Annotated in this window: 58 protein-coding genes, 1 pseudogene and 1 riboswitch; of the genes and pseudogenes, 37 read left to right on the forward strand and 22 right to left on the reverse strand. The window is 62.1% G+C overall.

Going from position 1 to position 54,710, the window contains the following annotated elements:
* Positions 1–70: 70 nt before the first annotated feature.
* The 5 genes and pseudogenes from GA0061105_RS34045 to GA0061105_RS00610 form a co-directional block, all read right to left on the reverse strand.
* A complete protein-coding gene (locus tag GA0061105_RS34045) occupies positions 71–1,090 on the reverse strand; it encodes a GlxA family transcriptional regulator (protein ID WP_064691958.1) in 1,020 nt (339 codons plus the stop codon).
* Between the two features lie 283 nt (positions 1,091–1,373).
* Positions 1,374–1,574, reverse strand: coding sequence for a hypothetical protein (locus tag GA0061105_RS00600; protein WP_064691957.1), 201 nt, complete (start codon positions 1,572–1,574; stop codon positions 1,374–1,376).
* Between the two features lie 345 nt (positions 1,575–1,919).
* A complete protein-coding gene (locus GA0061105_RS00605) occupies positions 1,920–3,191 on the reverse strand; it encodes a DUF3422 domain-containing protein (RefSeq protein WP_092747345.1) in 1,272 nt (423 codons plus the stop codon).
* Between the two features lie 26 nt (positions 3,192–3,217).
* Positions 3,218–3,419: pseudogene (locus tag GA0061105_RS33190) on the reverse strand (aldo/keto reductase); the annotation flags it as partial.
* Between the two features lie 79 nt (positions 3,420–3,498).
* The gene (locus GA0061105_RS00610) at positions 3,499–4,218 is read right to left on the reverse strand and encodes an HAD-IA family hydrolase (RefSeq protein WP_208601605.1); all 720 of its coding nucleotides are present in this window, start codon (positions 4,216–4,218) and stop codon (positions 3,499–3,501) included.
* Positions 4,219–4,704: 486 nt separating this feature from the next.
* Here GA0061105_RS00610 and paoA point away from each other — a divergent pair, with 486 nt between their 5' ends.
* The 8 genes from paoA to GA0061105_RS00650 all read left to right on the forward strand — a co-directional run bounded on the left by paoA (position 4,705) and on the right by GA0061105_RS00650 (position 10,975).
* On the forward strand, positions 4,705–5,343 hold the full coding sequence (gene paoA, locus GA0061105_RS00615) for an aldehyde dehydrogenase iron-sulfur subunit PaoA (RefSeq protein WP_064691953.1): 639 nt from the start codon (positions 4,705–4,707) through the stop codon (positions 5,341–5,343).
* A complete protein-coding gene (locus GA0061105_RS00620; protein WP_092747349.1) occupies positions 5,340–6,290 on the forward strand; it encodes an FAD binding domain-containing protein in 951 nt (316 codons plus the stop codon). The genes paoA and GA0061105_RS00620 overlap by 4 nt, the downstream gene beginning before the upstream one ends.
* A gap of 3 nt (positions 6,291–6,293) precedes the next feature.
* A complete protein-coding gene (gene paoC / locus GA0061105_RS00625) occupies positions 6,294–8,492 on the forward strand; it encodes an aldehyde oxidoreductase molybdenum-binding subunit PaoC (RefSeq protein WP_092747351.1) in 2,199 nt (732 codons plus the stop codon).
* Positions 8,493–8,501: 9 nt separating this feature from the next.
* On the forward strand, positions 8,502–9,422 hold the full coding sequence (locus tag GA0061105_RS00630) for an XdhC family protein (RefSeq protein WP_092747353.1): 921 nt from the start codon (positions 8,502–8,504) through the stop codon (positions 9,420–9,422).
* On the forward strand, positions 9,422–10,051 hold the full coding sequence (locus GA0061105_RS00635; RefSeq protein ID WP_092747355.1) for a nucleotidyltransferase family protein: 630 nt from the start codon (positions 9,422–9,424) through the stop codon (positions 10,049–10,051). The genes GA0061105_RS00630 and GA0061105_RS00635 overlap by 1 nt, the downstream gene beginning before the upstream one ends.
* A gap of 206 nt (positions 10,052–10,257) precedes the next feature.
* A complete protein-coding gene (locus GA0061105_RS00640) occupies positions 10,258–10,491 on the forward strand; it encodes a DUF2171 domain-containing protein (RefSeq protein ID WP_064691948.1) in 234 nt (77 codons plus the stop codon).
* A 50-nt stretch (positions 10,492–10,541) separates the two neighbouring features.
* On the forward strand, positions 10,542–10,751 hold the full coding sequence (locus GA0061105_RS00645; RefSeq protein ID WP_092747357.1) for a hypervirulence associated TUDOR domain-containing protein: 210 nt from the start codon (positions 10,542–10,544) through the stop codon (positions 10,749–10,751).
* Positions 10,752–10,789: 38 nt separating this feature from the next.
* Entirely contained in the window at positions 10,790–10,975 is a 186-nt protein-coding gene (locus GA0061105_RS00650; RefSeq protein ID WP_064691946.1) for a DUF3008 family protein, read from the forward strand.
* Positions 10,976–11,013: 38 nt separating this feature from the next.
* Here GA0061105_RS00650 and GA0061105_RS00655 read toward each other — a convergent pair whose 3' ends face one another.
* Positions 11,014–11,733, reverse strand: a complete 720-nt coding sequence (locus tag GA0061105_RS00655) for an MgtC/SapB family protein (RefSeq protein WP_092747359.1) — start codon at positions 11,731–11,733, stop codon at positions 11,014–11,016.
* A gap of 238 nt (positions 11,734–11,971) precedes the next feature.
* Between GA0061105_RS00655 and greA the strand changes: the two genes are divergently transcribed.
* Complete coding sequence (gene greA / locus GA0061105_RS00660) at positions 11,972–12,454, forward strand: transcription elongation factor GreA (RefSeq protein ID WP_092747361.1); 483 nt, start codon at positions 11,972–11,974, stop codon at positions 12,452–12,454.
* A gap of 61 nt (positions 12,455–12,515) precedes the next feature.
* Here greA and GA0061105_RS00665 read toward each other — a convergent pair whose 3' ends face one another.
* The gene (locus tag GA0061105_RS00665) at positions 12,516–13,409 is read right to left on the reverse strand and encodes a LysR family transcriptional regulator ArgP (RefSeq protein ID WP_092747363.1); all 894 of its coding nucleotides are present in this window, start codon (positions 13,407–13,409) and stop codon (positions 12,516–12,518) included.
* A 101-nt stretch (positions 13,410–13,510) separates the two neighbouring features.
* Here GA0061105_RS00665 and GA0061105_RS00670 point away from each other — a divergent pair, with 101 nt between their 5' ends.
* Complete coding sequence (locus GA0061105_RS00670; protein WP_092747365.1) at positions 13,511–14,119, forward strand: LysE/ArgO family amino acid transporter; 609 nt, start codon at positions 13,511–13,513, stop codon at positions 14,117–14,119.
* Positions 14,120–14,171: 52 nt separating this feature from the next.
* Here GA0061105_RS00670 and GA0061105_RS33195 read toward each other — a convergent pair whose 3' ends face one another.
* Positions 14,172–14,384, reverse strand: coding sequence for a hypothetical protein (locus GA0061105_RS33195; RefSeq protein WP_092747367.1), 213 nt, complete (start codon positions 14,382–14,384; stop codon positions 14,172–14,174).
* Positions 14,385–14,498: 114 nt separating this feature from the next.
* Here GA0061105_RS33195 and GA0061105_RS00680 point away from each other — a divergent pair, with 114 nt between their 5' ends.
* Together GA0061105_RS00680 and GA0061105_RS00685 are read left to right on the forward strand one after the other, a co-directional pair.
* Positions 14,499–15,398, forward strand: a complete 900-nt coding sequence (locus GA0061105_RS00680; protein ID WP_064691940.1) for a LysR family transcriptional regulator — start codon at positions 14,499–14,501, stop codon at positions 15,396–15,398.
* Positions 15,399–15,496: 98 nt separating this feature from the next.
* Entirely contained in the window at positions 15,497–15,652 is a 156-nt protein-coding gene (locus GA0061105_RS00685; protein ID WP_010034675.1) for an entericidin domain-containing protein, read from the forward strand.
* A 43-nt stretch (positions 15,653–15,695) separates the two neighbouring features.
* Here GA0061105_RS00685 and GA0061105_RS00690 read toward each other — a convergent pair whose 3' ends face one another.
* Complete coding sequence (locus tag GA0061105_RS00690; protein WP_092747369.1) at positions 15,696–16,043, reverse strand: hypothetical protein; 348 nt, start codon at positions 16,041–16,043, stop codon at positions 15,696–15,698.
* A gap of 33 nt (positions 16,044–16,076) precedes the next feature.
* Positions 16,077–17,075 (reverse strand): glycine betaine ABC transporter substrate-binding protein, encoded by a 999-nt coding sequence (locus GA0061105_RS00695; protein WP_092747371.1) that lies wholly within the window; start codon positions 17,073–17,075, stop codon positions 16,077–16,079.
* A gap of 607 nt (positions 17,076–17,682) precedes the next feature.
* On the opposite strand from GA0061105_RS00695, the gene GA0061105_RS00700 reads away from it, so the two are divergent.
* Both GA0061105_RS00700 and GA0061105_RS00705 read left to right on the forward strand, forming a co-directional pair.
* A complete protein-coding gene (locus GA0061105_RS00700) occupies positions 17,683–19,137 on the forward strand; it encodes a cobyric acid synthase (protein ID WP_092747373.1) in 1,455 nt (484 codons plus the stop codon).
* A gap of 262 nt (positions 19,138–19,399) precedes the next feature.
* Positions 19,400–20,626: an adenylate/guanylate cyclase domain-containing protein gene (locus GA0061105_RS00705; RefSeq protein WP_245304208.1), complete on the forward strand. Its 1,227-nt coding sequence runs from the start codon at positions 19,400–19,402 to the stop codon at positions 20,624–20,626.
* Between the two features lie 4 nt (positions 20,627–20,630).
* Here GA0061105_RS00705 and GA0061105_RS00710 read toward each other — a convergent pair whose 3' ends face one another.
* The gene (locus GA0061105_RS00710; RefSeq protein WP_092747375.1) at positions 20,631–22,421 is read right to left on the reverse strand and encodes a chloride channel protein; all 1,791 of its coding nucleotides are present in this window, start codon (positions 22,419–22,421) and stop codon (positions 20,631–20,633) included.
* Between the two features lie 227 nt (positions 22,422–22,648).
* Positions 22,649–22,797: riboswitch (cobalamin riboswitch) on the forward strand.
* A gap of 582 nt (positions 22,798–23,379) precedes the next feature.
* Between GA0061105_RS00710 and cobU the strand changes: the two genes are divergently transcribed.
* The 4 genes from cobU to cobO are packed head-to-tail and all read left to right on the forward strand — an operon-like array spanning position 23,380 to position 29,421.
* Positions 23,380–23,886, forward strand: a complete 507-nt coding sequence (cobU, locus tag GA0061105_RS00715; protein WP_092748253.1) for a bifunctional adenosylcobinamide kinase/adenosylcobinamide-phosphate guanylyltransferase — start codon at positions 23,380–23,382, stop codon at positions 23,884–23,886.
* Positions 23,887–23,892: 6 nt separating this feature from the next.
* Positions 23,893–24,948 carry a cobalamin biosynthesis protein CobW gene (cobW, locus tag GA0061105_RS00720; protein WP_092747377.1) on the forward strand — a complete coding sequence of 352 codons (1,056 nt, stop codon included), beginning with the start codon at positions 23,893–23,895 and terminating at the stop codon, positions 24,946–24,948.
* 3 nt (positions 24,949–24,951) lie between these two features.
* On the forward strand, positions 24,952–28,773 hold the full coding sequence (cobN, locus tag GA0061105_RS00725; protein ID WP_092747379.1) for a cobaltochelatase subunit CobN: 3,822 nt from the start codon (positions 24,952–24,954) through the stop codon (positions 28,771–28,773).
* 9 nt (positions 28,774–28,782) lie between these two features.
* On the forward strand, positions 28,783–29,421 hold the full coding sequence (gene cobO, locus GA0061105_RS00730; RefSeq protein WP_092747381.1) for a cob(I)yrinic acid a,c-diamide adenosyltransferase: 639 nt from the start codon (positions 28,783–28,785) through the stop codon (positions 29,419–29,421).
* Positions 29,422–29,426: 5 nt separating this feature from the next.
* Here cobO and GA0061105_RS00735 read toward each other — a convergent pair whose 3' ends face one another.
* The 3 genes from GA0061105_RS00735 to GA0061105_RS00745 form a co-directional block, all read right to left on the reverse strand.
* The gene (locus GA0061105_RS00735) at positions 29,427–30,221 is read right to left on the reverse strand and encodes a helix-turn-helix domain-containing protein (RefSeq protein ID WP_092747383.1); all 795 of its coding nucleotides are present in this window, start codon (positions 30,219–30,221) and stop codon (positions 29,427–29,429) included.
* Complete coding sequence (locus GA0061105_RS00740) at positions 30,221–30,547, reverse strand: nuclear transport factor 2 family protein (protein ID WP_092747385.1); 327 nt, start codon at positions 30,545–30,547, stop codon at positions 30,221–30,223. The genes GA0061105_RS00735 and GA0061105_RS00740 overlap by 1 nt, the downstream gene beginning before the upstream one ends.
* A 131-nt stretch (positions 30,548–30,678) precedes the next feature.
* A complete protein-coding gene (locus GA0061105_RS00745) occupies positions 30,679–31,464 on the reverse strand; it encodes a TSUP family transporter (RefSeq protein ID WP_092747387.1) in 786 nt (261 codons plus the stop codon).
* 99 nt (positions 31,465–31,563) lie between these two features.
* On the opposite strand from GA0061105_RS00745, the gene GA0061105_RS00750 reads away from it, so the two are divergent.
* From GA0061105_RS00750 to GA0061105_RS00785, 8 genes are all read left to right on the forward strand, one after another.
* Positions 31,564–31,983 (forward strand): cobalamin biosynthesis protein, encoded by a 420-nt coding sequence (locus tag GA0061105_RS00750; RefSeq protein ID WP_092748255.1) that lies wholly within the window; start codon positions 31,564–31,566, stop codon positions 31,981–31,983.
* A gap of 70 nt (positions 31,984–32,053) precedes the next feature.
* On the forward strand, positions 32,054–33,004 hold the full coding sequence (locus tag GA0061105_RS00755; protein WP_092747389.1) for a nucleoside hydrolase: 951 nt from the start codon (positions 32,054–32,056) through the stop codon (positions 33,002–33,004).
* 333 nt (positions 33,005–33,337) lie between these two features.
* Complete coding sequence (gene cobA, locus GA0061105_RS00760) at positions 33,338–34,177, forward strand: uroporphyrinogen-III C-methyltransferase (RefSeq protein WP_064691927.1); 840 nt, start codon at positions 33,338–33,340, stop codon at positions 34,175–34,177.
* Entirely contained in the window at positions 34,174–35,481 is a 1,308-nt protein-coding gene (locus GA0061105_RS00765; RefSeq protein ID WP_092747391.1) for a cobyrinic acid a,c-diamide synthase CobB, read from the forward strand. The genes cobA and GA0061105_RS00765 overlap by 4 nt, the downstream gene beginning before the upstream one ends.
* Positions 35,478–36,518 carry a threonine-phosphate decarboxylase CobD gene (cobD, locus tag GA0061105_RS00770; protein WP_092747393.1) on the forward strand — a complete coding sequence of 347 codons (1,041 nt, stop codon included), beginning with the start codon at positions 35,478–35,480 and terminating at the stop codon, positions 36,516–36,518. Before GA0061105_RS00765 ends, cobD begins: the two co-directional genes overlap by 4 nt.
* Positions 36,515–37,495 (forward strand): adenosylcobinamide-phosphate synthase CbiB, encoded by a 981-nt coding sequence (cbiB, locus tag GA0061105_RS00775; protein WP_092747395.1) that lies wholly within the window; start codon positions 36,515–36,517, stop codon positions 37,493–37,495. Before cobD ends, cbiB begins: the two co-directional genes overlap by 4 nt.
* Positions 37,496–37,575: 80 nt before the next feature.
* A complete protein-coding gene (locus GA0061105_RS00780; RefSeq protein ID WP_028756576.1) occupies positions 37,576–37,776 on the forward strand; it encodes an ECs_2282 family putative zinc-binding protein in 201 nt (66 codons plus the stop codon).
* Between the two features lie 151 nt (positions 37,777–37,927).
* Positions 37,928–38,356, forward strand: a complete 429-nt coding sequence (locus GA0061105_RS00785; RefSeq protein ID WP_092747397.1) for a L,D-transpeptidase — start codon at positions 37,928–37,930, stop codon at positions 38,354–38,356.
* Here GA0061105_RS00785 and GA0061105_RS00790 read toward each other — a convergent pair.
* Positions 38,346–39,065, reverse strand: a complete 720-nt coding sequence (locus GA0061105_RS00790; protein ID WP_092747399.1) for a Crp/Fnr family transcriptional regulator — start codon at positions 39,063–39,065, stop codon at positions 38,346–38,348. The genes GA0061105_RS00785 and GA0061105_RS00790 overlap by 11 nt on opposite strands.
* A gap of 435 nt (positions 39,066–39,500) precedes the next feature.
* On the opposite strand from GA0061105_RS00790, the gene GA0061105_RS00795 reads away from it, so the two are divergent.
* From GA0061105_RS00795 to GA0061105_RS00825, 7 genes are all read left to right on the forward strand, one after another.
* Positions 39,501–39,779: an acyl carrier protein gene (locus tag GA0061105_RS00795; protein WP_003540486.1), complete on the forward strand. Its 279-nt coding sequence runs from the start codon at positions 39,501–39,503 to the stop codon at positions 39,777–39,779.
* A 198-nt stretch (positions 39,780–39,977) separates the two neighbouring features.
* On the forward strand, positions 39,978–40,460 hold the full coding sequence (locus GA0061105_RS00800) for a 3-hydroxyacyl-ACP dehydratase FabZ family protein (protein WP_092747401.1): 483 nt from the start codon (positions 39,978–39,980) through the stop codon (positions 40,458–40,460).
* Positions 40,457–41,662, forward strand: a complete 1,206-nt coding sequence (locus GA0061105_RS00805) for a beta-ketoacyl-ACP synthase (RefSeq protein WP_092747403.1) — start codon at positions 40,457–40,459, stop codon at positions 41,660–41,662. The genes GA0061105_RS00800 and GA0061105_RS00805 overlap by 4 nt, the downstream gene beginning before the upstream one ends.
* A 12-nt stretch (positions 41,663–41,674) precedes the next feature.
* The gene (locus GA0061105_RS00810) at positions 41,675–42,961 is read left to right on the forward strand and encodes a beta-ketoacyl-ACP synthase (protein WP_092747405.1); all 1,287 of its coding nucleotides are present in this window, start codon (positions 41,675–41,677) and stop codon (positions 42,959–42,961) included.
* A 57-nt stretch (positions 42,962–43,018) separates the two neighbouring features.
* Positions 43,019–44,047, forward strand: coding sequence for a zinc-binding dehydrogenase (locus tag GA0061105_RS00815; protein ID WP_064691918.1), 1,029 nt, complete (start codon positions 43,019–43,021; stop codon positions 44,045–44,047).
* Positions 44,048–44,053: 6 nt separating this feature from the next.
* Positions 44,054–44,989 carry a lipid A biosynthesis lauroyl acyltransferase gene (locus GA0061105_RS00820; protein ID WP_064691917.1) on the forward strand — a complete coding sequence of 312 codons (936 nt, stop codon included), beginning with the start codon at positions 44,054–44,056 and terminating at the stop codon, positions 44,987–44,989.
* 182 nt (positions 44,990–45,171) lie between these two features.
* The gene (locus GA0061105_RS00825; protein WP_208601606.1) at positions 45,172–45,864 is read left to right on the forward strand and encodes a PAS domain-containing protein; all 693 of its coding nucleotides are present in this window, start codon (positions 45,172–45,174) and stop codon (positions 45,862–45,864) included.
* A gap of 6 nt (positions 45,865–45,870) precedes the next feature.
* Here GA0061105_RS00825 and GA0061105_RS00830 read toward each other — a convergent pair whose 3' ends face one another.
* From GA0061105_RS00830 to GA0061105_RS00840, 3 genes are all read right to left on the reverse strand, one after another.
* Positions 45,871–46,230 (reverse strand): VOC family protein, encoded by a 360-nt coding sequence (locus tag GA0061105_RS00830; protein WP_064691915.1) that lies wholly within the window; start codon positions 46,228–46,230, stop codon positions 45,871–45,873.
* Positions 46,231–46,629 carry a polyketide cyclase gene (locus GA0061105_RS00835; RefSeq protein ID WP_092748257.1) on the reverse strand — a complete coding sequence of 133 codons (399 nt, stop codon included), beginning with the start codon at positions 46,627–46,629 and terminating at the stop codon, positions 46,231–46,233.
* A gap of 71 nt (positions 46,630–46,700) precedes the next feature.
* Positions 46,701–47,495 carry a helix-turn-helix domain-containing protein gene (locus GA0061105_RS00840; protein WP_245304196.1) on the reverse strand — a complete coding sequence of 265 codons (795 nt, stop codon included), beginning with the start codon at positions 47,493–47,495 and terminating at the stop codon, positions 46,701–46,703.
* 205 nt (positions 47,496–47,700) lie between these two features.
* Here GA0061105_RS00840 and gndA point away from each other — a divergent pair, with 205 nt between their 5' ends.
* From gndA to GA0061105_RS00860, 4 genes are all read left to right on the forward strand, one after another.
* Positions 47,701–49,152, forward strand: a complete 1,452-nt coding sequence (gene gndA / locus GA0061105_RS00845; protein ID WP_208601607.1) for an NADP-dependent phosphogluconate dehydrogenase — start codon at positions 47,701–47,703, stop codon at positions 49,150–49,152.
* Positions 49,153–49,319: 167 nt separating this feature from the next.
* Positions 49,320–49,814, forward strand: coding sequence for a GNAT family N-acetyltransferase (locus tag GA0061105_RS00850; RefSeq protein WP_092748259.1), 495 nt, complete (start codon positions 49,320–49,322; stop codon positions 49,812–49,814).
* A 15-nt stretch (positions 49,815–49,829) separates the two neighbouring features.
* Positions 49,830–50,339, forward strand: a complete 510-nt coding sequence (locus GA0061105_RS00855) for a GNAT family N-acetyltransferase (RefSeq protein ID WP_064691911.1) — start codon at positions 49,830–49,832, stop codon at positions 50,337–50,339.
* 99 nt (positions 50,340–50,438) lie between these two features.
* Entirely contained in the window at positions 50,439–51,056 is a 618-nt protein-coding gene (locus tag GA0061105_RS00860; RefSeq protein WP_092747411.1) for a class I SAM-dependent methyltransferase, read from the forward strand.
* A 24-nt stretch (positions 51,057–51,080) separates the two neighbouring features.
* Here GA0061105_RS00860 and GA0061105_RS00865 read toward each other — a convergent pair whose 3' ends face one another.
* The 4 genes from GA0061105_RS00865 to GA0061105_RS00880 form a co-directional block, all read right to left on the reverse strand.
* Complete coding sequence (locus GA0061105_RS00865; protein WP_092747413.1) at positions 51,081–51,614, reverse strand: AAA family ATPase; 534 nt, start codon at positions 51,612–51,614, stop codon at positions 51,081–51,083.
* Positions 51,615–51,617: 3 nt separating this feature from the next.
* Positions 51,618–52,694, reverse strand: coding sequence for a D-alanine--D-alanine ligase family protein (locus GA0061105_RS00870; RefSeq protein ID WP_092747415.1), 1,077 nt, complete (start codon positions 52,692–52,694; stop codon positions 51,618–51,620).
* A 30-nt stretch (positions 52,695–52,724) separates the two neighbouring features.
* On the reverse strand, positions 52,725–53,339 hold the full coding sequence (locus tag GA0061105_RS00875; protein WP_092747417.1) for a C39 family peptidase: 615 nt from the start codon (positions 53,337–53,339) through the stop codon (positions 52,725–52,727).
* A 173-nt stretch (positions 53,340–53,512) separates the two neighbouring features.
* The gene (locus tag GA0061105_RS00880; RefSeq protein WP_064691906.1) at positions 53,513–54,556 is read right to left on the reverse strand and encodes a LacI family transcriptional regulator; all 1,044 of its coding nucleotides are present in this window, start codon (positions 54,554–54,556) and stop codon (positions 53,513–53,515) included.
* Between the last annotated feature and the right edge of the window lie 154 nt (positions 54,557–54,710).

Raw genomic sequence — 54,710 nt, forward strand, 5'->3', positions numbered from 1 at the left:
CACGTCCTCTCGCCGGCGAGCGGTAGCATATGCTTTGCACAAGGCCGGGCATAGGATGCGATGCTGCGTCTCAAGCCGCGACCGGCTGTCTTGCCGTTGCCATGGTCATCTTGCGCTCGGCGCGCTCCTGCTGCGGCGAGCGGTGGTAGAGTTCGCGATAACACTTCGAGAAATGCGAGGCCGAGACGAAGCCGCAGGCGACGGCGACCTCCACGACAGGCATCGAGGACTGCACCAGCAGGTGCCTGGCGCGGTCGAGGCGGATTTCCAGATAGTAGCGGGCCGGAGAACGGCCCATCTCCTGGCGGAACAGCCGCTCGATCTGGCGACGGGAGAGGCCGGCGCCATCGGCAATCTCGATCAGCGACAGCGGCTCGGCGAGATTGCCTTCCATCAGTTCGATGATCGACAGAACCTTGGCGTTCTGAACGCCGAGGCGGGCGCGCAGCGGCAGGCGCTGGCGGTCATGCGGGTTGCGCACGCGGTCGGTCAGGTGCTGTTCGCAGATGCGGTTGACGAGGCTTTCGCCGAAATCCTCACCGATGAGGTTCAGCATCATGTCGAGCGAGGCGGTGCCGCCGGCGCAGGTATAGAGGTTGCCGTCTACCTCGTAGAGATCGGCATAGACCTCGGCCTGCGGAAAGGCTTCGGAAAAGCCAGGCAGGTTCTCCCAGTGGATGGCACAGCGCTTGCCGTTCAGGAGACCCGCCTGAGCCAGCACATGCGCGCCCGTACAGAGGCTGCCGACGGCGACGCCACGATTGTAGCATTCCCGCAGCCAGGCATTGACCGACTTGTTGTTGAATTCTTCGATGTCGATGCCGGAACAGACGAGCACCATGCCGGGCCGGTTCTCGCCGCCGAGATGGCGGCGCTCCTCAGCGAGCGAGGAATTCGCCTCGATACCGATGCCGCAGGAAGAATAGACCTTCTCTCCATCGACCGAAGCCAGCCGCCAGGTATAGGCCTGATAGCCGAGCATGCGGTTGGCGATGCGCAAGGTGTCCACGGCCGCCGAGAAGGGCAGCATGGTGAATTGCGGTACCATAAAGAAGACCAGTGAGCGCTTCTTGATCTGCATCCTGTTCATAGCGAAATCCATGCTCGAGGGACGATGACATATTGGTCGCGCGGAATGCGTCGCGCGGATGTCCTGAAAGCGACAGTGGCATGGATAAATGCGGCCGAGAAGAGCAAATATGCGACATTGACCGGGATTTGACCGGGCAAATCGCGGGTCGGTGAAGAAAACAGACTTATAGGCGACTGAGATTCACGGCTGAAGACGGGCGAGGACCGGAACAGCGGGCAGAAAAAAGGCGGCGTTGCGTGAGGCAGACGCCGCCCTCATCTCAGGAGGAATGTCGCATTCATTATATGGTCCGGTGTTTGCTGTCTTCAGTGCTCGGCCAGCCGATATCCTTGCGGACGTCAAAGGGCATGGCTTCGAGTTCGCGGGCGGTCCGCCAGCGCGTCCAGGCAAGCATCAGCTTATGGGCGTAGTGGCCCAGATCGAAGCGGCCTTCGCCGGAGGTGAGGGTCTTGCCACCACCCCGATAGGTGAGCGTGGTCATATCCAGTTCCTTTCCTGGGTCGGGGCATGGTCGTCGATGGGAGGTTCGTCCATGTCCACGCTGTTAATATGGGCGCCGGGAACCCATCATTCAAACGAATAGAGCTTATGGATAACATCAACGATATTGAATGATCTCAGCGCCTCCCTGGGAAATGAGGGCGCGAAGCGGCCGGCTGATGAACTTCAGTGGCAGGTCAGACAGCGTGGCTCAAGAATCGGGCACCTACGGGGCCGGCTTTTAACATCAACAATATGGAAACAGGCACTCGCGAGGTCAACATTGGCCTCAGGCTGAAAGGGGATCATTAAACGCCGCATTCTATAGGATTCTCGGCGTGAGCCATCAGGCGTCGCTCTTTAGGGCGTGCTTTACCCGCAAGACCGCCATGCAGACCGTCCCGATGACGATCGGGACTGATACCAGCATTACAAGAGGGCTCACGTGGACACCCGCGTGATCTAACGTTTCGAACGTCACCTTGAGCATCCCGAGCAGATAGTAGCTGATCGCGATGATGGAGAAGCCCTCCACAGCGCGCTGTATCTTGACCTGCGTCGCAGCTCGGTCTGCCATTGCCTGAATCTGAGTGGCGTTCTGGTACTCGATTTCGACCTGAATGCGGGTCTGCAGGAGGTCAATCAGGTGAACGGTCGCGCTGGACAGCTGCTCCAGACGCAATGCTGTCGCTTCACAGGTTCGGACCGCCGGACGAAAACGCCTGACAACAAAGGTGCCAAACCGCTGAAAGCCGGGGACATGGGTCTCCCGGAGCAGTGCGATACGTTCCTCGACAATCTTTGAATATGCCGACGTAGCGCCGAAGCGGTTTCGCGTCTCTGCTGTCGCCGAAATGATCTCCGAGGAGAGGGCCGTGATCTCGTCCAGGAGCTGCCTGTGTTCGGCAACCGGGGTTGCAAGGTTCCGGTTTGTCAGGCGGACGAGCTTGCCGTCGAACCCAGCGAGCATCGGTGCGAGTCTGCGCGCCTCCGGCAGCCCAAGAAGCGCCATCGCCCGGTAGGTCTCGATCTCCAGCAGACGGCGGACCATGCGTCCCAATCGATGTGCGTTGAGGTCCTTGTTGAAGAGGAGAATGCGGCTCGACCGATCGGACCTTACGCGGAAATCCGAACAAATCTGAGCTGAACCGCCACCGATAAACGAAGCGGCCGTGTCGCCAAACCCGTATGCAGCCAGGCTCGGTCCAAGTTCAACGGGAGCCTCGGAAGCCACCACGAGTCCGATCCGGCAAACGAGTGGGGCAGTGTCCAAGCCAGCAAGGCGAGCAAGGTCATGTTCGCTCAGATCGGAACTGGGCCAAACAGAGGGGGCGCTGTCCAGCTTCCTGAGCCGTGTTACCGTGACGAATTCGGTGTGACGTTCCACGCGAACGGAAACGTCGCCATTCGCCCAGACGCTGTCGTGGAAGCCCTCAATCGTTCGCCCATGGTCCTGCATTGGCATGAAGGCGGCGTGCTCAACGAAGGCAGGACCCGAAAAATAGATCGAGGGCCTCGCATGGAGTTCGGCGTTGAAGTCCGCTTCTGCCTTCGGGGTCTCGGACAAGGCGGTGGAAACTGGACGCGGCCCGCTGTCTGTGAGTTTGCTCTTCCCCATGCACTCCCTCCCTGAGGCTTCGACGGTTAAAAGGCCGTCGTCAACGGGTTCGGTCCGTTACGTCCTTCAGCTGAGTCCAGCTTTTCAAGGCGGGACATGTCGTCGGCATCCAGCGCAAAATCGAACACGTCGAAGTTCTCGGAGATACGGTTCTTCGTTCACCGATTTCGATATCACTATCAGACCGTTCTCAACGTGCCACCGAATAATAATCTGTGCGGCGCTCTTTCCGAGCGATGATCTCGATAGTTGGGTAAAGACGGGAAAAGTGAGTTCCGCTCATCGGATGGATGAAGGATGCATTGCTTCAGCAGCCTAGCTGGTCAGCCAGGTCCTTGAGGTCCTCGGCGACTAAATCCCAGTCCTTCTCGGGCATCAGATCGGTGATCTGGCCCTCACCATGCTCCTTGCGGCGGAAGACAAAGAGCGTCTTCATGCCACAGTTCGACGCCGCCTCCAGATCGTCGTTGTGGGCCGCGACCATGCCTGTCTCACTGATGCTCAAGCCAGCGACCTCCGCCGACCGGAAATACACTTCCGGACGCGGCTTGTAGTTTTGGGCGATTTCAGAGCCGAGGATGGCGTCCCACCTGAGGTCGGCGTATTTCGCCAGCCACATCATCCCGGCAATATTCCCGTTCGAAATTGTTGTAACCGCGTATTGCCGCTTGAGGCGGGCAATCGCGTCCACCGAGTCCGGCCACGGATCGAGACGTTCCCAGGCGCGATTGAATTCCTTGAGGCTCTCCGGAGTGAAGCGGTCAACGTCTAACCCGTGATAGGCAAGGGTGAGCTTGAGGTTCTCGAGGTTGAGAACGCTCAAGGGCACCCATGCCCGTGCGCCGGAACGGATTTTCTCCATCGACGGCTGATACAACGACCGCCAGTCGGTTGCGAACTGGAAGGGATCAACCGAAATGCCTTCCGCCCTGAAAAAACCCTGGGCATGCCGCGCGACGCTCCCTCTCCAATCAACGACGGTCCCGAACACGTCGAAACCGAGAAGCTTAACCTCGGCAATATCCATAATAGTGTCTCCCGAAGTTGATGCCGAGCCCTGAGCAGGCCCGACCGTTGGTCGTCAAACGAGCTTGGACTTAACGAGAAAAAACGCAACCAGAGCTGTGGCCGACCACACCGCGGCGACGAAGTAGATGCCAGCGTATCGCGGCGGAACAGCGTGGACGTCCTCAGTGACGGTTGCGCGCCAAGCCTGGCATCCCAGCGGCTGATGCCACGGCTGCAACAATTTGAAGAGCTTCATCCATCGATCGAAAACTCCTCCGGATTGATCTGATTAGACGTCCCCCAGCGGGGTGCGTGTATCGCTCCGAGTTCATAGTTCGACTGTTTCGGTGCGTCGGCGATGCGGCCGGCTTCACGGATTTATGAACCTGACAGATAGGTCTTAGCGACGAGCGGCACCTAATCTTCTCAAACAGATGCACTACGTCCTAACGGCGCTGAGCCTCCGGGCTTGCCCCTCACTCCCGATAAACTCAACGGAGCGGACATGCCGAACCATATCCAACTGGAACTTTCCCGGCGAGATTTGCTTATCTCGTCGGCCGCCACGGTCGCCATCACGGGTGCTGCGAGAGGGAGTGCGGCTGCCCAGCCGTCAGGAGATACGATGAAGTATTCAACGTCGGTCTTGCTCGCGGTCAATGGCGAGCGGCACGAGATCGAAGTGGACAACCGCACCACCTTGCTCGATGCCCTCCGCGAGCATCTGCACCTGACAGGCACCAAGAAAGGGTGCGACCACGGCCAGTGCGGTGCGTGCACTGTCATGGTCGACGGTCGCCGTATCAACTCCTGCCTGACGCTTGCCGTCATGCACGATGGAGACGAGATCACCACCATCGAGGGACTGGGGAAGCCAGGCGATCTTCATCCCATGCAGGCCGCCTTCGTGAAGCATGACGGCTTTCAATGCGGCTATTGTACGCCCGGCCAAATCTGCTCGTCGATTGCCGTCCTCGAGGAGATCAAGGCCAATATTCCAAGCCACGTCACGGGGGATCTTACCGCGCAGGCACAGCTCACCGCAGTCGAGGTCCGCGAGCGGATGAGTGGCAACATCTGTCGATGCGGCGCTTACTCGAACATCCTGGACGCCATCTCTGAAGTCGCGGGGATCAAAGCATGAGAGCCTTCACCTTCGAGCGACCCTCTACAATCGAAGCGGCGGTCAAAGCGGCGGCCGCCAATCCGGAAGCGAAGTTCATCGCAGGCGGGACGAACCTTCTTGACCTAATGAAGCTCGAAATCGAAACGCCGACGCACCTGATCGATGTCAACGGCCTCGGCATGGACAAGATCGAGCCGACGGCAGAAGGCGGCGTTCGTATCGGAGCTCTCGTGCGCAACACGGACCTTGCTGCGAACGAAACCATTCGTCGGGACTACGGCCTGCTATCTCGTGCACTTGTCGCAGGTGCATCGGGTCAGCTCCGCAACAAGGCGACGACCGCCGGGAACCTTCTGCAACGCACGCGCTGTCCGTATTTTTACGACACCAATCAGCCCTGCAACAAGCGGCAGCCGCGCAGCGGCTGCTCTGCCATCGGCGGTTTCAGCCGACAGCATGCCGTGGTCGGGACGAGCGAATCCTGCATCGCCACCCATCCGAGCGACATGGCAATCGCGATGCGCGTTCTCGACGCCGTGATCGAAACCGTCAAGGCCAACAGCGAGACGCGGTCGATTCCGATCGGCGAATTCTATCGCCTGCCGGGAGACACCCCGCATATCGAGAATGTCCTCGAGAAAGGCGAAATCATCACGGGTGTCGCGCTTCCACCGCCGGTCGGTGGAAAGCACATCTACCGCAAGGTCCGCGACCGGGCTTCCTACGCCTTCGCGCTTGTCTCTGTCGGGGCAATCATCCAGCCAGACGGTAAGGGAAGGGTTGCCGTCGGAGGCGTCGCCCACAAGCCGTGGCGGGTCGAGGACGCGGAGGCCGATCTTCCGAACGGAGCGAAGGCTGTCGCGAGCGGACTGATGGCCGGGTCTCGGCCCACCGAGCAGAACCGTTTCAAAGTCGAACTTGTCGAGCGCACTCTCGGCGCCGTCATCGCAGAAGCAAGGGGGTGAGCCATGGAGTTCAACACACCGGCGACCACAAATCCGATCGATCAGCTCAAGGTGGTCGGAAAACCAATCCACCGTATCGACGGTCAGCTCAAGACGACCGGACGGGCGATGTACGCCTACGAATGGCACGACGCCAATGTTCCCCATGCCTACGGATATCCCGTCGGCGCATCGATCGCCAAGGGCAAGATCAAATCCATCGATGTCACTGCCGCCAAGACGGCGCCCGGCGTCCTCGCGGTGGTGACGACGCTTGATGTCGGCGACCTCGGCAAGGGAAGGTTCAATACCGCGAAGCTGTTCGGCGGCGAGGAAATTCAGCACTATCATCAGGCGATCGCCGTGGTGGTGGCTCATTCTTTCGAACAGGCGCGGGCGGCCGCTGCCCTCGTCAAGGTGGACTACGAAAAGCAGGCTGGCGCCTTCGACCTCGCCGCCGCCATGGGCTCGGCAGTCAAGCCTGACGAGTCCCAGGAACCCGATACGGCTGTCGGAGATTTCGATGGCGCCTTCAAATCCGCGCCTGTCACTCTCGACGAAAGCTACACGACGCCGGACCAATCCCATTCGATGATGGAGCCCCACGCCTCCATCGCCGCCTGGGAAGGGGACGAGCTCACCGTGTGGACGTCGAGCCAGATGATCGACTGGTGGCGTAGCGATCTGGCGACGACGCTCGGCATCGACAAGGAAAAGGTCCACCTGATGTCGCCGTTCATCGGCGGCGGGTTTGGTGGGAAGCTTTTTCTTCGGGCCGATGCTGTTCTCGCCGCTTTCGGCGCCAAAGCCGTCGGCCGCCCGGTCAAGGTGGCCCTTCCGCGCCCGTTCATGGCGAACAACACAACTCACCGACCGGCGACGAGGCAGCGTATCCGCATCGGTGCTGACCGCGATGGCAGGATCACGGCGATCGCGCACGAAAGCTGGTCGGGAGACCTTCCGGGGGGCGGTCCCGAAACGGCGGTGAACCAGACTCGACTGCTCTATGCAGGAGCCAACCGCATGACGGCGATGCGGCTTGCGACGCTGGACCTCCCTGAAGGCAATGCGATGCGTGCGCCCGGCGAAGCGCCCGGACTGATGGCGCTGGAAATAGCGATCGACGAGATGGCCGAGAAGCTCGGCATGGATCCAATCCAGTTCCGGATCATCAACGACATACAGGTCGATCCGGAGAAGCCCGAGCGTCCGTTCTCACAGCGCAATCTGAACGGTTGCCTGACACTCGGAGCGGAACGGTTCGGGTGGAGCCAGCGACCAAAGACCGCATCGCGCCGGGAAGGAAACTGGCTGGTCGGCATGGGTGTCGCGGCCGCCTTCCGCAACAATCTCGTATTGCCATCCGGCGCACGCGTGAAGCTCGACCACGAGGGCGTCGTCACCGTCGAAACCGACATGACCGACATTGGGACCGGCAGCTATACGATTATCGCTCAGACTGCTGCGGAGATGATGGGAGTTGGCGTGGACAGAGTTGCCGTGCAGCTTGGTGACTCCCGCTTCCCCGTGTCAGCGGGGTCGGGCGGCCAGTTCGGCGCGAACTCGTCGACGTCAGGTGTCTACGCCGCATGCGTCAAGCTTCGCGAGGCAGTCGCCAGCAAGCTCGGCTTCAACTCCGATGGCATCGTGTTCGAGAATGGCCAGGTCCGCTCCGGTAACCGCACCGTGCCTCTGGCTGAGGCGGCCGGCGATGAAGGACTTGTCGGCGAAGATACGATGAAGTGGGGAGATCTGACGAAGACGCATCAGCAGTCAACCTTCGGCGCACACTTCGTCGAAGTCGGCGTTGACGTTGCAACAGGTGAGACAAGGATCCGCCGGATGCTCGCTGTCTGTGCCGCCGGCCGAATCCTTAATCCGATCACTGCTCGCAGCCAGGTCATCGGTGCGATGACGATGGGAGCGGGTGGGGCGCTTTCGGAAGAGCTTGCCGTAGACACTTGGCATGGGTTCTTCGTCAACCATGACCTTGCAGGATACGAAGTTCCGGTTCATGCGGACATCCCGCACCAGGAGGTGATCTTCATGGACGAGGCGGACCCGATGTCGTCCCCGATGAAGGCCAAGGGCGTCGGCGAACTTGGCCTCTGCGGCGTGTCCGCTGCGGTCGCCAATGCGATCTACAATGCCACGGGCATCAGGGTGCGGCACTATCCGATCACGCTCGACAAGCTGATCGGCGAACTGCCCGATGTCGCCTGAGGCGATAGCATGAAACAGACCGCGCTCGTTCTCCCAACACCGGTCCGGGCAGTCTCGACCGACGATCCTCGGGAGATTTTGTCCTTCCTCGCCACTGTCTCAAACGACGGCGGCGAGGCTGCGCTCGCGACGCTCGTTGAAATCCGGGGAGGGGCCGCCCGCGCGCTCGGATCACAGGTCGCAGTATCCGCGGACGGCAAGTACTGCGGATACGTTTCTGGCGGGTGCGTCGAGGCGGCAGTCGCATCCGAGGCAATCAACGCGATCGCCGAAGGTCGGGACCGCGTGATCAAGTATGGCGACGGGTCGCCATATTTTGATATTGTCCTGCCTTGCGGCGGAGGCGTCACCATAGCCATCCATGTCATCCGTGGCGTCGGGCAAATCAACGGTGTACTCGATAATCTCGAATCGCGACGGGCGGCCGCCCTCCGCTATTCACCAATCCGCCAGCGCATCGACGGAGCGGAACCTCCTGCACGTTCGGGCTGGTACGACGAGGATTTCGTTACCGTTTATCGCCCTCGGACGCGGGTGGTGGTTTCGGGAGATACCATCGAGGCGGAGGTCGTAGCCGCCGTGGCGAGAGCGTCCGGTTACGACGTCATCATGAGAAGCGGACTTCGGCGTGACCTCGCTGATGCGATCGACGAATTTACAGCAGTGGTCATGCTTCATCATGACCTTGAAGCCGAGGAACAGATCCTCGGCACCGCCATGGGTTCGGCCGCATTCTATATCGGCGCACTCGGCAGCACTCGCACGCACAAGCGGCGGCAAGATCGGCTTCGCGACCTCGGCTGGTCACAATTTGAGATCGACCGGATAAAGGCGCCCATCGGCTTTTTCGGGCCGACAAGGGACGCAAACTCGCTGGCCCTGTCGGTGCTTGCCGATGTCGCGGCCAGCCGCTTGTCGGCGTACGGCTGATGGCTGTAAGGATCGTTCCGGCCCTGCCTGTTGCCGTCGTTATCCTGGCGGCAGGGAGATCAAGTCGAATGGGAAATGGAGAGGATCACAAACTCCTTGCGACTTTCGACGGAGTCCCTCTGATCCGAAAGTCCGTCCTCAACGCGTTGGCCTGCCAGTGTTCCCGCGTGTACGTCGTCACCGGCTACAGGCATGACGATGTGTTCCAGGCGATCAGTGATCTGCCAGTCGAGGTGGTGCTCAACGAGGATTACGCATCCGGCATGGCGGCATCCCTGCGGCTCGGAGTAGCACGTGCGCAAAAGGATCGGCCTGAGGGCATCATGATAGCGCTGGCCGACATGCCTGCGATAACGGATACGCATCTCGATATGCTGATCGACGCTTTCCGCAGGAATGGCGGCGCTCATATGGTGCGCGCCGTCGCGAATGGAACGCCGGGAAATCCGGTGATCCTTCCCCATTTTTTGCAGGATGCCATTCAGGATCTCAACGGTGACGTCGGTGCGCGCCGCTTGATTGATGGCCATGAGATGCCTCGCGTCGACGTGGAAATTGGTGAGGCGGCTCTGATCGACGTTGACACTGTCGACGAGCTGCATGCCGCGGGAGGTGTACTCGCCGGGTGATGCAGACGGGTTGCTATCCCCGATGATACTGTCGCTCCTTCGGGCAAGGTCAGCTGAACGATGTCAATAGCATGGCGTTGGCACTCCTCGTTGTTTTCAGCCAGGTATCGATAGGCACGATCCGGCATGCGGTAAGATGGCTTGGAACCAACTCCGTTCCCCATCGTTGCCGCCAGGTAACTGCCAGTGATGCAAAGGAGGAAATCATGATTTCCGCAGACCAGATCCGTGAACATATGGAAGTGCGGGCTGCCGACGGCACTCACGTTGGAACGGTAGACCAGCTCGACGGTGCGACCCGCATCAAGCTGACGAAGACCGACTCGGAGGACGGCAAGCATCACCTCATTCCGCTCGATTGGGTCGATCACGTCGATGCCCATGTTCACCTATCGAAGAATGCCCGGGATGTCCGCAGCCAGTGGGCCACCATCAATTGAGGAGCGATAGGCTGCGGCTCAGGCTGCAGCCTCCTTCCGAAAGGAGCCCCATGAGGCGAGAATTTGAGCATGGCGATGCAGTCAGCTGGGACACCAGCCAGGGAAAGACCGAGGGCAGGGTGGTCAGGAAACAGACCAGCCAGACGAAGATCAAGGGTCATATAGTGAAGGCATCGGCGGAAAACCCGCAATATATCGTCGAAAGCGATAAATCGGGAAAGCGCGCGGCTCACAAGCCCGAGGAACTCAGGAAGGTTTGACGTCGGCAATCGCTCGTTCGGACGAGAGGAGATCCAATATGCCAGCCAAATCCAAGGCTCAGCAGAAGGCGGCAGGCGCCGCACTTTCAGCCAAGCGCGGAGAGACGCCCAAGAAAGAACTCAGGGGCGCTTCGAAGCAGATGGAAGAATCCATGAGCGAAAAACAGCTCGAGGAATTCGCGTCGACCAAGACCAAGGGCAAGCCCCAGCACGTCTCGAAATAATCGTGCAGAGGGACGATCCAAGGTGCCCTAACGAAACTCTAGCTCGCGGTCGATTGCATAGAAAACCCTGCGACATGATAGGTCTCGGAAAGGGCAAGGAAGATCCTACGGGCTGACGCGTCGCGGTCTTTGGCCATCCATCGCAGTTCGAAAGTCACGCCGGGCCGGCCCTCGCTGGTCTGCCCGACAGAAACGAACTGGGCCGTGCAACCCAATGGACCAAGCACTTCCGACAAATCAGGCAAACCGGTTTCGGAGTTGTGAATGACGAGTGTGGCCTTCTGTTCGGAGCGAAGCCACAAATCCAGCTGCTTCATCGGGGACAAGACGATGAAGGCGACCAAGGTCGCCGCCATGCCGGTGAGGATCTGGCCGCCGCCGAAGCAGAGACCGACGACCGTCATGAACCACATGGTTGCCGCCGTGGTGACGCCGGTCATCATGTCGCCGCGTCTCAGGATCGCTCCGCCGCCGATAAAGCCCACGCCTGTGAGAATGCCGAGCGGAAAGCGCAGCACGTCCATCTGCGTGAAAAAACTAAAGGTTTTTCCGTAGGTCGATAGAAGGAGATTTGCCTGGATCATCGCTAGGCAGGCAGCAAGTGCTACAAGGATCGTGGTCCTGAAGCCCGCCGCGTGACCGCCGCGCTCGCGATCGAGGCCGATGAGGCCGCCCGCAATCACCGTCAGTATGATCCGCAAGGCGATCTCCCACCAGCTTGGCGTCAGCGGCATCGCTTCCGTCAGGAACGAGGGCATGGTCTGATCCTGACTGTGTCGCCGCTCCTTCGCTGCCGGCCAGGCATTCGATCCTCCTGCGCTAGAATGCATCCGGATCAGATAACGCAATGTCGGCCAGGACGTTCCGGTAGCCCGGCCGCAGACGTCGGCAATACGGCAAGATTGGCGGTTTGCCGGTCGTGGGTGTATGTATGTTCCAGACTGGGGCGATCGCACCAACCATAAGAGCGCGTGGCATCTAAAACGGAGTTATTGATTGGCCGTTGCCTTCACTAAGGAAGAGAGTTTCGAAACCGCTTCGGAAACGCTGTTGCCGGACCGGCCAATTTCGCCGCATCCGAACCTCGTCACGGAAGCCGGGTTGAAGGCTCTTGAACTGCAGTTTCAGGAGGCGCGCGCGGCCTATGACGCTGCAAGCACCGTCGAAGACGTCAATGAACGGCGGCGCCAAGCTGCCAGTCCTTTACGTGATCTCCGATACTTATCGGCCAGACTTCGCACGGCGCAGCTCACGCCTGACCCTGCGTCGGCCGATGTGGTTGCCTTTGGCGTCACGGTCACCTTCAGCCGTGACGACGGACGCGTGCAGACTTATCGGATCGTCGGAGAGGACGAAGCAGACCCCAAGGCGGGATCGATTTCCTACGTCTCCCCCGTGGCGCGTCTTCTGATGGGCAAGGCTGTCGGCGATGTTGTGGAGGCAGGCGGCGGGGAGCTGGAGATTATCGCCATTTCCTAGACTCACGACGCATGTATAATTCTGTCGAGGCGCGACCTGGAGAAGCGGCGCGTGGCGGCAATCAAAGACGGCGCTTCGCTACGGCGACGACTTCGCTCGTCAACTCCGCCAGGCGGTCGGCGGCGAGGCGGTTTATCTGCCAGTAGAGTGGGACGTCCAGCGGCGTGTCGGCAACAAGCTCGACCAGCCGTCCCGATGCGAGATGGTCGCGAGTGAGCTGGGTCGGGTTCATTCCCCATCCCATGCCCGAAAGAGTGGCCTCGACGAAGCTTTGCGGCGAAGGCAGCCAGTGTGTGGGGTAGTCCAGATCCTGGCCGAAGGTCTGCCTTACCCAGCTGCTTTGCAGCCGGTCCTTCTGGTTGAAGGTCAGGGCCGGAGCGCTGCGGATCGTCTCCGACGTCACGCCGTCCGGGAAGTGGCGGGCGACGAAATCGGGTGTCGCGGTGGCGTTGTAACGGAGAGTTCCAAGCGCGAAACGCCGGCATCCCCGGATCGGTTTCTCCAGGCTGGTGACGGCTGCAATCACCCGTCCACGCTGCAGCCATTCGGCGGTGTGGTCCTGGTCGTCGACGGCGATATTCAAGAGATAGGAAGACGTCTTGGAGAAATTCGAAATGGCTTCTACGAACCAAGTGCCGAGGCTGTCGGCGTTGGTTGCGATCTGAAGCGTGACCCTTTGGCGTGGCTCGTCGGGATCGACGAGAGCCGGAAGCTGTCCAAAAAGCTCGGCCTCCAGCATGCCGACATTCTCGATGTGGCGACAGAGCCATTCTCCTTTTTCGGTCGCCGTACAGGGGGTGCCTCTGGCGATCAGGATGACGCCGAGGCGTTCTTCGAGCTGCTTCACCCGCTGCGAGACCGCCGAAGGTGTGACGTTCAATAGGGTCGCTGCCCTTTCGAAGCTGCCGGTCTGGACGACGGTTGCGACAGCGCGGAGGGCGGGATAATCGATCATCGATTAATTTCACTTAATTGAGGTAAGGCAGATTAACTAGCTTAACCTCAGCTTTGGCAGTACTGCAACTCCTATCGAAGCTGAGTGCGGTTGCCGAAACGATGGACTTTTCGATTTATACCACGGGCCTGATGATGGGCCTCAGCCTGATCGTTGCGATCGGCGCGCAGAACGCCTTCGTCCTTCGCCAGGGCCTGCGCAACGAACATGTCTTCGCCGTCTGCCTCGCATGCGCCTTGTCCGATGCGGCGCTCATCGTGCTCGGCGTAACCAGCCTCCGGCAGATCGCCGGATTGCTGCCTTGGCTCGATCCGGTCATGCGTTACGGCGGCGCCGTGTTTCTGACCTGGTACGGAGCTAAAAGCCTCTATTCCGCCTTGCGCTCGTCCGCTGTGCTCACGGCGGCGGAAGCGGAAACGGCAAGCTTTTCCCGGACGCTTGCGACCTGCCTCGCGCTCACATGGCTCAATCCGCACGTCTATCTCGACACGGTTGTGCTGCTTGGCACGATCTCGACACGTTACCCGGGGCAGCAAGCTTCATTTGCAGCAGGCGCGGTGACGGGCTCGTTTCTGTTCTTCTTTTCCCTCGGATATGGCGCGACCCGGCTCCGGCCGATCTTCGCCAAGCCTTCGTCCTGGCGGATGCTTGAGACACTCGTCGCTGCGACGATGTGGATTATAGCCTTCAAGCTGATAGGCGGGATGTGAGCCGATCGCAGCTGCGAGTCCGATCGGCCGGGCCGCGTGGCGAGTAGTGCCATCATGCATGCGATTCCACGATCCTCAGAACCCGCTTCGGTCGACCGGCGGCGCTGAGGGGCGGCAACTCCATTTCATGCTGGCAATCAGCAAGCAGGTGCGATGGAAATCGCATCAATTCTCGGAGTGCATGTTGGTGGTTCGCATCCCTGCGCCGGCGCGACTTGATTGCGGAAAAGGCCTGTAGGATATTCCAGGTGCTTGATTGCGCCATGTCGAGCCTCCTTTGTTGCGTTAGTTTCCGATACGCAGACTATGGGGAGCGATTGACATTCAATCAAACAAAATGATATGGGGTTAAGGATCAGAAAAATTGAAAGATGCGACGATGAGCCTTCCCTTTCGCCGTCCCATTCCTTTGCTTGACAACGATGTGCTGCGTACCTTCGTCGCCATCGCCGAGACAGGCAATTTTTCCACTGCCGCCGAAGCGGTGTTCCGCACGCCGTCAGCAGTGTCGATGCAAATCAAGAAGCTCGAGGAACAGCTCGGCGCGACGCTGTTTCTGCGCGACGCTCGCTCCGTGACGCTGACGCGCCACGGCGAGATGCTGCTCTCCTACGCCCGCAATATCCTGGCGCTCTCCAACGAGGCGGTGTCGCGCTTCATCATGCCGGAACTGACAGGTGTGGTCAGGCTCGGCGCGCCAGAGGATATCGGCGAGCGGCTGCTGCCGAGAATTCTGAAGAGCTTTGCAGAAAGTTATCCCGGCATCATGGTCGACGTGACGATCGACATGAGCGTCGGGCTGAAGAAGCGCATGGAGGAGCAGCGGCTCGATCTGGCGCTGATCAATTGCGCGACGCGGCCGTTTCCGACCGGTGGCGAAGTGGTGTTTCGCGAGCGGCTGGTCTGGGCGGGCGCAAGGTGCGGTTCGGCGCATCGGCGCGATCCCCTGCCGATCTCGATCTGGGAGGATGGCTGCATCTGGCGGCAGGAGGCGCTTGCCCAGCTCGAACGCAACAAGCGGCCCTATCGCGTTGCGTATCTCAGCGGCCACACGATGGCGCAACGCGCCGCCGTGCTCTCCGACCTCGCCATCGCGCCGCTGCCGCTCTCCTATGTCAGCGAGGACATGACCATCCTCGGTCTGCAGGAGGGGCTGCCGGAACTCGGCTCCTTCGATATCCGCCTGCTGACTGCCTCGCAGATGTCGGGACCGATCGAGACGGTGGCCGACAGCATCCGCAGTGCATTTGCCGAGAGAGCAAAGGCGGTCGCTGCCTGAGTATCGCTTCCAGCCGTGAACTTTTTCTTTCCTTGTGCGTTAGGGGCGCGGATGGCATGAGTGCCGTTCGGGGTTGATTTCAAACAAGGATATTCGAAATGACGACAACGGCCAAAATTGCCGCAGCATTCATGGTTCTTCTTGCTCTTTCCTCCTGCGGCAATACGATCCGCGGCATCGGAAAGGACACGGCGAGCGCCGTCAACGCCACCCAGGATGCCGGTCGCTCCGTCGACCGCGCTGCGAAGAAGTAACGGCGGCAGCTTTGCCGGACCGAACAGGTCATCCGGGGCCGGATCATGGCGCCGGGGGATATGCCTTTTCGAGGCCGCCGGATCGGCTGAGACCGGTCCGGAAGGCTTGGTAGGCGGGATGCTGGCTCGAGCGAGCGGCTTCCGTCAGCCGTATCTGTAGGCGATCCGGCGCTTGGGTCCCCAGCCACATTCCAAGCTTCTCGAGCTTCAGCGAGTTCAGGAAACGCGATTCCGTGGCAAGATCGAGATGGCGTCGCAGGCCGTCGAGCAGGTTGTCGTCCTGGGCGGCATTTTCCATGAGCAGGGCCAGATATGATTTGTCGGCTTCTGACAGCGCGGCGAGTTTGTCCGCGACGGTATCGCGGTCGGGGAAGGGAACGTTGCCTGTCATTCGAATCGTCCGGTCGTTGGAGCTTATCTGCCGTTATAAGCTCGCCTTGACTTTCTCGGCTACATCGACCGGTACCCATTTCATCCAGAGGCTTTCGTAATTGCGCAGGAAATAAATCGCGGCATCTTCGTTGCTTTGGCGATTTTCATCCTGCCAGGCGAGCACCTGGTTGATCGTCTCATTGTCCCATTTGCGAGTCTTGAGATAGGTCGTGACAGGGCCGGCACGGCTGGCAAAAGACCTGGTCATCAGTGTGAAGGCGCGAGAGACCGGATAGGAATTGAGCTCGGGCCTGGCACAGCCGGCAACCGCGGTGCAGCGGTCCCATTCAGTCTTATTGTGACTGACGCCGAAGCTCAGCCGCGTCATATCGTATTTGCCGAGGATGGCGGTCGGCGCCCAGTAATAACCGAGCCAGCCGATCTTGTTGTCGAAAGCCCGGGCGATCGAGGCGTCGAGGCGTTGGGGACTGCCGGTTTCGACAAGTTCGAAGCCTTTTTTATCAGCGGCAAGGGCCTTGAAGAGGTTGGTGGTCGATATCTGGCAGCTCCAGTCGGCGGGACAATTGTAAACCGCGCCTTTCGACGGATCGTCCTCGGCAGGGAAGAGCTCGGGATGTCTCAGTGCATCCTCGACCGAACGAATATTGGGGTGGGCGTCGGCGATGAATTTCGGGATAAACCAACCTTCGACCGCGCCATCGGCGAGGATTTCGGCGCCCTGCACCAGCCGGCCGGTGTTGATTGCCTGATCGAGTAAGGCCCTGACGGAATTGATCCAGTATTCCGACGCGATATCGGGGGTGCCTTTCTCATTCATCGAGGCAAAGGTCGGCAGCGTGTCGCCGTCGACGATCGTAACGGCGCAGCCATAACCTTTTTCCAGGATGATCTTATCAAAATTTGCCGCAATCCCTGCCGAGGCCCATTTCATCTCGGCGACGGAAACGCTGCCGCAGTCAGCAGCTTCGGCCGGCACGGTCGCGCTAAAAAGAGCCGCGGCAAAGACGGCCGAAATCAAAAGCGTCTTCATTGTCTTCCCCGAATTCTTCTTAGACAACTGCTGCCGGGACTTGCCGAAAATCTTCCGGCGCCCAAAGGAGAACGCCTGGCGGCGATGCCACGACAGGCGTTTCCGGTGCACGGCTCCGGGCCGAGCGGCTCCGGCAACTCGTCGCAGACCATATTTAGTAATGGCATATTCTGTGGAAGCCTACGCGTTCGCTCGCAGAAATCAACCGTCTTCTGCTCACGGTTGCGTTTACTAAATTACTGAATTCGAAGAACATAGTTCGCCGCGGCATTTGGCCTAGGCCAAAAACGGATGCTGCCTGCGAACACCGGCGCCGAGCATATCAAAAAAAGTCAAAATTAACATTTGCGTAAGGCTTCAATAACTCTCCGGTAAGAATGTGCCGCTATCAGTTGGGGCGTGGCGGCAACGACCGCTGCTTCTCCGGTTCAGGTAGTGCGTACCGGAGAAAGCGAGCTTCGCCGTGTAGGGGTGAGGACGCCTGAGTTTTCGGCAAACCGCGCAGAGCCTAGGCCATGCGCGGTTTTCGCGTTTTGCGAGAATACCCCCAGTCTTGACCCGGGATCGGCGGCCATTGTAGGCCTCGCCTCAACGAAAGGCGGCCGCCATGGCAAGAGCGATCATGCTGCAGGGAACCGGCTCGGATGTCGGCAAGACGGTGTTGGTGGCGGGTCTTTGCCGGCTGGCGGCCAATGCCGGGCTCACCGTGCGGCCGTTCAAGCCGCAGAACATGTCGAACAACGCTGCGGTCGCCGATGACGGTGGCGAGATCGGCCGGGCGCAATGGCTGCAGTCGCTCGCCGCCCGCACGCCGTCCTCGGTGCATATGAATCCGGTGCTGCTCAAACCGCAATCCGAAAGCGGCAGCCAGATCATTGTGCAGGGCAAGGTGTTCGGGCAGGCGAAAGGGCGGGATTATCAGCGGCTGAAGCCGCAACTGCTCGGCGCCGTGCTCGAAAGCTTCGAAAATGTGTCTGCCGGCGCCGACCTCATCGTCGTCGAGGGGGCCGGCTCGCCGGCAGAAATCAATCTCAGGGCCGGCGACATCGCTAATATGGGCTTTGCGACAAGGGTGGGCGTGCCCGTCGTGCTCGTCGGCGATATCGACCGCGGCGGCGTCATCGCCTCGCTGGTCGGAACGCATGCGATCCTCGGCGAGGCCGATCGGGCGATGATTTCGGGCTACATCATCAACAAGTTCCGCGGCGACGTTTCGCTGTTCGACGACGGCATCCGAGCCATCGAAGATTTCACCGGCTGGCCATGCTTCGGCGTCGTGCCGTGGCTTTCGGGCGCCGCGCGTCTGCCGGCCGAGGACTCCGTCGTGCTCGAACGGCTGGCAAGGGCCGGGACCGGGGCGCTGAAGGTCGCCGTGCCGGTGCTGCCGCGCATCGCGAATTTCGACGATCTCGACCCGCTGCGTGCGGAGGCGGATGTCGAGCTGGTTTTCGTGCGAGCGGGAGAGCGGCTGCCTGCCGATGCCGGTCTCGTGATCCTGCCAGGTTCGAAATCGACGATTTCGGATCTCGCCGATCTGAGGGCCCAGGGCTGGGACCGGGATCTCCAGATGCATGTAAGACGCGGCGGCCGGGTGATCGGCATTTGCGGCGGCTACCAGATGCTCGGCCGCACGGTGCACGACCCGCTTGGGCTCGAGGGAGGTGCGTTGGAGACGCTGGGGCTTGGGCTTCTCGATGTCGAAACGGAGATGGCGCCTGAGAAGACGGTGCGCAACAGCGAGGCCCGCTCGGCAGAATATGACGCGCCGCTTTCCGGCTACCAAATCCATCTCGGCATCACCCGCGGTCCGGACTGTATCAGGCCTTCGGCGATCATCGACGGCGCGCCCGACGGGGCGGTGTCGGCGGACGGCCGGATCGTGGGCACCTACCTGCATGGGCTCTTCGGCAGCGATGTCTACCGTGCCCGGCTGCTGGAGAGCTTTGGGCTTTTCGGCGGGCAGGGTAATTATCGCAAGAGCGTGGAGCAGGCGCTCGATGAGATCGCCGGGGAATTGAAGCGCTGCCTGGATGCACGGTGGTTGGATGAGTTGCTGGGCTAGTGCCGGAGGGTGGCAGCAGCAGGTAGCCGGGCCAGAAGCAGCGTGGTGGCACGGACCCTTCGGGGCTGCGCCTGCGGCTTAGCGCCTCAGGGTCAGGTGCGTTGAAGAATCCCACGGGGTGGGCCATCTCAGGGTGCCGGCGGAATTCCCTGTTTCACTGGCGTTGTGACGAGGCTGAAGCCTTGAAGGCAAGGCGGGTACTTGGCGCTCCTCCGCATCGGGCTATTCACGCGGGAGTAGAATCGAAACGCGAAGAGGGCTAATAGGTAGTAATGCGCGACAAGGCTCTTTTCGACCCCATCGATTCGGAGATTTGAAAATTAATAAGCATATCGAATGGCTTATAGACCAGGGAATCACCAGTGAACATATTGGCGATCTCGTCACCGGCCTGTGTGAGCGCCTGATCGCGGACGGGTTTCCGATCTGGCGGGCGAGTATCAGAATGCCGTCGCTGCATCCGATGTATCGCGGCATATCGGCCAATTTCTCGCGAGGCGGTGTCACGATCATCGAAACTGCCGAACATGGCAGCGAGACGGAGCGCAGCTTCGAGAAGACGCCGATATTCCATCTTTTGAACCGCGGCGAGAAAACCGGGCGGTGGAACCTGGCGGAGGGTGAGGGCCTCCATTATGCCGAGCTTGGCGAATTCGCGCTCGACGGTGGCACGGACCACGTGATCAGCATCTTCGAATTCCCGAAGGAGGTGGCATTGCGCGGGCTCGGTTTTTCGTTGACCAGCGACGCGCCGGGCGGATTTTCCGACGGACAGCTCGCGATCATCGAGGATCTTTTTCCGGCGCTGGGGCTGGCAGCTTACCGTGTCGCGGCCTCGAAGACCGCAAGCGAGATTCTCGCCGTCTATACCGGCGCCAGGACGAGCGCGCGCATTCTGGCCGGCGAAACCCGAAGGGGAACGGGCGGATCGATCAATGCTGCGATCCTGATTGCTGACCTTCGCAATTTCACGGCTTTGACCGAGGTCTATCAGCCAGGGGAGATCGTCGGGTTCCTGAACGATCATTTCGAACTGATCGGACAGCATGTCGAAGAAAATTCCGGCGAGATCCTCAAATTCATGGGCGACAGCGTGCTGGCAATCTTTCCGACCGACGCGGACGACCCCCAAAAGGCCTGCATGGCCGCTCTGGCCTGCGCCAACAATCTCCTGAAGGCGAATGAAGAGCTCAATCGCGAGCGGACGCGGACCGGCGGCCCCGATATCGGCGTCGACGTCGTGCTGCATCTCGGCGAGCTTTTCTATGGCAATGTCGGCGCCAAGGGCAGGCTCGATTTCACGGTGATCGGCAAAGCGGTTAATGAGGCTTCCCGGCTCGAAAAACTCTGCAGCACACTTGGTCAACATCTATTGATGTCGGAGAGCTTCGCGACGACCTGCGCCGTACCCTGCGACTATCTCGGATCGTTCGAGTTGCGCGGCGTTTCGAAGAGAGCCGACGTCTTCAGGCTCGCGGGTAAAACCTAGCGGTTCAGATTTCGCCCGACACCTCGCGGCGGCGGCGGTCGAGTTCTTCGCTGTAGCGGCGCAGCGTGTGGCTTTCGCTGAGCTGTCCGACCACCTTGCGCTCAATCAGATTGTTGACGACGGCGAGCGCTTCGCTTTCGCTCTTGTCGAAGATCGCCGCCGCTTGCCTGGCGTTCATCTGCGGCTGCAGGAAATCATTGCGATAGCGGACGAAATCGGCAAGCGTCTGGCCCTCGTCCTGAACGTCGGTCGGGTTGGCGTAGATCTCCGGGACCTGTACGAGCCCAGCATATTTGTCGTTCTCCTCGACGAGAATGACGCGCTGGGTCGAGCCGATCGGGAAGGCTCTCTTGAAGTCGTCCAGCGAGATATCAGCCCTTGCCGTTTTCACATCGGCGCGCATCAGCTTGTTTACCGTCAGATTGCGGATCCAGCCGACGTCGTGGGCGCTGCGGATGCTTTCGCCGCGCAGATGGAAGCGCCATGTGGCGAAGGAGTAGCCGAAGGTCGAGCGCACGACGAGCGAGGAAGTGATGACGGCAGCAAGAACCAGTGCCGTGATCGGGAAATCGCCGGTGATTTCGAGCGCCAGGAACGTCATCGTCAGCGGCCCGCCGATGACGGCTACAGCAAGCGAACTCATGCCGACCACTGCATAAATGACCGGCGTCAGCGTCGCATCGGCGAAATAGGGGCCGCAATAAGCAAAGAGTTTGCCGAGCAGGGCGCCCATGAACAGCGAGGCGAAGAACAGGCCGCCCCTGAAGCCGGAGCCGATCGAGATCGCCGAGGCAAGGGATTTAAGGAGGAAAAGACCGATCAGGGCCGGGATCGCCACGTCGCGGGAAAGGTTGAGATGCAGCGCGCCGTGGCCGGCCGAAAGCACCTGCGGCGAGATCATTGCCAAGAGTCCGACGATGATGCCGCCGAGCGCTGGGCGGAAGGGCGGGGCGATCGAGCTTTTGCGGGCAAGCTCCTCGACGAAGGCCACGCCCTGCATGAGGAGGATGCCAACGCCGGCGCAGAAGACGCCGAGCAGCAGTGCCGGGATATAATCGGCCGGCACGACCGAGCCGAAGCTGCCGATATCGATGGTGAAATCCCCCTCGGCGAGCAATCGCGCGACTAGGGTGGACACGAGGGCGGAGACGACGACCGGTGTCAGTGAGACGATCGTATAGGCGCCGATGATCAGTTCGAAGGCATAGAAGGCGCCGGTCAGCGGCGCGTTGAACGCGGCAGCGATAGCGCCGGCCGCGCCGCAGCCGACGAGGATGCGTAGGTCCGAGCGGCGGAGCTGCAGCTTCAGGCCGAATTTGGAGGCGATGCCTGCGGCGAGCTGGGTATAACCCGCCTCCAGGCCGACGGAGGCGCCGAAGCCATTCGAGATCAGATTCTGCACGGCCACGATGATGCTGTCGGTGAGCGACAGGCGGCCGCCATGCAGCGCATTGGCCTCGATCGGGTCGACCATCGGCTTCTTGCGCCGTTTGGCGAGCACCAGGAGCAGCAGGCCGAGCAGGACACCGCCGATGACCGGGGCAGTGAGCAGCAGCATCTTGTCCTCGATGACCGACGCGCTCAGCCTTTCGCTGTCGGCGATGCCGAAAACAAGCTGGTGCAGCTCGTTGGAGACATAGCTCATGCCGGTTACGGCAAGCCCCGAAGCGATGCCGACGATGGCCCCCGCTAGCGACAGGCCGACTTCGCTGCGGCGAGTGAGGGCGCGCAGCCGGCCCGGATCGAAGAAAACACGCAGCGCGCGCAGGCGGCGCCGATCCAATTTCATAAGCATGGCTAGACAACTAGGCGAGGAGAGGCCCGGTCAAGGGCGGCGGTGCAATCGCCTTGCATTCCAATTGCGGCGAAAAGCCGACGGGCGGGTCAAATATTTAAGAGGTAAGTCGCTGATAAAAGACGATATTTCCGGTAGAGTCAGTATTGTTGGCTCGCGCTTCGAAAAGGTCCAGCGCAATGCCGGTTACGAAGGTCGGTTGACTTCACCCCCCGGCGAGCCTAACGATCCCCGCAATAACGGATGGTTCCGGATCGGCGTTTCGCCTTCCGGATGAAAAGGGAATGTGACGGGGCGGACCCACATCGGGCGCTTTCATCACAGCCGACCCCGCGACTGTAGAGCGGTCAGGGTCTTCCATCCGGCATCGATCCCTCCTACCGGCAGCCCGCAATCGTGCAGGCGGGCGGGATGGGCGACATGCCGGAAAAGCCACTGGAAATGCATGGTGATCAACCGGGGTCGGACGCCTCTATCTCTACGAATCGTCCACCTTTTCACCGAGGCAGCCGGGAAGGCGAGGCAGATCCGCCGGCACGATCAGGGGCGACCGGACTTCCGGTTCGCCCCGATCGCCGCCGATAACCGCGAGCCAGGAGACCTGCCTTCCGTATCGGGCGAGAAGCCCAATCCTGGGCGAGAGACCCGCTGCCAACACGGAGGTTGTTTTGGCTGAACAATTGAATTCTGCGCCGCCTCTGGTGGTGCGATCGGGGTCCCCCTTTTCCCCAGCGGGGGTCCGAAGGACGAGTCCAAGCCAGTGGCTCGACCCAGGTCGGTGGCCCCAAGGGTCGGATGAGGGGCGCGCGCGGCGCCCCTATCCTTTTGCCCTTCGCTTGCGCTCTGTGCATTCGCGGCTTCGTCGCTCACCCCCTCAACCGCTTGCCAGCACCTTCTTCCCGCTGAGGAGAAGAGAGATGTGGCGCCGCCTGGCCCTCTCTCGGAGGGTCGCTTCGGCATGACCACCCTCGTCCTTGGCGGCGCCCGCTCCGGCAAATCCCGCTTCGCTGAAAACCTCGTCATGGCAAGCGCACTCGAGCGCCATTATATCGCGACCGGCCGTTCCTGGGATGAGGAGATGCAGGCGCGTATCGACCAGCACAAGGCCGATCGCGGCCCTTCCTGGACCACCCACGAGGAACCACTGGCGCTGGCGGAGCGGCTCGCGGCCATCGACGGCGAGGGCAGGGCGATCCTCGTCGATTGCCTGACGTTGTGGCTTACCAATCTGATGATGGAGGGGCGCGATATCGCGGTTCAGGCTGGTGCGCTTGCGGCCTGGCTGCCGCAGGCGAAGGCGCGGCTCGTCATCGTCTCCAACGAGGTCGGCCTTGGTATCGTGCCCGACAATCGCATGGCGCGCGATTTTCGCGACCATGCCGGGCGGCTCCACCAAATGATCGCGGCGAAGGCCGACGAAGTGTATTTCATCGCGGCAGGGCTGCCGCTGAAAATGAAGGGTTGAAGTTCCATGAACCAGCAGAAAATCCCGGCAACCGTGATCACCGGTTTCCTCGGCGCCGGCAAGACGACGATGATCCGCAACTTGCTCACCAATGCCGGGGGCAAAAAGATTGCGCTCATTATCAACGAGTTCGGTGATCTCGGCGTCGATGGCGAGGTGCTGAAAGGCTGTGGCGCGGAGAATTGCAGCGAGGACGACATTATCGAGCTCACCAATGGCTGCATCTGCTGCACCGTCGCCGAGGATTTCATTCCGACGATGACGAAGCTCCTGGAGCGCGAACAGCGGCCCGACCATATCGTCATCGAAACCTCGGGCCTTGCCCTGCCGCAGCCGCTGGTCGCTGCCTTCAACTGGCCTGATATTCGCACTCAGGTGACCGTCGACGGCGTCATCACGGTGGTCGACAGCGCGGCCGTTGCCGCCGGTCGATTCGCCGACGACCATGATGCCGTCGAGGCGGCGCGCGGCGAGGACGACTCGCTCGATCATGAGAGCCCGATCGAGGAGCTTTTCGAGGATCAGCTCACCTGCGCTGATCTGATCGTGCTCAACAAGACCGACCTGATCGATGGAGATGGCCTCGGCCGTGTGAAGAGTGAAGTCGCCTCCCGTATTGCCCGCAAGCCGGTCATGATCGAGGCCAGGAACGGCGAGGTGCCGGCGGGCGTGTTGCTCGGCCTCGGCATCGGTACGGAAGACGATATCGCCAACCGCAAGTCCCATCACGAGCTGGAGCATGAGGAGGGAGCGCCGCATGACCACGACGAATTCGACAGCTTCGTCGTCGAACTCGGCGCCGTTTCCGATACGACAGGCTTTGTCGAGAAGCTGAAGGCCATCATCGCCGAGCATGATGTGCTGCGCCTCAAGGGCTTCATCGACGTCTCGGGCAAGCCCATGCGCCTGCAGTTGCAGGCCGTCGGCAGCCGCATCGACCAGTATTTCGACCGCGCCTGGGTACCGGGTGAGGCGCGCCGCACGCGCCTCGTCGCCATCGGCCTGCACGAAATGGACCAGGACGCGGTCCGCAAGGCGATCGAAGCACTCGTACAGGGATAACAGATGCATCTGCTTCTCGCCCAGCAGGGAACGATCAGCGCCGGCGAGGAGGCGATCGACCTCGGACAAATGCCGGGCGATATCCTGTTCCTTTCGGCTGCCGACACCGAGCTTGCGGCGATTGCCGCCGCCTATCGCGAGCGTGGGGGGATGTCGCATTCGCTGAGGCTCGCGAACCTGATGAGCCTCAAGCATCCGATGTCGGTGGATACCTATGTCGAGCGAACGGCCCGGCATGCCAAGCTGATCGTCGTGCGGGCGCTGGGTGGCGCCAGCTATTTCCATTATGCGCTGGAGGCGCTGCATGCCATTGCTGCCCGCAATGGTGCACTGATTGCGGTATTGCCTGGCGATGCGAAGCCGGACGCCGGACTGACGCCGTTTTCGAATGTAGCGCTTGCGGATCTCAATGGCCTCTGGGCCTATCTGATCGAGGGCGGCGATACCAATACGCGGAGCTTCCTTGCTTATGCCTCGGCGATGCTGTCGGACGCGGAGAAGCCGGCGCCGGCAGTGCCTTTGATGAAGGCGGGGATCTGGTGGCCGGGGCGAGGGGCGATCGGGGTCGAGGAGTGGCGGCGGGTGACAGCACCGTCATCGACCAAGGCGGCCATACCCCGCTCGACAGAAGAGGTGGAATTCGAACCCACGCCCCCCATCGTCGCCATCAGCTTCTACCGTGCCCTCGTCCAGAGCGGCGAGACCGGGCCGGTCGAGGCGCTGGTCGAGGCCCTGGCCGCACTTGGCCTGCGGCCGCTGCCGGTCTTTGCCTACAGCCTGAAGGATCCCGTTTCGACAGGCATTCTCGAGAGCGTGTTTTCGGCGTTGAAACCCGATGTCGTCATCAACACAACGGGCTTTGCGGTCTCTGCACCGGGAACGGACCGGCAACCGACAGTGCTGGAGGTGGATGGCGCAGTCGTGCTTCAGGCGGTCCTGTCGGCCTCGTCGAGGGAAGCCTGGGAGGCTTCGTCGCAAGGCCTGTCGGCGCGCGATCTCGGCATGAATGTGGCGCTGCCTGAAGTCGACGGGCGCGTCTTGGCGCGGGCGGTCTCCTTCAAGACGGCGGCGCGCTACGATGCGGCGGTCGAAACCAACATCGTCGCCAGCGTGCCCGATGCCGGCCGGGTGCGCTATACGGCGGAACTCGCCGCCAACTGGGTGCGGCTGCGTCGCACGCCGGCCCATAGCCGGCGCATCGCCCTCGTGATGGCGAATTATCCGAACCGCGACGGCCGGCTCGGCAACGGCGTCGGCCTCGACACGCCGGCCGGCAGCATCGAGGTGTTGCGCGCGATGGCGGCGGCGGGCTATCCGGTCGCCGATGCTCCGGCCGACGGCGACGCGCTGATCCGGCATCTGATGGAGGGGCCGACCAATTCCGGGCAGGACGGCAAGGTTATCCGCGAGACGCTTTCGCTGAGTCACTACAAAGGTTTCCTGGAATCTCTTCCCAAGAAGATTCAGGATGAGGTGACGGACCGCTGGGGCGATCCCGAAGACGATCCCTATTTTTGCGGTAGCGGCTTCGCCCTGCCTTTTGCCCGCTTCGGCGGCGTCCTCGTCGGCATCCAGCCGGCGCGCGGATACAATATCGACCCCAAGGAAAGCTATCATTCGCCGGATCTCGTGCCGCCGCATGGCTATATTGCCTTCTACGCTTTCCTGCGGCGCGAATTTGGCGCCGACGCGGTCATCCACATGGGCAAACATGGCAATCTCGAATGGCTGCCGGGCAAGGCGCTGGCGCTGTCGGAGACGTGTTATCCGGAAGCAATCCTCGGGCCGCTGCCGCATCTCTATCCCTTCATCGTCAATGATCCGGGCGAGGGCACGCAGGCCAAGCGCCGCACCGCCGCCGTTATCATCGATCACCTGACGCCACCTTTGACGCGGGCCGAGAGTTACGGGCCGCTCAAGGACCTGGAGGCGCTTGTCGACGAATATTACGAAGCCTCCGGTGGCGACCCCCGCCGCATCCGATTGCTTAGCCGGCAGATTCTCGACCTCGTCACCGATATCGGGCTGGACCGGGATGCGGGTATTGCGAAAGGCGAGAGCGAAAGTGAGGCGCTGAAGAAGCTTGATGCCTATCTCTGCGATCTGAAAGAGATGCAGATCCGTGACGGGCTGCATGTGTTCGGCATGTCACCGGAGGGGCGGCTGCTGACGGACCTGACCGTGGCGCTGGCGCGGGTCCCGCGCGGGCTGGGCGAGGGCGGCGATGCGAGTTTGCAGCGGGCGATTGCTGCGGACGCGGGATTGAGCGTGGTGCCCGCGATACCCCCCTCTGGGGGCGCCTCGATCTTCGACCCTCTCGTTTGCAACATGGGCACCGCCTGGGCTCGCCCGAAACCGGCAATCCTCGCCGAAATTCTCGACGACCCCTGGCGAACCAACGGCGATACCGTCGAGCGCATCGAATTGCTCGCCGCGAAGTTGGTTTCCGGCGAGATGGAATGCCCGCCTCTCTGGTCCCAAACCAGATCGGTGCTCTCCGAGATTGAAAATCATCTCAAACCCTCCATCCTCGCCTGCGGCCGCGCCGAGATCGATGGGCTGCTCCGCGGCCTCGGCGGCCGATTCGTCGCGCCCGGCCCCTCCGGCGCGCCGACGCGAGGGCGGCCGGATGTGCTGCCGACGGGTCGCAACTTTTACTCCGTCGACAGCCGCGCCGTACCGACGCCGGCGGCCTATGAGCTTGGCAAGAAGTCGGCCGAGCTTTTGGTGCGCCGCTATGTTCAGGATCACGGCGAGTGGCCTGTCTCCTTCGGGCTGACCGCCTGGGGCACGTCGAATATGCGCACCGGCGGCGATGATATCGCCCAGGCGCTGGCGCTGATCGGCGTCAAGCCGCTCTGGGATATGAGCTCGCGCCGCGTCACCGGCTACGAGCTCATTCCGCAGGCAATGCTCGGGCGGCCGCGCGTCGATGTGACGCTCCGGATTTCCGGCTTCTTCCGCGACGCCTTTCCCGAGCAGATCGCCCTGTTCGACAAGGCGATCCGCGCCGTCGGCTCGCTCGAAGAGGAAGAGGCAGACAATCCGATCGCTGCGCGCATGCGCTGCGAGACGGCACGGCTTGAGGCAGCCGGTCTCGACGCAACGTCCGCGAAACGCCGCGCGGGCTACCGCGTCTTCGGCTCGAAACCCGGCGCCTACGGCGCGGGCCTGCAGGCACTAATCGATGAAAAGGGCTGGGAGCGGCGTGCCGACCTTGCCGAGGCCTATCTTGTCTGGGGCTCCTATGCCTATGGCGCCGGTGAGGAGGGCGGGGCCGAACGCGGTCTGTTCGAGGAACGGCTGCGCTCGCTGCAAGCCGTCATTCAGAACCAGGACAATCGCGAGCATGACCTGCTCGACAGCGACGACTATTACCAGTTCGAGGGTGGCATGGCGGCGGCGGCCGAACAACTCGCCGGCGCGCGTCCATCGATCTATCACAACGATCATTCCAGACCTGAGCGGCCGGTAATTCGTTCGCTGGAGGAGGAGATCGGCCGTGTCGTGCGCGGCCGCGTCGTCAATCCGAAATGGATATCGGGCGTCATGCGCCACGGCTATAAGGGAGCGGCCGAGATTGCTGCCACCGTCGATTATCTCTTCGCCTTCGCGGCGACGACGGGCACGGTCGGCGCGCACCATTTCGAGGCTGTTTACCAGGCCTTCGTCGCCGATCCGGCCGTGCGCAGCTTCATGATCGAGAAGAACCGGGCGGCATTCGACGAGATGAGGGAGCGGCTCAGCGAAGCGATCGACCGCGGTCTCTGGACGCCGCGCAGCAATTCGGCCCGGTTCGACCTGGCTGCCATGCAACGCAAATGAGGTGCACTGATGAGCGACGACACCACGGACAACGACGCAGGTGGCAAGGACGATGCGCGCCACGCCGAGAAGATGGCGAAGAAGAAGGCGGCGCGCGACAAGATCATGGCGACAAAGACCGATGGCAAGGGCCTGGTCATCGTCCATACCGGTAAGGGCAAGGGCAAATCGTCGGCTGCCTTCGGCATGATCTTCCGCCACATAGCCCACGGCAAGCCGTCGGCTGTCGTTCAGTTCATCAAGGGCGCGATGTGGACCGGCGAGCGCGACCTGATCGAAAAGCATTTTTCCGATCTCTGCCAGTTCCACACCATGGGCGAGGGCTTCACCTGGGAGACGCAGGACCGCGCCCGCGACGTCGCGGCCGCCTCGGCCGCCTGGGAAAGGGCCAAGGAGCTGATCCGCGACGAGCGCAATTCCATGGTGCTGCTCGATGAGATCAACATCGCGCTGCGCTACGACTATCTCGACATCAACGAGGTCGTCGCCTTCCTGAAGAGCGAGAAGCCTCACATGACGCATGTCGTGCTGACGGGGCGCAACGCCAAGGAGGAACTGATCGAGATCGCCGATCTCGTCACCGAGATGGAGCTCATCAAACATCCCTTCCGCTCCGGCATCAAGGGCCAGGCCGGCGTGGAGTTTTAAGGCCGTCAGTTGAGCGCAAGGCCGCGCAGGATCGCGGCCGTTTCCTCATCCGCGGGAAAGAAGGATTCGACCGCGAGCTCCGATAAGGTGATATCGACAGGCGTGCCGAAGACCGTCGTTGTGGAGATCAGCGACAGCAAGCCGGCTTTGGTTGCAAGCCGGAGGGGAACGGCGATACCGGCATAGTCGGCGTGGTTTTCGCCGGGCCGTTCCGACACCGGATAGGACCGAAGCTCCTTCAACAGCTTTTCCAGGACAGGATCGCCCGAGGCCGATATCTGCTGACGCAGCCTTTCGAGGAGGTGGCCACGCCATTCACTGTGATTGACGATATGCGGCGCCAATCCCTGCGGATGCAGGCTGAGGCGCAGCACGTTGACGGGCGGCGCGAGCAGCGACTGATCGACAACGCCTGAGAGCAAGGGAGCGATGGCGGCGTTGGCCGCGACCAACGTCCAGTGGCGGTCGACGGCCAGTGCCGGGAACGGCTCGTGCCCTTTCAGCACCATGTCGACGGCGCGTCGCGCCGCCTCGAGGGCAGGGTCATCAAGCTTGCGTTCGGCAAAGATGGGGGCAAAACCCGCCGCCAGCAGCAGCGGGTTTCTGTCGCGGAGAGGCACTTCCAGCCGTTCGGCAAGATGCAGCAGCATTTCGCGGCTGGGTGTCGCGCGCCCGCTCTCGATGAAGCTCAGATGCCGTTGCGAGATCTCCGCCTCCAGCGCCAGGTCGAGCTGACTCATGCGTCGGCGCTGGCGCCACTCGCGCAGGTGATCTCCGAGGGAGCGGGCGGCCGGCGTCATCAGGCGGCTGCCGGCAGTTGGTCGATGAAGCCGCGCACGGATTTCAGCTTGCCGCTGTCGAGTTCGGCGAAATCCGTGCCTTTGATCACCGCTTCGCCGTTTTCAGGCCCGAGCCCCCAGGAAAAGCGCAGATTATCGCCATAGCCGTCGGCCGCGCCGATCAGTTCGAAGCGGAAGCCGGGGAAGCGGCTTTGTACGGCCTCGACCAGCGCATTGATCTGCTCATGACCTTCGCCGCGCATCAGCGGATCGACATAGGTGGCCGCTTCCGCCCAGCTCTCCGCGATGAGAGCGCGGCGGCGAGCGCCATCCTTCTCGTTCCAGATGGCGAGGTAGCGCTCGGCTTTGCGTCGTTCATCAGGTCATCTCCTTTTGATCGCCCGTCAGTTCCAGGCAGCGCGATCATGCGGGAAGGCGGTGCGCCCTATCAATTACGCCTGAGGTAATGGGCGCTGGCTCAGATGCCGAGCCAGATACGCAGCGGATTTGCCGGATCGGAGAGCAGCTTGACCGCAAGGGCGACGCAGACGATGACGAGCAGCGGCTTGATCAGCTTTGCGCCGATGCGCATTGCGAGCCGTGAACCGAGCTGCGCGCCGAGGAACTGACAGATACCCATCAACAGCCCAATCTTCCAGAGGATCGCGCCGAAGCTCGCGAAGACGATCAGCGCGCCGAAATTCGAGCCCAAATTAAGAAGCTTTGTATGGGCAGTGGCCTTCAGCACGCCGAAGCCGGCGAGGGTGACGAAGGCGAGCATGAAGAAGGACCCTGTCCCGGGACCGAAGACGCCGTCATAGAAGCCGATGACCGGCACCAGCGTCAGACCGAAGGCGAAGGGCGTGATGAGACGGTGGGTGTCGAGGTCGTTGAGGTTCGGCTTGACGGCAAAGAAGATCGCGATCGCCAAAAGCAGCACCGGCATGATCGCTTGCAGCACCTGTCCGGGTACGATCGTCGCAAGAGCGGCTCCGAGGGCGCCGCCCATAACGGCCATCAGCGCCATCGGCAGCTGCTCGGCAAGCTCCACATGGCCCTTGCGGGCATAGGCGAGCGTGGCGGAAGCGGCGCCGAAGATCGACTGCACCTTGTTGGTTCCGAGCGTCTGCAGCGGCGGGATGCCGGCGATCAACATCGCGGGAACGGTAATCAGGCCGCCGCCGCCGGCAATGGCATCGACGAAACCGGCAAAGAAGGCAGCCGCGCAGAGCAGCAGAAGCAGATGAAGGGCGATGTCAGGCAAGATGCTATTCCAGAAGGGGCTTTCAGCGGGTCTTGTTGCATTTCCCCCTCCATGCTGCAATGGCTGCAAGGACACAGCAAGGGTACATTCGGCTGCTTCATGAGCGACATTTCTTTCAAGCCGGGACGGCGTTATGTGCTCGGGCTCGGCTGCGAGCACGGGACGCCGGTCGCGGAGGTGCAGGCGCTGGCCACCGCGGCGCTGGCGGCAGCCGGTATCGGTGGGGAGGAACTCGCCGCCATTGCTTCTATCGACAGCCGCCGTCAGGAGGCGGCAATCCTGGCAATCGCCCGGCATTTTTCCGTGCCGGCCGTATTCTTCGACGCGCCGCGGCTGGAGCGGGAAACGCCGCGGCTCAAAAATCCGTCGGCCATCGTTTTTGCTCGCGTCGGCTGCCATGGTGTTGCGGAATCCGCGGCGCTTGCGGCGATCGGCGATGATGCCGAGTTGGTGCTTGGCAAAATCAAATCGGCGCGGGCGACGGCGGCAGTCGCCCGCGGCGGGTTGCAGAAAGCCTGATGGTCGCTATGGTGGCGGCAATTCGCGGCGCCAACCGGCAGCCTCGCGATTCACATCTAGAGGAAAAATCATGCACAAGGTCATTTATGACACTGACCCGGGCGTTGACGACGCCATGGCGCTTCTCTTCCTGCATCGCCATCCCGAAATCGATCTGATCGGCATTACCACGGTCTTCGGCAATGCCTCGGTCGAGACGACGACGCGCAATGCACTCTTCCTCAAGCGCGAATGGGACATTCCGGCGCCCGTCGCCAAGGGCGCCAGCATCACCATCGACGCCGCGCGCGCCGAGCGGGAATGGCCTTCCATGGTGCATGGCGACAACGGTCTCGGTGATATCGAGGTTCCAAAGACGATCGATTTGCCGCTCGATCCGCGCCCGGCGCACCGCTTCATCATCGAAACCGTGCGCGCCCATCCAGGCGAGGTGCGCCTCGTCGCGGTCGGCCGGATGACCAATCTGGCGCGGGCGCTGAAGGAAGATCCAGAGATCGCGAACCTGGTCAAGGACGTCGTCATCATGGGCGGCAATTTCTATGTCCCCGGCAATGTCTCGCCGGTCGCCGAGGCCAACATTCACGGCGATCCCGAGGCTGCCGACATCGTCATGACCGCGCCGTGGAAGGTCGCCGTCATCGGTCTCGACGTTACCTCGATCACCACCATGAGCCGCAGCTATCTCGGCAAGATGGCGGCCGAGGGCGATGGGGCGGTGAAGCTGCTCGACGCACTCTCGCAGTCCTACATCGATTTCTACAAGCATGCGGTCGATGACGGCATGATGGTGCATGACAGCTGCGCTGCGGTCTATGTCGTGGCGCCGGAACTGTTCTCGTCGATATCGGGCGCGGTGCGCGTCGTCTGCGGCGGCATTGCCGACGGCCAGACGATCGTCAAGCCGGACGGTCGCCGGTTCCCGCCCGGCGATTGGGATGATCGGCCGAGCCAGATCGTCACCACAGGGATTGCGTCGGAAAAGGTCCTGAAGCTGATCCGCGATACGCTGCTTCGCAGCTGAGTGTCTTCAAAGCCGATTGCATTGTGCTTGGCCACAGCAGGCGTCGCTTGGAGTCATCCTCGGCACAAGGCCACAGCAATACGGCCGCTTGATCTCCGCAACGCCGGGATTGCTCGCGGCGGCCATTATTCGCCCAGCAAACTAATTGGGCGCGCCGGCGGAGCCGCGCAGTCGGTCGAGGGGTGATATTATAATGTATTCATATTGCTGCGGATCTTTCCTGCGATCTGGAATCCGCTTGTTCGCAAAGTGATTCATCCTCGTTTCAGCAACTTCAAGTGAGGTGGCGCGGGCGGCGTTGACCTTGGCCCTTGCTGGGCCTAGATCAACAAAATGTTGAATAGCGCATTTTCCCATTTGCCGGCGTTGGAGCCGGGCAGCGTCTGGCTGGTCGGGGCCGGTCCGGGTGATCCGGGCCTGCTGACTCTGCTGGCCGCCAAGGGGCTCGCCGAGGCAGATGTGATCGTCCATGACGCGCTGGTCAATGAGGACTGTCTGAGGCTCGCGCATCTCGGCGCCGAACTCGAATATGCCGGCAAACGCGGCGGCAAGCCCTCGGCGAAACAGCGCGACATTTCGCTGCGGCTGGTGGAGTTAGCGCGTGCCGGCAAGCGGGTGCTGCGGCTGAAGGGGGGCGATCCCTTCGTTTTCGGGCGCGGCGGCGAGGAGGCGCTGACGCTGGTCGAACACAATATCCCGTTCCGTATCGTGCCAGGCATCACCGCCGGTATCGGCGGACTTGCCTATGCCGGCATTCCGGTGACGCATCGCGAGATCAATCATGCGGTGACGTTTCTCACCGGCCATGATTCCTCCGGCATCGTGCCTGACAGGATCGACTGGGAAGCGATTGGCAAGGGTTCGCCCGTGATCGTCATGTACATGGCGATGAAGCACATCGCACAGATCAGCGCCAAACTCATTGCTTCGGGCCGCTCGCCGTCCGAGCCGGTGGCTTTCGTCTGCAATGCGGCGACCGGTGCACAGCAGGTGCTGGAGACGACGCTTGGGCAGGCGACCGAGGCTGTCACCGCCTCTGGGCTCGAGCCGCCGGCGGTGGTCGTCGTCGGCGAGGTGGTGCGGCTCCGAGCCTCGCTCGATTGGCTCGGCGCTCTCGCCGGACGACGGCTGCAGCCCGATCCGTTCCGCCAGTCTGGCCAGGTGCTGGCATGAGCGGCCTCCTGATCGCAGCTCCTTCTTCCGGTGCCGGCAAGACGACGGTGACGCTCGGCCTGCTCAGAGCTTTGCGTCGGCGCGGCATCGCGGTCGCGCCCGGCAAGGCCGGCCCCGATTATATCGATCCCGCCTTCCATGCGGCCGCAGGCGGCACGCTTTGTCTGAATTTCGATCCCTGGGCGATGCGGCCGGAGCTGATCTCAGCCAATGCCGCTCTTCATCGCTCCGGCGACCGTATCCTCGTCATCGAGGCGATGATGGGGCTGTTCGACGGGGCGGCCGACGGCAAGGGGACGGCGGCGGATCTGGCCGCCCAGCTCGGCCTTTCCGTGGTACTGGTCGTCGATGCCTCGCGGATGTCGCAATCGGTAGCGCCGCTGGTTGCCGGTTTTGCCGGCTTCCGCGCCGATGTCCGCGTTGCCGGCGTCATCCTCAACAAGGTCGGAAGCGACCGGCACGAGGCGATGCTGCGTCAGGCGCTCGAGGCGATCCGCATGCCGGTGATCGCCGTGATCGGCAGCGATAAGGCGCTTGCCTTGCCGGAGCGCCATCTCGGCCTTGTACAGGCGGGGGAACATGCGCGCCTTGAAAGCTTCATCGAGCAGGCGGCGGATGCCGTCTCCGAGGAATGCAATTTCGAATTTCTGCTGCGTATCGCCAGGCAGGGCCTCAACCGGCCATCGGCCGCCAATATCGATCGCCTGCCGCCGCTCGGCGCTACCATTGCGGTGGCCCGCGATATCGCTTTCGCCTTTTCTTATGAACATATGCTGCTTGGCTGGCGGCGGCGGGGTGCTGCGATTTCCTTCTTTTCGCCACTCGCCGACGAGGCGCCCGCTGCCGATGCGGATGCGATCTATCTGCCCGGCGGCTATCCCGAACTGCATGCCGGCAAGCTCTCCCAGGGGCCGAATTTCCGCGCCGGCCTGCTCGATGCGGCGGCGCGCGGCATCCGGATTTATGGCGAGTGCGGCGGCTACATGGTGCTCGGCGAAGGGCTGATCGACGCAGAGGGCAAGCGTCACGAAATGCTCGGCCTGCTGCCCGTCGTCACCAACTATGCCGCACGCAAACGCCATCTCGGTTATCGCCACGTCATGCCGGTCGATCATGCGATTTTTCATCGGGCGATGACGGCACATGAATTCCACTATTCCACCCTCGTCTCCGAAGGTGACGGCGAGCGGCTGTTTCACGTCCGGGATGCGATTGGAACCGATCTCGGCCCGGCAGGGCTCCGGCGCGGCCAGGTGGCGGGGTCGTATATGCATCTGATCGATCTCGCCGGGATCTCCGCGTGAGCGCGCCGATCGCCCATGGTGGCGGCATTACCGCCGCCGCTGCCGCTTTTGGCGGCAGGCCGGAGGATTGGCTCGACCTTTCCACCGGCATCAATCCGTGCCCGGTCGCTCTGCCGGAGATCCCGGCAAGGGCTTGGCACCGCCTGCCGGACAGCTATCTGGTCGATGAGGCAAGGCGGGCTGCGCGCGATTATTATGGGAGCGGCGAAATCCTGCCGCTGCCGGTGCCCGGCACGCAATCGGTGATCCAGCTTCTGCCACGGTTGCTAACAAAGGGTATGGGCGCCGGGACTGGCGACGGGGTCGCGATGGTGGACGGCAGGGTCGCCGTCGTGGCGCCGACCTATGGCGAATATGCGCGCGCCTTCATTTCGGCCGGCTATGAAGTCGATGCCGTCGATGATCTCGCTTCGATCGGCGCCGGGCATCGGCTTGCCGTCGTCGTCAATCCGAATAATCCCGACGGGCTGAGATGGCCAGTCGAAACGCTGATTAGCCTGCATGACAGAATGAAGGCGGCAAACGGACTTCTCGTTGTCGACGAGGCCTTCGGCGATGCCGATCCGGCGGTCAGTCTCGCCGGCAACGCTCGGAGGCTCTCAAACCTGGTCATTTTCCGCTCCTTCGGCAAATTTTTCGGGCTCGCCGGCCTGCGGCTGGGTTTTGCGATTGCGCGTGACGATATTCTCAAGCGTTTCGAGGAGTGGCTCGGCCCCTGGGCAGTCTCCGGGCCGGCGCTTTCGATAACAGGCTCGCTGCTGCGGTCGGATGTTGCTCCCATCCGCCGGCTTATCGATGAGCGCGCCGCCGGTCTTCATGCGGTTCTGACCGACGCCGGGTTGCGGATCGCAGGAGGCACAGCGTTGTTTACCCTCGTCGACGATGCCAGGGCGAGCGACATTTACACGCATCTCTGCCGGCATCATATTCTCGTCCGCAAGTTCGACTATGCGCCGGGATGGTTGCGTTTCGGGCTGACGCCCGATCCGGCGGCGGACCTGCGGCTTGGCGAAGTCCTTCAGAGATTTGAGCGATGACGATCGACCAAAACCTTCTTGTGCTGCTGCTGGCGCTGTTGCTCGACCGGATCGTCGGCGATCCGCAATGGCTCTGGTCGCGGGTGCCGCATCCCGTTGCGGTCTTCGGCGCGGCGATCTCCTATGCCGACCAGCAGCTCAACCCTTCAAGCCTCACCGGTCACCAACGCCGGATGAATGGCGTCGCCGCCATCCTCGCATTGCTGCTGCTTGCCCTGTCGGCGGGATTCGTGCTCGACCGGTTTTTCGCGCTGTTCGGCCTGGCCGGCCTCCTGCTTGAGACGGGACTGGTGGCAATCTTTCTCGCGCAGAAGAGCCTTGCCGATCATGTCACCGCCGTTGCCGTCGGCCTGCGCGACCACGGGCTGGCAGGGGGGCGGGCCGCCGTCTCCCGCATCGTCGGGCGCGATCCCGAGACTCTGGATGAGCCGGCCGTCTGCCGCGCAGCGATCGAAAGCCTTGCCGAAAATTTCTCCGATGGCGTCGTCGCACCGGCTCTTTGGTATGCCGTCTTTGGCCTGCCAGGGTTACTTGCCTACAAGATGCTGAACACGGCGGATTCGATGATCGGCCACAGATCGGAAAAATATATCGATTTCGGCTGGGCGGCTGCCCGGCTCGACGATGTCGCCAACTGGCCGGCCGCGCGCCTCTCGATCCTGCTGATTGCGGCCGGCGCCTGGATCCGGCGCGGCACCAGCGCCTGCCGCGAGGCGATCCGGGTGGCGATGCGCGACGGCGGCCTGCACCGTTCGCCGAATTCGGGACGGCCGGAAGCGGCGATGGCGGGTGCGCTGGATGTTCAGCTTGCCGGACCGCGCATCTATGGCGGCGTGCTCGTTACCGAGCCGATGATCAATAATCCCGGGCGGGATATCGCGACATTTGGTGATATCGAGGATGGTGTTTCGGTGTTTCACGCCAGCTGCATGGTGCTGACCGGTTTCACATTCGGGTTGTTTTTGTGTTTTCTGTAGGAATTGACGGTCCGGTGGACACGGCCAGTGCAAACGTTTATTCGAACCGCCTCGTATCCTATCAGATCGGAAGTAGAGCGATGACAGTTCAGGTTGAATTACCGTGCCCGAAGTGCAAGAGCACCAAGATGAAATTCGAGCGCCCAGAGATCCGCGAGACCGACATCATCACCTGCGCCGCCTGCGGCCATAATCTCGGCACGATGGCCTCGATCCGCGAGAAGATGAACAAGGCTTATCAGCAGTTGAAGCAGCCTTCGGCGGCGCGCAAGCTGCAGTAGGAGGGCGACGCGTCTCCTGCGGCGCCCAATCCCGGGCTTTCCCCGTTAGAATTGTGATTACCATTCGGGTTAAAGCTATATAATAAGTATCGTCGTAGTCTCTCTGTCGTGAGGGCGCAGTTAAAATGCGCGGGTGCGAAGAGGGGCTATCATGAAGAAGATCTTTGCGGCTGCGGCCGCAAGTTTATTGCTGCAGTTTTCTCTGGCTGCGGCTGAGGCAGCAACGCTGGTTGCCAAGATCAGCATCGACAAGCAGACGATGACCGTCACCAAGAACGGCTTTGTCAAGTATCGCTGGAAGGTGTCGACAGCACGCCGCGGCTATGTCACGCCGACCGGTACGTGGAGCGCCAAGTGGCTGTCGCGCGATCACCGGTCGCGCAAATACGACAACGCGCCGATGCCCTACGCCGTGTTCTTCAACGGCGGTTACGCGGTTCACGCCACCTTCGATCTGAAGCGCCTGGGAAGGCCGGCCTCTCACGGCTGCGTGCGTCTGCATCCCGACAATGCGGCGCAGTTCTTCTCGCTGGCGCGGCAGGCCGGGCTTGCCAATACCCGGGTGGTCATCACGCGCTAACCCTCTCCAACGCGTCCATATCGGGCACGAGGATGTGTCGGAAATTCTCGATGTGGATGACGCCGCTCTTGCGCAATCGTGTCATCTGCCGGCTGACGGTCTCGATCGTCAGCCCGAGAAAATCAGCGATCTCGGCGCGCGATAGCGGCAGGTCGAAAGCGGTGCTTGTCGCCGTTTGCGGTTCCGCGTGGGCGGCAATGAGGTAAAGCAGGCTTGCGACCTTCTCTTCCGCCGTGCGCCGGCCGAGCGTCAGCATCCATTCGCGCGCGGCGTCCAATTCCCTCAGCGCCTGATCGTGCAGGCTGCGCTGCAGCTCTGGCGTCTCCGCTATCATGCGGTCGAGCAGGCTGCGCGGGAAAACACATAATTCGGCATCGGTCGCAGCCTCGGCCGATAGCGTGCTTTCGCGCACGAAGGGCCTGCCGACGAAATCAGGGGCGAATTGCAGGCCGACGATCTGCTGGCGGCCGTCCGGCATCACCTTGCAGAGCTTCACCACGCCGCGCATGATATTGGAATAGAACGAGCTTTCCGATCCTTGCGCGACAATTTCGGAACCGGCTTCCACCTTCCGGCGCAGCGAGTGCCGGCCGAGCTCCTTCAACTGGCTGCTCGACAGGGCGCCGCAGACGACGCCGTGCCGCGCCTGGCAGGAACGGCAGGCGACTGGCGTGCCGGCGTCGGGAATCTCATAGCGTGCGATATCCATGTCCTGATCCCATCAAAACTCGCGGCATGTCCGGGGCATGGCTCGCGTACAATAACGATTACGCCGCGGTGGCGGTTTCGGCTATCCTGATTTCTTCCCGCCGGGCTTGATGAATATCAATTTCGAAGCGGCTGCGATTTGATCCAGATCAAACTTTTCCGGGTCTCAGCTGCTGTAGATGGCGTGCTTGCGCTTTGGTGCGTCGCGCCAGCCTCGAGGGATTTGATTCGGACGGCGCTTGGCATCCGGCGGACGGGGCGGCTTTTGCGCAATGGCATCGCCTCCTGCCTTTGGGGCCTGCATGGGCCGCCATTCCATTGCTGTTTAGGCAACACCCGACCGGCAAATTGCCGCAACGCCGGGACGAAAGCATTGGCTTTTGAAATGGATTTGCCTATGAGGGGGTTTAAATCGTCATTTCATGAGGTACAGCGCGTGACCGCTACATTCGATAAAGTTGCCGACATTATTGCAGAAACCAGCGAGATCGATCGCGCCACGATCACGCCGGAGAGCCATACGATCGACGACCTCGGTATCGACAGCCTCGATTTCCTCGATATCGTCTTTGCGATCGACAAGGAATTCGGCATCAAGATCCCGCTCGAAAAGTGGACGCAGGAAGTCAACGAAGGCAAGGTTTCCACCGAAGAATATTTCGTGCTGAAGAACCTCTGCGCCAAGATCGACGAGCTCAAAGCCGCCAAGGCCTGAGCGACACACCAGTCTTTTTTGAACGCCCTGCCGCCCTGACTATGGCGGCCGGGCGGTTTCGTTCCTAATTAGTGCACGCCGCCCAAAAGTGTGCAGCGGTCTTGGGACAACGGCAGGCACAAAAACAAAGACCTGAAGTGCGACGCGCTTCAGGCGTCACCGGCGGGCGGATACGGCCTGTCGGGCCGGAGGATCCGAATGCTGCTGGAATATTTCCAGATGATTGACCGCGTCGAAGCGGTGGACCTGAAGAAGGCTACGCTGACGGCGCGATCCGTCGTGCCGGCCAAGAGCCCCGTCTTCGAAGGCCATTTTCCCGGCATGCCGCTCGTTCCCGGCGTGCTTTTGATCGAGACGATGGCGCAAGCCTCCGGCATGCTGGTGCTTGCCGCCACCGATTTTGCTGCCATGCCCTTCCTGATGTCGGTCGACGGCGCCAAGATGCGCACCTTCGTCGAGCCGGAAGCCGTGCTCGACATCGAGGCGGTGCTGGAGCATGACGGATCGGGTTTCGCGGTCACCAAGGCCAAGATCACCAGCGGCGGCAAGAAGGTCTGCGATGCGCAGTTGAAACTGCGTACCATGCCATTCAGCGAGGTTCCGCTTGGCGATATCGTGAAAAAACGCGCCGGCGAGGTCGGGCTTCTCGAAGCGATCGCAGCGCAGGGAGTGATTGGATGAGCAAGGCTGCAAACGACGTCGTCATTTCAGGCGTCGGCATCGTCACCTGTCAAGGCGTCGGCAAGGATGCGCATATCGCGCTGCTTTCGGCCGAGGGCGCGCCGACGGCTATCGTCGAGACCGAGAAATTCAAACCCTATCCGGTGCATCCGCTGCCCGAGATCGACTGGTCGCAGCAGATCGCCAAGCGCGGCGACCAGCGCCAGATGGAGAACTGGCAGCGCATCGGCGTGTTTGCCGCCGGTCTCGCGCTTGACGACGCAGGGTTCAAGGACAATATCGAGGCCTGCGGCACGATGGACATGATCGTTGCGGCGGGCGGCGGCGAGCGCGATATCAACGTCGACACGCTGATCGTCGACGAGGGCCTGAAGCGCAACGACCGCGAACTGCTGCTCAACGAGAAGCTGACGACCGAGCTGAGGCCGACGCTGTTCCTGGCGCAGCTTTCCAACCTGCTTGCCGGCAACATCTCCATCGTTCACAAGGTCACCGGCTCCTCGCGTACCTTCATGGGCGAGGAAGCGTCGGGTGTTTCCGCCGTCGAGACCGCTTTCTGGCGCATCCGCTCCGGTGAATCCACCCACGCGCTGGTCGGTGGCGCCTTTGCCGCCGAGCGCCCCGATATGATCCTGCTCACCGAAGCAGTCGGCGCCCACACGCGCGGGCAATGGGCGCCGCTCTGGTCGCGCTCCGGCCTCGATGGTGGCGGCATGATCACCGGTTCCGCTGGCGCTTTCCTGGTGCTGGAATCGCGCAAGCATGCGGAAGAGCGCGGCGCGCACATCTATGCGACGATCAGCGCCGTCGAAGGCGATCGCGGCAATCGCGGCGCCGGTAATTTCGAAACGCGCATGGAACGGCTGTTGAAGCCCGCCGCCGAGCTGCCGGCAGAGACCACGGCGATCTTCTCCGGCTCGACCGGCATGCACGAGATCGCCGCCCGCGAGAAGGCGGTGCTGGAGCATCAGCTTCCGGGTGCTGCGATCCGCGGCTTCGGCGGCGTTTCCGGTCACACGATCGAAGCTCAGTTTCCGCTGGGGCTGGCGCTCGCAGCTCTTGCCATCGATGCTAAGGCCAAGGTTCCGCCCTTCGATACAGCCCACGAAGCGCCGATGAAGGCGGGCACGAAGGCAGCCGTCGTAACGACGGTAGGACATCAGCGCGGCGAGGGCGTCGCCGTTCTTTCCGCAGAGGCGTGAGGAGAGAGATATATGACAGCTTCCGCTTACAGGGATCACCTCGGTCGACCGATCGTCGCGGTGACCGGCATGGGCATCATCACCTCGCTCGGCCAGGGCCTCAAGGATAACTGGACCGCCCTTTCCTCCGGAATCTCGGGCATCCACGCGATCAACCGCTTTCCCACAGAGGGTCTCTCGACACGGATTGCCGGCACTGTCGATTTCATCGAAATCCCCGTGCCGAACGCCGTCGAGCGCTCCTATGCATTCGCGCGCGAGACGACCGTCGAGGCGTTGGCCGACGCCGGTCTGTCAGGCGATTTCAATGGCCCGCTGTTCCTTGCGGCGCCGCCGATCGAGCCGGAATGGAGTGCCCGTTTCGAGCTTGCAGACCGTTCGCCGGCCGCCGAGCATCCGGGCGATGCCTATGAGCGCTTCCTGACGGCGCTGCGCCAGCGGCCCGACCCGGCCTTCCACGAAGCGGCACTGTTCGGTGCGATTTCCGAGCGCCTTGCCGACCGGTTCGGCACGCGCGGCCTTCCCGTGACGTTGTCGACGGCCTGCGCCTCCGGCGTCACCGCTATCCAACTCGGTATCGAGGCGATCCGCCAGGGCCGCACCGATCGTGCACTGACGGTCGCCACCGACGGGTCGCTCAGCGCCGAAGCGCTGATACGCTTTTCGCTTCTGTCGGCGCTTTCGACGCAGAACGATCCGCCGACCAAGGCCTCCAAACCGTTCAGCAAGGATCGCGACGGCTTCGTCATTGCCGAGGGTGCGGCGACGCTGGTGCTGGAATCGCTGGAATCGGCAGTTGCCCGCGGCGCGAAGGTGCTCGGCATCATGAAGGGCGCCGGCGACAAGGCCGACAGCTTCCACCGCACCCGGTCGTCGCCGGACGGCGGTCCGGCGATTTCGACCATCCGGGCGGCGCTTGCCGATGCCGGCATCGACGAGAGCGGCATCGGCTACATCAATGCGCACGGCACCTCGACGCCTGAGAACGACAAGATGGAATATGGCGCAATGTCTGCCGTCTTCGGCGAACGGCTCGTCGGCATTCCGGTTTCGTCGAACAAGTCGATGATCGGCCATACGCTGACGGCGGCCGGCGCGGTCGAGGCGGTGTTCTCGCTGCAGACGATGCTGACGGGCACGCTCCCGCCGACGATCAACTACACCAATCCCGATCCGTCGATCGTGCTTGATGTCGTGCCGAACAAGAAGCGAGAGGCCCCGGTTTCGGCCGTGCTTTCCAACTCCTTCGGCTTCGGCGGGCAGAATGCCAGCCTTGTCATGGCGCTCGAACCGGCTTAAGCGGTTCCCGACAATTTTGATGACAAGAAAAACGCCTTCGAGGCGAGGGATTTTGCCATGCGCGCTTTGCAACTGATCGACGACCGCAAGCTTGAGATCACCGACCTGCCGGAACCGGACGCGCCTGCTGCGGGCGAGGTGACGCTGCGCGTCAAGGCGGTCGCGCTCAACCATATCGACGTCTGGGGCTGGCGCGGCATGGCCTTTGCCAAGCGCAAGATGCCGCTCGTCATCGGCGCGGAGGCCTCCGGCGTCGTCGAGGCGATCGGGCCAGGCGTCGCCAACGTGCTGCCTGGCCAGCTGGTCTCGATTTATGGCGCACGTACCTGCGGCCTCTGCCGCCCGTGCCGCGAAGGCCGCGACAATCTCTGCGAACACGTCTCCGGCGTGCACGGTTTCCATCTGGACGGTTTCGCGCAGGAAAAGGTCAATCTGCCGGCGCGTCTGCTGGTTCCCGCGCCTCCCGGCGTCGATGCCATTGGGGCGGCACTGGCGCCCGTCACCTTCGGTACGGTCGAACATATGCTGTTCGACAATGCCAAGCTCGAGCCCGGCGAGACGATCCTCGTCCATGCCGGCGGCTCGGGCATCGGTACGGCGGCGATCCAGCTTGCCAAGAAGATCGGCTGCACCGTGATCACCACGGTCGGCTCCGACGACAAGATCGAGAAGGCCAAGGCGCTCGGCGCCGATCACGTCATCAACTACCGGACCGATCGCTTCGAAGGCGTGGTGCGCAAGCTCACCAGGAAGAAGGGTGTCGACGTCGTCTTCGAACATGTGGGGAAGGACACTTGGGCAGGTTCGATGCTCTGCATGAAGCGCGGCGGGCGTCTCGTCACCTGCGGCTCGACATCGGGCGTTTCCACAGAGATGAACCTGATGATGCTGTTCCAGCAGCAATTGAAGCTGTTCGGCTCGTTTGGCTGCCGCATGGAGAACATGGCGGATGCGATGCAGAAGATGGGCCGTGGGCTCGTCCATCCCGTCATCGACACCGAAGTCGGCTTCGACGATATCGACCGGGCGCTGGAGCGGATGGAATCGCGCCAGATCTTCGGCAAGATCATTCTGAAGATGGATTGAGCCCACGTGAAGCTGATCATCACCCGGATCGTTCTGGCGCTCAGGAATTTCCAGCAATGGCTGGTCGCGCAGGCGATGTTCGGCTTCCTGAATATATTGAAGCTGTTTCCGGCCGATGGCGCGATCCGCTTTGCCGACAAGGTGATGCGCCGTCTCGGCCGGCGGACCCGCCGCCACAGACTGATGCTCGTCAATCTGCGCAACGCTTTCCCTGAGAAGAGCGACGCCGAGATCGAGGAGATTGCGCTCGCCAGCTGGGGAAACATGGGCCGGCTGGCGGCCGAATACGTCTTCCTCGACCAGCTCTTCGACTATGATCCCGAAAAATCGGAACCGGGCAGGGTGGAGGTGTCGGGCATCCCGATCTTTCTCGACCTCCGCGACAATCCGCGACCCTTCATCGTGTTCACCGGCCACACGGCCAATTTCGAGCTGCTGCCGGTGGCAGGTGCTGCCTTCGGGCTCACCGTCACCGTGCTCTTCCGGCCGCCGAACAATCCCTATGTCGCCAAGAAGGTGTTCGATTTCCGCAGCGCGCGCATGGGCAAGCTGGTGCCATCGCATGCCGGCTCCTCCTTCGCGCTCGCACGCCAGTTGGAAGCGGGCCAGGGGGTGGGCGTGCTCGTCGACCAGAAATTCGGCAAGGGCCTGAAGGGCACTTTCTTCGGACGCGAGGTGAAGACCAATCCGCTACTGCCGAAGCTGGTGCGTCAGTTCGACTGCGAGGTCTATCCGGCGCGCTGCATCCGCCTGCCGGGGAATCGCTACCGGCTCGAAATCGAGCCGCGGCTGGAGATGCCGCGTGACGTCAAAGGCAATCTCGACCTGCCGGCCGCTGCTCAGCTGCTCAACGACAAGGTGGAAAGCTGGGTTCGGGAATATCCGGAACAGTGGCTGTGGTATCACGACCGCTGGCAGATCAAGAAGACGCTCGCGCATTGAAAAAGCACACCCTGATTTATCAGCGGTGAAAAGCGGCAGGTGTTCTCGGATTGAAACCGAGTAAACTTCATGTTAGCCGTCACCACCAGGGCGCGAATAACGTCCACCTCAGGATGCATTTTAGGAAAATGTAGCCACGTCATTCGGACACGCCACTTGGGACAATGGGAGTGGGAGGCGTCTTGCTGGAGCTTTTTCGAGCCTTTTCCTTGCGTTGCGCGCAAATAGAGGAAGCCATACGTCTCGGCGACGACCGGCGCGTCATGTCGCTCGACCGGCACGTCGAGCCGCTGGTCGAGGCCATTCTGGCCTCCCGGGCAAGCAATCTGCTTGAAGTCCACATGCAACTGCAGTTCGTCAGCCATCTTCTCGCCCGTGACGCCGACGACAGCGCCAGCGTCAGAGAACATACGGCAGTGCTTTCCTTCCTGCTCGATCGCTATTTCGGCACGAATGCGCCGGACTGGCGGGCGCCTTCGCCGCAGGATGTGCGCATCGAGCCGCCGGCAGCCTACGTGCCGGAGACCGACAACGGCCAGTTCCTCAACGCGGCGATCCTAGAAAGCCTGCCGGATCGGGTGGCGGTGCTGACCAAGGACTACCGCTACCTCTATTCCAATGCTGCCAACAGCGCCCATCTCAACAGGAAGCCGATGGAGCTCATCGGGCGTCACCTATCCGAGTTCATCGGCGAGGAACGCTTTGCCGAATGCGCCAAGAACAAGCTGGACGCCTGTTTTGCCGGCGAGGAGATCGACTACGCCTATGAGCGCCCGCCTTGCGGCGGCGGATCGCGGCAGGTCCGCTGTCGCATGTCGCCGCTGCGCGATGCCGGCGGCACGGTGATCGGCGCTCTGATCGTGATGGATCGGTAATCCGATTTATGCGGTCGCCCAGACGGCGAGTTCGTATCCGTCGCGGTCGAGAAAATGGAAGCGGCGGCCGCCGGGAAAATCCGTGATCGGCCGGCAAATCGTGCCGCCGGCTCGTTCGACCGAGGTCAGCACTTCTTCCAGATCCCTTGCGTAGACGACGACCAGCGGGCCGCCCGGCCGCACCGGGCCGAAATCGGTAAAGCCGCCTTTCAGCCGGCCGTCGTCGAATTCGCAGTAGTTCGGGCCGTAATCGGTAAAACGCCAGCCAAAGGCCGAGCCGTAGAATTCCTTGGCGGCGGCGATGTCGGAGACGTTGAATTCGACATAATCGATGCGGCGGTCGTTGTTTTCGGAGCTTTGAGCCATCTATCTCTCCATCAGGGCTTTCAACATGACGAGATCCTTCTCGATATGCGCGGCATCGGCGGCAAACTGCGCGTCCGTCATGCCGGGCAGGCGCAGTAGCGTGAACATGACCTCGCAGCCATCGCTGTTCGGCACGATGCGCAGGGCATTATAAACCCTGAGCCCGGATTCGATCGTCACCGTATGGTCGATCACGCCGAATTCATTGGTCGGCACGAAGCTCACCTTGATGGTGCCGAGGGGACCATGGGCGATCCAGTCGGCGCCGTCGGGCTCGAAGCCGGTCGCAAGGCCGGAGGCCCAGAGCGGCATGTTCTCCGGCTTGCCGGCGAAATCGTAGACGTCGCGCCAGTCGCGCTCGATGGATCTATGGATGATTTTTGCAGGCATTGTCGCCATGGCTTGGAGGTCCTTGTATTTTGCTGTCCCTGAAATAATAGGGCCGGCCGGCAGCGTCTTGAACAAAACGGTCAGCCAGATACTTCTTCCCGCATGCCGAGTTGGTCGAGGATGAGCGCGGGCGTCAGCGTCGAGAGCGCGCCGACTTCGCGCGTCATGTGGGCCTGGTCGGCAAAGCCCGCTTCAAGTGCGATGCGCGCGAGTGACATCGTGTCCGACCTGCGGCAGAGGTCGAGGAAACGCTGGAACCGGCGGATGCGTTCCAGTGTCTTTGCGCCGTAGCCGAAATGGTGGTGGCAGCGGCGGCGCAGCTGCCGTTCGCTCATGCCCAGCCGGTCGGGCAGGCTGGAGGCCGGGCGGCCGCTGTCGGCAGCGGCGAAGATCAAGGCGGCGTCGCGGGCGGGCTCATCTTCATCGCACGCGGCTTCTTCAAGCAAACGGCCGAAAAGCGCTGCGGCGGTCTCGGGATCAGGGCAATCGCGGAGCCGCGCCTCGAATTCGCTCGTGTCTCTCCGGCCGATCTCGGCAAGCGGCACGGAGAGCCCGACCAGCGCCGAGAGCGGCGTCCTCAGCCAGGAGGCCGCGGCGCCCGGCGCAAAACGCGCGCCGATGATTGTCGAGCCCGGCCGGATGGCGGGAAAGGCAGCCGTCCTGTCGGGGCCGGCGACATCAAGCCGGCCGTCCATCCAAAGCAGATCGCAATAACCGTCCGGCACGATCGCCACAGCTGCAGGCGGTCCGTCGTGGAGCGTATTCGACCAGAGGCGGCTGAAATGGCGCCTCAGCGCCGGCGGCGGCGCATATTCGCGATAGCGACCGGCGCGGGCCGCAAGCAGCGCCGTATCTGGTGGTCTTTTCGATACCAAGCGATATCTCCCGAGGTCCGTTCGCATGATACACGAGATAGGGCTTGCGCGCAGGCCGGGTGAAGTTGCGGCTTTCGGCCAAGCTCCGATTGGAGGTTGTCGGACAAGTCGAATCATCAAGGTCGCAATTCATAGGTTTTGCGAACCGATTAGACCCTTGCCAGACTTGCCGTTTGAGCAAGAGAGTGCCACAACACCGGTCCAAATGACACATCGGAGGTTTGTCGTGGAAAAGGCAGAAATCGGACTGATCGGCCTTGCGGTCATGGGCTCCAACCTGGCGCTCAACATCGCGGAGAAAGGCAATAAAATTGCGGTCTTCAACCGCACGCCTGAGAAAACCGACGAATTCTACGAAAGCGCCGGTGATCTGAAGAAGCAGATCATTCCCTGCAAAACAATCGAGGAGTTCGTGGATGCGATCCGGCCGCCGCGTCCGATCATCATCATGATCAAGGCCGGTGACGCCGTCGACCAGCAGATGGAAGCGTTGCGCCCGCATCTCTCCAAGGGCGACATTATGATCGATGCCGGCAACGCCAATTTCCGCGACACCGTCGCCCGCTTCGACCGCCTCAAGAACACAGATCTCACCTTTATCGGCATGGGTGTTTCCGGTGGCGAAGAGGGTGCGCGCCACGGACCGTCGATCATGGTCGGCGGCACCGAGGAATCGTGGAAGCGCGTCGAGAAGGTGCTGACTTCGATTGCCGCCCGCTACAATGACGAGCCCTGCGTCGCCTGGCTCGGCAATGACGGCGCCGGCCATTTCGTCAAGACCATTCACAACGGCATCGAATATGCCGATATGCAGATGATCGCCGAAATCTATGGCATCCTGCGCGACGGCCTCGGCAAGAGCGCCTCCGAAATCTCGGGCATCTTCGGCGACTGGAACAAGGGCAGGCTGAACTCCTACCTGATCGAAATTTCCGAAAAGGTGCTCGCGGCAAGCGATCCCGTCTCCGGCGGACCGATGGTCGACATGATCCTCGACAAAGCCGGTCAGAAGGGTACCGGCAAATGGTCGGCGATCGAGGCGCAGAACATGGGTATCCCGGCAACGGCGATCGAAGCCGCAGTCGCCGCCCGCAGCCTCTCTTCAATGAAATCGCAGCGCGAAGCAGCCGAGAAGATCTTCGGCAATCTCGGCAACGCCTTTTCGACCGCCTACGGTCCCGAGCTCAACAAGGATCTGGAACTGGCTCTGTTTGCCGGTAAGATCGGGGCCTATGCGCAGGGCTTCGCCGTGATGGCGGAAGCTTCCAAGGAGTTCAACTGGTCGCTGCCGATGCCTGTTATTGCGAAGATCTGGCGCGCCGGCTGCATCATCCGCTCGCAGTTCCTCGACGAGATCACCAAGGCCTTCACCGATGCGCCTGACGCGGCGAATCTCATCGTCACGCCGGCTTTCTCGGCGATGGTCAAGGAATCGATCCCGGCGCTGCGCCGTGTCGTGACCGCCGCTCTCGCCGCCGGGCTGCCGGTGCCGGCGCTGACCTCGGCGCTCAGCTATTTCGACGCCTATCGCCAGGGCAGGGGAACAGCCAACCTCATCCAGGCCCAGCGCGATTTCTTCGGCGCCCACGGCTTCGATCGGCTGGATGGCAAGGATTTCCACCATGGCCCTTGGGGCAGCGGCGCTGCGACCTTCTGAGGTTCGCGGAGGACATGGAAAGGAAAGCCCGGCCGCCGCGCCGGGCTTTTTCGTGAAGTGCATTGCCTAGGCCGACACCTGTGTTGTTTCTGTTTGAGCCAGCTGTATTGTTGATTTTCGACTTCCCTTCATGGCATTTGCGGAAGATCGTTCCGGAGGACTACAGGGTGCATATCCGCTACGAGATGCCGGCAGATGTCGATGCGATCGAGGATCTGATTTCAGCTGCCTTCAAGCCGATGCCCTATAGCGAGGGCACGGAAGCGGAGATCATCCGGCGGCTTCGCCTGAGCGGCGATCTGGCGATATCGTTGGTTGCCGATGAGGAGGGGGAGATCCTGGGCCATGTCGCGTTTTCGCCGGTGACGATCGATGGTGTGCATGATGGCTGGTTCGGGCTGGGCCCGATTTCGGTCGCGCCGCAGAGACAGAGGCAGGGCATCGGCAGGGCGCTGATCGCCAGGGGAATCGAGTCGCTGAAGGCGATGGGCGCGAGCGGATGCGCGCTGATCGGCAATCCCGAGGTCTACGGTGGTGCCGGCTTCAGCAGCGACGGGCAATTAACATATCACGATCTCGACACACGGTTCGTGCAGCGGATCGTTTTTCGAGGGGCGGCGCCGAGCGGGGTGCTTCGGTTCGCTCCGGCGTTCGAAGAGTAGCGGAAAGGCGACGACATGTCCGAAACGGGCGCTGTTACAATCCGGACCGAGCGTTTGACGCTCCGCCTGCCCGACATCAGCGACTTCGATGCTTATGCGCGGCTGATGGCTTCGCCACGCTCTGCCGGAATGGGCGGCCCGTTCGATGCGCGGGCAGCGTGGGGAATGTTCTGTCATGACGTCGCTCTCTGGCAGCTTTTCGGCCATGGGGCGCTGATGATTGACCTTGTCGAAACCGGCGAATGCGTCGGCCAGGTCGGGATCAATCATGGTCCGCTGTTCCCGGAAAAGGAGCTGGGGTGGTTCGTTTACGAGGGGCATGAGGGGCGCGGCTATGCGACGGAAGCAGCCTTCGCACTGCGCGGCTGGGCCTTCGCGACACTCAAGCCGTCGTCACTTGTCAGTTATATCGCACCCGGCAACGCAGCCTCGATCGCCGTTGCGGAACGGCTGGGGGCGCGCCTCGATCCCGGAGCGCCCCGCACCGATCCTGCCGATCTGGTCTATCGTCACCTTGCTTCCTGAAACCATGCGCCCAGGCCGCAAGGCTGTTTGTATTAGACGTCCCAATGATTACATGACTGATTAGCTAGGATCGGACGCTGCAGGAGACGGGGATAGCGGATGACGGCGACGAAACAGGAACATTGGGACGAGGTCTACCGCACGAAAGCCGCCGACAGCGTCAGCTGGTATCAGCCGACGCCGGAGCCTTCGCTCAGGGCGCTTGACGGGCTGCATCTGCCGGCCACGGCCGCGCTGATCGATGTCGGCGGCGGCACGTCGAGCCTTGTCGACCGTCTCGTCGAGCGCGGCTGGTCCGACCTCACCGTTCTTGATATTGCTGAGCCGGCGCTTGATATCGCCAAGGCGCGCTTGCGGGGCGATGCCACCCGTGTCACCTGGCTGGTAACCGATGTCACCGCATGGCGACCCGAGCGCCGCTACGATGTTTGGCACGACCGCGCCGTTTTTCATTTCCTCACCCAGCCGGAGCAGCGGCTCGCCTATCGTCGGGCACTGGAAAACGGCACGGCGCCGGGCAGCGCCGTGATCATCGCCACCTTCGCAACAGACGGGCCGGAAAGGTGCAGCGGTTTGCCGGTCCAGCGTTACGATGCAGCCGCCCTCGCGGCGGAATTCGGCGCCGGCTTTTCGTTGGAACGGGAGTGGCGAGAGGAGCACATGACGCCCGGCGGCCGCCGGCAATCATTTCAGTGGTGCGTCTTTCGCCGGCCATGATATCGGCCCGCTCCAAAGGCGCGGCTAGTTCGCGTCGAGGCGATCCAGGATGAAGTCGGCCCGCTCGGCGATCGAGGTTTTCGGCAGCACGACAAGATCATAACCAAGTGCCGGATAGATGGCGCTGAGCCGCTCATACTCGGCAACGGCCTCTTCGAAGCCATGGCGGCGTTCTCGGTCGGTGGTGTAGATCTCAGGCCATGGCGGCGTGAGAAAGACACTTCTGTAATAGCGATGGGCGGTGCTCAATCTTTCCAGGACCGGTTCGCCGGTCAGGTGCTGAAGCGCCGAGGCGGCATCGATCAGGCCGCGGTCGAAAAATATGCAGCCGGCCTTTCCGCGCGCTGCCGCGTGGTCGGCGACCGCCGTCCCGATCGCACGGCGGGCGAAAGCAACCGTGTCGACCCAGGGCAGGGCTGCGCCATCGCTCGCCAGCTCCTGTTTGACGATCCGCCGGCCGGGCTCTTCGACAATCGTGTGGCCACGGCGGCCAAGCTCCGCAAGCAGTGTTGATTTGCCGCCGCCGGAACATCCCGAAATGAGAACCAACCTGTTCATGCCCTAGCCTCCCCGGCGGGAGCGCGCCATTCCGTGTTCCACCAGTCGGTCGATAATTTGGGGATAGCTGACTCCGCTTGCCGCCATTGCCTTGGAATACATGCTGATATCGGTGAAGCCGGGAATGGTGTTGAGCTCGTTGATGACGAAGCGCATGTCCGACGTCAGGAAGAAGTCGACACGCGCCATGGCGTCGCAGCCGACGGCCCGGAATGCTTTGGCGGCCGTCTCGCGCATGGCCGCCTCGACTTCCGCCGGCAGGTCGGCCGGCACTTTCAGCGCTGCCCCTTTCTCATCGACATATTTAGCGTCGTAATTGTAGAAGCCGTGGCTTTCCGCCGGGACGATCTCACCCGGCCGGGAGACGAAAAGAGCTCCCGCCGGATCCTCCAGCACGCTGAACTCAATCTCGCGACCGGCAACGAATTCCTCGGCAAGCAATGTGCGATCGTGACGAAAGGCCTCGGCAAGGGCGGGCGCGAACTCCTGGGTTGCGTGGACCTTGGCAACGCCAACCGACGATCCTTGGCGTGCCGGCTTGATGAAGAGCGGCAGTCCAAGTTCGCTTTCAAGGGCGGTCAGCGAAGGCACGCCACCTTCGCGGATCGCCACCGCTCGCGCCACTGGCAGGCCCGCCGCCCGCAGCAGACGCTTGGCTATATCCTTGTCCAGCGCGGTGGCCGAGCCGAGGATGCCGCAGCCGGCAAGTGGCACGCGGGCAACTTCCGCCACCCCCTGCACCGATCCGTCTTCGCCGTGCGGACCGTGCAGTACAGGGAACAGGATGTCGATCCTCACCAGTTCATATGGCGTGCCATGGACAGGGATGGCCATCGCTCGGCCTTGGCCGCCCGGCACAAGGCAGACTTCCGTGCCAGATGAAGGTGTCGCCAGGACGCCGTCCACGAAACTGCTCAGCAGCCACTGCCCCTCGCGGGTGACGAAAACGGGGATGGCGTCATATTTCTCTGGCGTAAGCGCGCTCATGACATTGGTTGCCGAGAGCACGGAAACTTCGTGTTCGGCCGAGCGGCCGCCGAAGAGGACGGCGATGCGCAGCTTGGTTTGGGAAGGGGTCATGCGAGCCTCCGGAGCGATCGGTTTTGAAGGTCAGGCATCGACCGATATGCCGCGATTGGCAAAGAAGCGGTCGAAGACGGCGAGCGGCAAATCGACATCGGCCTGGCTTGCCTGGTCATGGCCGGATGGGTTGTGGAAGCGGATCGTCCCGTTGCTTGCTGCCGTCACCAGCACCAGATGCCCGCCCTTCGACGGCGGCGTGCGCTCCGGCCAGCGAATGGCTGAATGCACCGAGGCGATGAAGAAGCGCCGCTTCGACAGAAGCTCGGGAATGGAAGCTGTCTGAACGGTGGTAATCGTCTCGGCCTCAAGCCCGAAACGGTCGCCCACGAAGCGGACGAAGGGCGCATAGATGAGCCCCTTGATCGAGGCGTCAATCTCGTTGACGACATAGCCGCCATAGGCTGTGCAGGCGCGGGCAAGTTCGAGCGTCGGATGGATTTCGCCGCGGGCGGCAAGGATCATCTTCAGGCAGGCCATGCCGCAGACATTCACCGCCCAGCGCGCATATTCCTCAATCGTTGCGGCTCCCGAATGGCGCCAGCGCGGATCGTTGAGCAGAGCCTTCGATCCCTCGGCCAGCACCGGCAAAGTCATGCCGGGAGTTTCCCATTGGCTGAAATAGGGCACGCCGCTCTGCTGCATCCTGTCGATATCCCCCAGTTCGTTTCGTCAGATGGCCGGCAATCTTGGCTTTTTTTGTGCCGGTGCCCGATTGCCAATCCGAGGGCAGGGCTTCTGCCCCGCGAGCCAAATTCCATGCCAACACGCGGCGCGGGGGGGGGCGCCACGGCAGAATAGGCATGAAACGTGCCGTGCTACCTGCCGTTCTCCGGCCAGATTGGCTGGCTGATGCTCTGCAGCAGTTCCGGTTCGACGCCGTCGATGCGAGCGATCACGGCCTTGGCCATTTCGCGGCCGGCTTGGCGCACGTCTTCTTGGGCGGTGATGATCTCTGGTCGGATCCAGTTCAGGATAGGCACCGATTGTTTGGAGACCATGTCGAGATCGCGGCCGAGCGCCTTGCCGGCGGCTTCGATGCCGGCATTGACGGCGATCGCCGCGCTGCCGGCCGAGCAGACGATTCCATCGGGCGCATTGGCCGAGCGCATCATCACTTCGACGACGTCACGGATGTCGGCGAGCGGTGCGTCGGTGTTGATGCGCAACGGCACTTCCTCGGCGCCGTGATCGTGCAGGCCGGTCTGGAAACCGATGCGTATATGGGCGTAATAGGTGAGCTTGCTCGGCGGCTGCAGCAGGGCGATGCGGCGCCGGCCGCGCCTGACGAGCCGCTCCACCGCCTGATGGGCGAAAGCCTCGTTGTCGAAATCGTGGAAGGGATGTGTAAGGCCGGCATCGGTGCGGCCATGTGTAGCAAAGGGCATGCCGCGCTCGGTCAGGAGCCGCACGCGCGGGTCGTCCGGCTCAATGCGCGAGATGATGACGCCATCCGCCGAGCCGGTCTCAAGGATATAGCGGACCGGCAGCATCGGGTCCTTGCTGTGCGAATGCGGTGTCACGACGATATGATAGGGCGTGCCCGACAGCACTTCCGATATGCCGAAGACCATCTGGCTCGAGAAGCCCATGATCTCCTCGTCGATGCTGAGGACGAGGGCGATGACGTTGGTTTTGCCGGTCCGCAGGCGCACGCCCGCCCTGTTCGGCTGGTAACCGAGCTGGCGGGCGACCATGCGGACCCGCTCCTTGGTTTCGGCACCGATATCGGGCGCATCCTTCAGCGCACGCGACACCGTCGTCACGCCGAGGCCGGTCATGAAGGCAATCGTCTTCAATGTCGGGCGCTCGCGCGTCACTGCGGTCGATGCCGCCTGTCCGAAATTTCCCTTGTTTTCCATCCCTGTAGGCCTGCCTGACGCGAACTGGTCTCGCTTATAGAGGCTTTTCCCGGCGCCGTAAGCCCGCCGCCTGCCAAAATCGCGCCTCCCTGAAGAAGTCAATCTGTAACGATACAGTAGAAATGTCGAGTGGTTTTTCTTGCGTGCATCGCAG

Origin of the sequence: Rhizobium aethiopicum (assembly GCF_900094625.1) — a bacterium.
Lineage (GTDB): Bacteria > Pseudomonadota > Alphaproteobacteria > Rhizobiales > Rhizobiaceae > Rhizobium > Rhizobium aethiopicum.

Excerpts from the sequence above, each read along its gene's own strand:
- GA0061105_RS34045 (WP_064691958.1), bottom strand. The coding sequence starts at position 1,090 with ATGAACAGGATGCAGATCAAGAAGCGCTCACTGGTCTTCTTTATGGTA.
- GA0061105_RS00600 (WP_064691957.1), bottom strand. The coding sequence starts at position 1,574 with ATGACCACGCTCACCTATCGGGGTGGTGGCAAGACCCTCACCTCCGGC.
- GA0061105_RS00605 (WP_092747345.1), bottom strand. The coding sequence starts at position 3,191 with ATGGGGAAGAGCAAACTCACAGACAGCGGGCCGCGTCCAGTTTCCACC.
- GA0061105_RS00610 (WP_208601605.1), bottom strand. The coding sequence starts at position 4,218 with ATGGATATTGCCGAGGTTAAGCTTCTCGGTTTCGACGTGTTCGGGACC.
- paoA (WP_064691953.1), top strand. The coding sequence starts at position 4,705 with ATGCCGAACCATATCCAACTGGAACTTTCCCGGCGAGATTTGCTTATC.
- GA0061105_RS00620 (WP_092747349.1), top strand. The coding sequence starts at position 5,340 with ATGAGAGCCTTCACCTTCGAGCGACCCTCTACAATCGAAGCGGCGGTC.
- paoC (WP_092747351.1), top strand. The coding sequence starts at position 6,294 with ATGGAGTTCAACACACCGGCGACCACAAATCCGATCGATCAGCTCAAG.
- GA0061105_RS00630 (WP_092747353.1), top strand. The coding sequence starts at position 8,502 with ATGAAACAGACCGCGCTCGTTCTCCCAACACCGGTCCGGGCAGTCTCG.
- GA0061105_RS00635 (WP_092747355.1), top strand. The coding sequence starts at position 9,422 with ATGGCTGTAAGGATCGTTCCGGCCCTGCCTGTTGCCGTCGTTATCCTG.
- GA0061105_RS00640 (WP_064691948.1), top strand. The coding sequence starts at position 10,258 with ATGATTTCCGCAGACCAGATCCGTGAACATATGGAAGTGCGGGCTGCC.
- GA0061105_RS00645 (WP_092747357.1), top strand. The coding sequence starts at position 10,542 with ATGAGGCGAGAATTTGAGCATGGCGATGCAGTCAGCTGGGACACCAGC.
- GA0061105_RS00650 (WP_064691946.1), top strand. The coding sequence starts at position 10,790 with ATGCCAGCCAAATCCAAGGCTCAGCAGAAGGCGGCAGGCGCCGCACTT.
- GA0061105_RS00655 (WP_092747359.1), bottom strand. The coding sequence starts at position 11,733 with ATGCCCTCGTTCCTGACGGAAGCGATGCCGCTGACGCCAAGCTGGTGG.
- GA0061105_RS00665 (WP_092747363.1), bottom strand. The coding sequence starts at position 13,409 with ATGATCGATTATCCCGCCCTCCGCGCTGTCGCAACCGTCGTCCAGACC.
- GA0061105_RS00670 (WP_092747365.1), top strand. The coding sequence starts at position 13,511 with ATGGACTTTTCGATTTATACCACGGGCCTGATGATGGGCCTCAGCCTG.
- GA0061105_RS33195 (WP_092747367.1), bottom strand. The coding sequence starts at position 14,384 with ATGGCGCAATCAAGCACCTGGAATATCCTACAGGCCTTTTCCGCAATC.
- GA0061105_RS00680 (WP_064691940.1), top strand. The coding sequence starts at position 14,499 with ATGAGCCTTCCCTTTCGCCGTCCCATTCCTTTGCTTGACAACGATGTG.
- GA0061105_RS00685 (WP_010034675.1), top strand. The coding sequence starts at position 15,497 with ATGACGACAACGGCCAAAATTGCCGCAGCATTCATGGTTCTTCTTGCT.
- GA0061105_RS00690 (WP_092747369.1), bottom strand. The coding sequence starts at position 16,043 with ATGACAGGCAACGTTCCCTTCCCCGACCGCGATACCGTCGCGGACAAA.
- GA0061105_RS00695 (WP_092747371.1), bottom strand. The coding sequence starts at position 17,075 with ATGAAGACGCTTTTGATTTCGGCCGTCTTTGCCGCGGCTCTTTTTAGC.
- GA0061105_RS00700 (WP_092747373.1), top strand. The coding sequence starts at position 17,683 with ATGGCAAGAGCGATCATGCTGCAGGGAACCGGCTCGGATGTCGGCAAG.
- GA0061105_RS00710 (WP_092747375.1), bottom strand. The coding sequence starts at position 22,421 with ATGCTTATGAAATTGGATCGGCGCCGCCTGCGCGCGCTGCGTGTTTTC.
- cobU (WP_092748253.1), top strand. The coding sequence starts at position 23,380 with ATGACCACCCTCGTCCTTGGCGGCGCCCGCTCCGGCAAATCCCGCTTC.
- cobW (WP_092747377.1), top strand. The coding sequence starts at position 23,893 with ATGAACCAGCAGAAAATCCCGGCAACCGTGATCACCGGTTTCCTCGGC.
- cobN (WP_092747379.1), top strand. The coding sequence starts at position 24,952 with ATGCATCTGCTTCTCGCCCAGCAGGGAACGATCAGCGCCGGCGAGGAG.
- cobO (WP_092747381.1), top strand. The coding sequence starts at position 28,783 with ATGAGCGACGACACCACGGACAACGACGCAGGTGGCAAGGACGATGCG.
- GA0061105_RS00735 (WP_092747383.1), bottom strand. The coding sequence starts at position 30,221 with ATGACGCCGGCCGCCCGCTCCCTCGGAGATCACCTGCGCGAGTGGCGC.
- GA0061105_RS00750 (WP_092748255.1), top strand. The coding sequence starts at position 31,564 with ATGAGCGACATTTCTTTCAAGCCGGGACGGCGTTATGTGCTCGGGCTC.
- GA0061105_RS00755 (WP_092747389.1), top strand. The coding sequence starts at position 32,054 with ATGCACAAGGTCATTTATGACACTGACCCGGGCGTTGACGACGCCATG.
- cobA (WP_064691927.1), top strand. The coding sequence starts at position 33,338 with ATGTTGAATAGCGCATTTTCCCATTTGCCGGCGTTGGAGCCGGGCAGC.
- GA0061105_RS00765 (WP_092747391.1), top strand. The coding sequence starts at position 34,174 with ATGAGCGGCCTCCTGATCGCAGCTCCTTCTTCCGGTGCCGGCAAGACG.
- cbiB (WP_092747395.1), top strand. The coding sequence starts at position 36,515 with ATGACGATCGACCAAAACCTTCTTGTGCTGCTGCTGGCGCTGTTGCTC.
- GA0061105_RS00780 (WP_028756576.1), top strand. The coding sequence starts at position 37,576 with ATGACAGTTCAGGTTGAATTACCGTGCCCGAAGTGCAAGAGCACCAAG.
- GA0061105_RS00785 (WP_092747397.1), top strand. The coding sequence starts at position 37,928 with ATGAAGAAGATCTTTGCGGCTGCGGCCGCAAGTTTATTGCTGCAGTTT.
- GA0061105_RS00790 (WP_092747399.1), bottom strand. The coding sequence starts at position 39,065 with ATGGATATCGCACGCTATGAGATTCCCGACGCCGGCACGCCAGTCGCC.
- GA0061105_RS00800 (WP_092747401.1), top strand. The coding sequence starts at position 39,978 with ATGCTGCTGGAATATTTCCAGATGATTGACCGCGTCGAAGCGGTGGAC.
- GA0061105_RS00805 (WP_092747403.1), top strand. The coding sequence starts at position 40,457 with ATGAGCAAGGCTGCAAACGACGTCGTCATTTCAGGCGTCGGCATCGTC.
- GA0061105_RS00810 (WP_092747405.1), top strand. The coding sequence starts at position 41,675 with ATGACAGCTTCCGCTTACAGGGATCACCTCGGTCGACCGATCGTCGCG.
- GA0061105_RS00815 (WP_064691918.1), top strand. The coding sequence starts at position 43,019 with ATGCGCGCTTTGCAACTGATCGACGACCGCAAGCTTGAGATCACCGAC.
- GA0061105_RS00830 (WP_064691915.1), bottom strand. The coding sequence starts at position 46,230 with ATGGCTCAAAGCTCCGAAAACAACGACCGCCGCATCGATTATGTCGAA.
- GA0061105_RS00835 (WP_092748257.1), bottom strand. The coding sequence starts at position 46,629 with ATGGCGACAATGCCTGCAAAAATCATCCATAGATCCATCGAGCGCGAC.
- gndA (WP_208601607.1), top strand. The coding sequence starts at position 47,701 with ATGACACATCGGAGGTTTGTCGTGGAAAAGGCAGAAATCGGACTGATC.
- GA0061105_RS00855 (WP_064691911.1), top strand. The coding sequence starts at position 49,830 with ATGTCCGAAACGGGCGCTGTTACAATCCGGACCGAGCGTTTGACGCTC.
- GA0061105_RS00860 (WP_092747411.1), top strand. The coding sequence starts at position 50,439 with ATGACGGCGACGAAACAGGAACATTGGGACGAGGTCTACCGCACGAAA.
- GA0061105_RS00865 (WP_092747413.1), bottom strand. The coding sequence starts at position 51,614 with ATGAACAGGTTGGTTCTCATTTCGGGATGTTCCGGCGGCGGCAAATCA.
- GA0061105_RS00870 (WP_092747415.1), bottom strand. The coding sequence starts at position 52,694 with ATGACCCCTTCCCAAACCAAGCTGCGCATCGCCGTCCTCTTCGGCGGC.
- GA0061105_RS00875 (WP_092747417.1), bottom strand. The coding sequence starts at position 53,339 with ATGCAGCAGAGCGGCGTGCCCTATTTCAGCCAATGGGAAACTCCCGGC.
- GA0061105_RS00880 (WP_064691906.1), bottom strand. The coding sequence starts at position 54,556 with ATGGAAAACAAGGGAAATTTCGGACAGGCGGCATCGACCGCAGTGACG.